This is a genomic window from Tabrizicola sp. YIM 78059 (genome assembly GCF_004959785.1).
Classification (GTDB): Bacteria; Pseudomonadota; Alphaproteobacteria; order Rhodobacterales; family Rhodobacteraceae; genus Tabrizicola; species Tabrizicola caldifontis.
In genome coordinates this window covers 55956-112412 of record NZ_SJZH01000007.1, presented here as the reverse complement: position 1 = coordinate 112412, position 56457 = coordinate 55956, and the positions used below count along the sequence as shown (strand labels likewise).

The following is a 56457-nucleotide window of genomic DNA, read 5'->3' as shown; positions in this document are numbered from 1 at the left end:
AAATCCTCTTCCGCCACCGTTTCGCGCACCATCATCGGCACGGGGGGATAAAGGCGCAGCGCCTCGCGAAATACATCGCGCGTGTAGCGCAGTTGCCCCAACGTGCCGAATTCTGGCCGCAGGGCCGCCGCCTCTGATGCGACCCGCGCCTGAGCCTCGGGATGCGTGGCCAGAAGATACAGCGCCCAAGCCAGAGCAGAGGCGCTGGTCTCGTGTCCGGCAAGAAAGAAGATCGCCACCTGGTCGACCATTTCTGCGGTTGCAAAGGGCGCCCCGGTCACCGGATCGGGCGTGGTCATGATTTTCGTCGCCAGATCCACGGGTGCGGTTCCTGCCGCAATCGCTGCCGCACGTTCGGCCGTCAGCGCGGAAATCAGCTCCCGGATCACCCGGGCCGAGCGCAGAGTCGCCCGCCGGTGCAGCCGCGGCATCCAGCGCGGCAGGGGCAGGAAGGCGCCCAGGTTCAGGATCGGGGCGCTGCGCTGATAGGCGCGGAATTCGTGAAACACGGCCTGTGCCACCCGGTCCTCAATCGGGATCGAGAAAAGCGTGCGGAAGATCACATCCGCTGCCGCATGGCTGGCATGAAGCTCAACCTCGACCTCGCCCTCGGTCATGCGTGCGACGGCGGCCTCGCTGGCCGCCCAGATCGCCGGAAAAGCCTCCTTCAGCCGGCCGCCCTCGAAGGCCGGGTCGATGATCCGGCGCTGGTGAAGCCATTCATCGCCATTGGTGACAAAGACCGACCGGCCGAGCAGCGGGCGCAGCCCTTCGGTCACCCGGTCCGATTTCGGAAAGTCGGCGGGCCGGTCATCCAGCACGCGCCGCACCAGCGCCGGGTCGTTGCACAGATAGCTGCGGAAGAACGGCGTGCGGAATTCGGCCATCCACGCCCGGTATAGCCGCGCCGGCTGAGCCGACAGGATGTCGCGGCGGAAAAGCCGCAGATAGTCCCAGAGCGGGACGCGATCCTTGCGCGGTTCCGGCTTGGGCGGCCTCATGCCATGTCCCTGTATGGGCTGCAGGCCTGCGCGACCCGTCCGGGCGAGGGTCTGCGCCCCGCGTAGCGTTCGGCCAGTGTCAGGGGCCCGGCGGTTATGCGGAAATAGTCGTAGTCGCCGGGCTGGTCAAAGGCACAGAGATACTGGAAATGCAGCCGGAAGAAGCGCCGCTTCAAGTGTTGCCAGCGTTCGGGGCTCAGCGTCTGGCTGAAGGCGGCCGAGATCACCAGCGGCCAGCGCTGACCTTCAGTCGCCATGCCGCTGACCGCGACCGGATCGCACAATGCGAAACAGCAGCCATCCCCGGGCGCAGAGACATCGACCCAGGTCAGTTCCTGGCGCTGCGACAGGAAAAGCAGATCGCCCCGCAACTTCCGCGCTTCGGGCAGGAAGGACGCCATCGGCACCACCTGGCCAAGCGACAGGAACCCCAGCGACGGGCCCGGCGGCACGCCTTCGCGGATCAGGTCGGCCAGCACGCTGACCGCCAGATGCACGCCCGAGGAATGGCCTACGACCAGAACCTCGTCCACCCCGCTTTCCATGGCAGCGCGAACGCGCCCGCGAAACTGCGCCAGCCTGTCAGCCAGTGCCGCCGGATAGGCCCCACGGGCAACCGCCGTATAGGCATAATCGTGCATGAGGTAATAGACGAAAAGCCTGCGGTCGATCCGGCGAAAGCCTTCCAGCACCGCAAATCCCACGGCAAGGGCCAGCCCCAGGCCTGCCCAGCCACCTCCGGCAAGCCGCGCCACGATCCATCCCGCCAGCATCGCAACCAGTGCCTGCCCCGCCAGCAGCACCGCGGGATAGAGCGCAGCGATCATCGGCCCCTTGCGCAGCCTGAGCAGGCGCCACAGCGCCCCCGATGCCCCATAGACCCATGCCGTCCGAAAGAACAGCAGGTAGGTGCCAAGCACCCCCCTCTCCATCGAGGACTTCACCAGATCGGACCAGACCAGAACCTCCATCTCGGCCTCGGCGGCCTGTTCCATGCAGCTGGTCACGCACCAACCGCCGGCAGTGCCCGGTCGCGCCCGGATCGCAAGCTCGTATCCCGAAATCGCGGCCTGTGCCGCGCCCTCCTTGCGGTACAGTTCGCGATATCTGCGCGGAGGAAAGGGATCATAGCCGGGCACATAAAGGACATGGCGCCGGAAGACACCCGTTCCTTCGCCGATCCCGTTGCCCGACTTCACGCCCGACCTGCCCCGTCTGCCACGCCCCAGCTTACCCATCGGCGGGCGCCAAGGAAGCCTCAGCCGGGCAGAGGCAGACCCAGATATTCATAGGTTTCCAGCATCCAGTAGCTGAAATCGGTGAAGGCCCCGGTCACCAGCGCCAGACCGACGCCGATCAGCAGGGCGCCCATAAGCCGCTCGATCAGCTTCATGTGCCGCTTCAGCCTTGCCAGCAGGGACATCGATCGCTCGATGAAGATCGCCGCCAGAAGAAATGGCAGACCCAGGCCCAAGGCATAGACGCCCAGCAACAGGGTTCCGCGTTCCATGCTGCCCTCCTGCGCGGCCAGAGACAGGATCGCCCCCAGTTGCGGGCCGATGCAGGGCGTCCAGCCGAAGGCGAAGGCCAGGCCCAGCACATAGGCACCAAGGGCAGATCCGCCCCGGTCGCCTGCATCCAGCCGCATCTCACGGTCCAGGATCCCGATGCGGAACAGGCCCAGGAAATGCAGACCGAAAACGATGATGACGATACCCGAGATCCGCGCCAGCAGCAGCTGGTTCAGCAGCACGAAACTGCCGAAAGCCGAAGCGGTGAACCCCAGAAGCAGGAAGATCGTGGACAGGCCGAGAACGAAGAACAGCGCCGGCAGGATCACCCGGCGCCGTGCGGCACCCTGCGCGGTCATCTCGCCCATGCTGATCCCGCCCATGTAGGCCAGATAGGGCGGCACGATCGGCAGGACGCAGGGGCTGAGGAACGACAGGACACCGGCCGCAAGCGCAACCAGCATCGCAGGCAGAAGGGCAGCGTCGATGATCTCGATTCCAAACATGTTCTTCGCGAAATAGCGGCTTTGCAGCCCCGCGTCACGCATTCAGGGCGTCACATCCCCGTGGCCCGGCTGAAACCTTGCCGCGAGGCCCTTCCCCGGCTAAACGGCCGCATGGCCGATTGGGACGAACTTCTGGATTGCGAGGGGCTGCTTTGCCCCCTGCCCGTTCTGCGCGCACGCAAGCGGCTTGCGGCCTTGGCGTCCGGCACCGTCTTGTGCGTTCGCACAACCGATGCGATGGCCAGGATCGACATGCCCCATTTCTGCGCCGAGGCCGGCCACTGCTATCTGGAAACCAGGGATGAAGGGGCCGTCACCCTGCATCTGATCCGTCGCGGATGATCCGATCGGACTTCGCCCTCCTGCCGGAAGACCCGGGCAGGAAGACGAAGTCCATGGAAAGAAGGGTCAGGACTCAGCGGCCCAGCGACCACCAGCCCTTGCGCTTGGGTTTTGCGGCTTCCTCTGCCGGCGCGGTTTCTTCCGCCGACGCGGACCGAGCCTCGCCAGGATCGGCCACCATACCCTCTGCCGCAGGTTCCATGCCCGGATCAGGCGCCAGCGCCGGCAGGTCAGGCGTTGCGGCCTCGGGTGCGGGGGCTTCTGCTGCCGGCATCTCGGTCGCCACGACCTCGGGCGTCGGCGCTGCTGCTTCCGTGGCCTCGGCGGCCGGAGCCTCAGCCGCCGCCTTCGACCTGGTTGTGCGGCTGCGGGGTGCCTTCGACTTTGCCGCGGTCGTTTCTGCCGCGCTCTCTGTCTCGGGTTTCGGTTCGGCCCTGGTCCGACTTGCCCGGCGTTTCGGTGCCGGCTTTTCCGCGGTCGCGGGTTCGGACGTCTCGGATTCCTGCGAAACCGTCCCGGTCACCGGCCCCTCGGAAGAATCAGCATCGGCGGAAGCCGATGCCTCGGCCGTTTCCCCACGCGGCTTGCGCGTGCGCCTGGGCTTTTCCGGCGGTGCAGTCGGTTCGACCTCGGGTTCAACGGCCACGGGCGGCGCAGCCTCGATCGTCTCCGCAGGCTCTTCGGCGGATTCTTCGTCGTCGGCCTCTGCGCCAGCGCCTTCCGCAGCGCCGTTCTCGGCAACCGAACCTTCGCGCTGGCCGCCACGCCGCCGGCGCCGCCGGCGCCGCTTCTTCTTGCCGGGCTGACCCTCGCCTTCTGCGGGTTGGGGCTGCGCTTCCGCTGCCTCGGCATCGACCGCCTGTTCCTCTTCGGCGCTTTCCTCGACGATATCGTGGTCCTGCTCATCGACGGGCGCGCCCATCAGGCCCGCATGACCCGAAACGACCGGGGTCTCGGGAACGACCCTTGTCGCAGTCTTGAACTTCTCGATCGTGTAATCGGGGCTGACCAGCATCGGGTCTGCCTCGATGCGAACGCTCATGCCGTAGCGAGCCTCGATCAGTGCGATGTGCTCGCGCTTGTGGTTGATCAGGTAGTTCACGATCCCGATCGGCGCCTTCAGCAGCACTTCGCGCGACCGCTTCCGCGTGCCCTCTTCCTCAAGCGCGCGCAGCACGGTCAGCGCCATGGAATCATCCGACCGGATAAGACCCGTGCCGTGACAATGCGGGCAGGGCTGGGTGGTCGATTCCAGCATGCCCGGGCGCAGCCGCTGGCGGCTCATCTCCAGAAGACCGAATCCGCTGATCCGGCCGACCTGGATTCGCGCACGGTCGGTCTTGAGCTTTTCCTTCAGGCGCTTCTCGACAGCGGCGTTGTTCTTGCGCTCTTCCATGTCGATGAAGTCGATGACGATCAGACCCGCCAGGTCGCGCAAGCGCAGCTGGCGTGCGATTTCTTCGGCCGCCTCGAGGTTGGTCTTCAGCGCGGTTTCCTCGATCGAGCCTTCCTTGGTCGCCCGGCCGGAGTTCACGTCGATCGCCACCAGCGCCTCGGTCACCCCGATCACGATGTAACCGCCGGATTTCAGCTGGACGACCGGGTTGAACATGCCCGCAAGGTAGCCTTCCACCTGATACTTGGCGAACAGCGGAGTCGGCTCGTTGTAGCGGATCACCTGCTTGGCATGGCTGGGCATGATCATCCGCATGAAGTCCTTGGCGGTGCGATAGCCCGCCTCACCCTCGACCAGCACCTCGTCGATCTCGCGGCTGTAAAGATCGCGGATCGACCGCTTGATCAGGTCGCCTTCCTCGTAGATCTTGGCTGGCGCGATCGACTTCAGCGTCAGTTCGCGGATCTGTTCCCAAAGCCGCATCAGATATTCGTAATCGCGCTTGATCTCGGGCTTGGTCCGCTTGGCCCCTGCCGTGCGGATGATCAGCCCCGCACCTTCGGGCACCTCGATTTCCGACGCGATCTCCTTGAGCCGCTTGCGGTCTGCGGCCTGGGTGATCTTGCGGGAAATTCCGCCACCGCGCGCCGTATTCGGCATCAGCACGCAATAGCGGCCGGCCAGCGACAGATAGGTTGTCAGCGCCGCGCCCTTGTTGCCGCGCTCTTCCTTGACGACCTGGACCAGCATAATCTGCCGGACCTTGATCACCTCCTGTATCTTGTAGCGGCGCGCGCGCGGGCGACGCGGCGGGGCGATTTCCTCGGCCAGGTCTTCTTCGGCAATCGATTCGATCTCGTCGTCGGTCTCGCTGGCGTGGTCCACGGCGCGATAGGGCGCCTCGCCCTCGCCGTTCTCGCCACCTTCGGCCTTGGCGGAAGCCTCACCGTCAGGGCTAGGCGTGGCATCGACCAGCTCGGTCTCGCCGGCATCGATCAGGTCGGAATCGTCATCTTCAAGATCGACCACCGCCATGCCTTCCGGGCCTTCGGCAACGGCGTCATCCGCTTTTGCGGCTTCGGTCACGGGCGCAGGGCGGGCGGGGCGGCGGCGCGACCGACGGTTTTCCTCTTCCTCCTCGGCGCGGGCCATCGCCCGCTCTTCCTCGATCAGAGCTTTCCGGTCAGCGACCGGGATCTGATAATAGTCAGGGTGGATTTCGGCAAAGGCCAGGAAACCATGGCGGTTGCCGCCGTACTCGACAAAAGCCGCCTGGAGCGAAGGCTCCACCCGCGTCACCTTGGCGAGATATATGTTTCCGGTAATCTGGCGTTTGTTGACGGTCTCGAAGTCGAACTCTTCAACCTTGTTTCCGTCCACCACCACGACCCGAGTCTCCTCGGGATGGGTGGCATCGATAAGCATCTTCTTGGCCATGATGTTCCAATGCGCCCGGCCTGCCAGAAGCCCGCCCCGGGGAAGCCCCGGGTGGATGGCTGACAGGGAAAAGGCGGCTTGTTCGGGCGATGGCGCGGACAGCAATGCGGCGGACCGTGCCCGGTGGGCACCCCTCGTCCTGACTTGCGACTGTCGCACACATCATCGCGTTTCACTTCGGGAAGCCATGTGGCGACCCACCTGTTCACCCCGCATCGTCAATGACTTGGCGGGAAATTCCGGCCTTGCGGCCTATCCGACTGCCCGACAGGCGGCACGCTTCGGGCGCCAGTCCTGCCGGACAGAGAATTCCTGCGCGAAAGCATCGCCTTCGCGTCAGGCGACCCTAACGGGAATTCTGCCGGAAACACAATGGGCATTCTTCGCCCGGCACGGCGGGATCTGCCCCGCGCCCGCGGGCAAGACCTGATGCGCAGATATGCCACGCACGGACCGGGACGGCGACGCCCTGTCACATGCCAACGCGCCGCAGACAGCCGAAGCCGTTTCGGGGCTGCCCGCAGGAAACCCCGAAACGGGCAGCAAGTTCAGACATAATCCGACCGGCTGAGCCCGTATTTGGCCATCTTCTCGTTCAAAGTCCGGCGCGGCAGGCAGAGTTCTTCCATTACGGCGACGATCGACCCCTTGTGCCGCCGCATCGTGTTGTCGATCAGCATCCGCTCGAAAGCCTCCACATAGTCTTTCAGCGGCTTGCCTTCCGTGGTCAGCACCGGACCGGCGGCTTCGTTGTCGGCCATCAGCAGGCTGGCGATCGACCCTGATCCGCGCCGGTTCTGCAGGACTGCGCGTTCGGCAATGTTCACCAGCTGACGCACGTTCCCCGGCCAGGGCGCCTGCAAAAGCTGCGCGGCCTCCTGCGCGGTGACCTGGGGGGCCTCGCAGCCGTATTCCTCGGCGAACTGTTCGCTGAGTCGGTTGAACAGCGTCAGTATGTCCTCTCCACGGGTGCGCAGGGGCGGCAACACGATGGTCATCGCCCCCAGCCGATAATAAAGGTCGGGCCGCAGAACCTGTTCCAGCGTCGTATCCGGCGCGTGCTGGTTGCAGATCGCGATGATCCGGGTTTCCGGCGGGGTGCCCTGGTCATTGATGAAGGTCAGCAGACGTGCCTGCAACGCATTCGGCAGGGCTTCGATGTCCTCAAGGCAAAGCGTCCCGCCCCGCGCCTCTTCCACCAGCGGAAGGGTGCCATCCTCGGCCGGGCCGAAAAGACGTGCAGCAAGCTGCTCCTCACCCCACGCGGCGCAGGAGATCGCCACGAACTTCTTCGACGCCCGCGGCCCCACGGCATGCAACGCATGGGCAACCAGCGTCTTGCCGGTGCCCGTCTCGCCGTCGATCAGCACATGGCTGTCGGCCTGGCCAAGATCGAGGATGTCCTCGCGCAGCCGCTCCATTGCCGGGCTGGTGCCGATCAGCTTCTTCATGATGGTCGAGCCGTCGGACAACTCCTTGCGCAGCGCGCGGCTGTCCAGCGTCATCCGCCTCGCCTGGGTGGCCTTCTTGGCCAGTTCGGTCATCCGGTCAGGGTTGAACGGCTTTTCCAGGAAATCGAATGCACCGACGCGCATCGCTTCGACCGCCATCGGCACGTCGCCATGGCCGGTGATCATGATGACCGGCAGGCCCGAATCCTGCCCCATCAGCCGCTTGAGGAATGTCATGCCATCCATGCCCGGCATCTTGATGTCGCTGACGACGACGCCCTGGAAATCCGGGCCGATCGCCTTCAGCGCATCCTCGGCACTGGCATAGGTTTCGGTGTCGAATCCCGACAGCGCCAGCCACTGGCTGATCGACTGCCGCATGTCCGCCTCGTCATCGACGATTGCCACCTTCATTACGCGGGCCATGGGGACCTCTTCATTGTCATTCTGCTGCTTCCTGTCTGTTGCCCAGGATCGGCAACTGCATTTCGAAAACCGCCCCGCCACCTTCGGCGTTCCGCGCCGTCAGGCGGCCGCCCAGATCGGTCACGATCCCGGACGAGATGGCAAGGCCCAGTCCGACGCCCTCGCCCGGTTTCTTGGTGGTGTAGAAGGGCTCGAACAGGTTCTCGAGATCGCTGATCCCGTGTCCGTTGTCACGCACGGTCAACGTCGCCGTCTCGCCGGCCGACAAAAGGATGTCGATCTGAGGATCGCGGATGTCCTTCGTCGCGTCCAGAGCATTGCGCAAAAGATTGATGATCACCTGCTCCAGCCGAATACGGTCGGCCATCACCATCACCGGCTGGCGCGGCAAGCCGCGGGTGATCTTGACCACCCGCGCCTTGAGCTGCGGCTCCATCATCGCCAGTGCTGAAGACACACAAGCACGAAGATCAACTTCCTCAAAGGCTTCTCCGCCCTTCCTCGCGTAAGACTTCAATTGGCGGGTGATCGCACCCATCCGTTCGATCAGGTCGTCGATGCGCTGGAACGAGGACAAAGCCTCGTCCGGGCGCTTGCGTTGCAGCAACAGCCGCGCGCCGGCCAGATAGGTCTTCATCGCCGCCAGCGGCTGATTCAGTTCGTGGCTGACAGCAGCCGACATTTCACCCAGTGCGGCCAGTTTCGAGGATTGCGCTAGTGTCAGCTCTGCGACCTCAAGATCCTTCTGCACCTTCTCGCGTTCGGCGATTTCGCGTTGCAGCCGAGCGTTCAGCGCGCGCAGTTCGGCCGACTCCCGCTGGAACGTCAGCGAACGCGACCAAGCCCGACGCGACAGCATGTAGAAGGTGAACGCCATGAGAATGGCAAAGCCCATGATCTGCAGTGCCAGAATGCCGTTCACCTGCTCGCGCACCGAACCGTAGGCGGTGAAGGTCTGCAACTTCCAACCACGGAAGGGGATGCGCGCCTCGGTCTTCATCACCGCTTCGCCCCGGACATAGGCATCCGGTGGGGTCTGCGCCCAGTCGGCCGTGGCACGCAGCGCGCGCGAGATCGCCGAGGGCGGGTCGCGCAGTGCCAGCGCCTCGGCCACCGGCTGGCCGCGCCAGACCGTCTCGGTCGCAAGGATCACGATTCCTTCGCTGTCGGTCACCAGCACCGCATCCTGCAAACCCGCCCAGGCGCGTTCGAATTTCATCAGATCGACCGAGACGACGATGACACCGATGACCTTGGAGTCCGACAGCAGCGCGCGCGAGTAGACGAAATCGAAACCGCCCGCCTCGCGTTTCACTGCGCTGAAGATGGTATCCTTCGTGCGTTGCGCATCTACGAAATACGGGGCGTTCCGGTTGTTCGTGCCAAGGATGTTGCGATTCGTCGCACCCACGACCCGCCCGTCCCGGTCGAGCAGCCTGATCGAGGCCACGCCGATCTGGGATTGCAGCGCGATCAGCTTTGCCGAGGTCGAGGAGTAGTTGCCGTCACGCAGCGCCTGGACGAGTTCTGGGTCGCGCGACAGAAGCAACGGGACGACCGAGGTCCGCTGCAATTCCGCCATCAGGTTGCCGGTGTAAAGCGCAAGTCGGACTTCGGCACGGCTGCGCGTGTCGTTCGTATAGCGTTCGGTCAACAGGCGGTTCGAGACCAGAACGATCGCGACGGCAAGCATGATAAGCAGGCCCACCGCAAGCTTGGCGCGCCAGGACATGCCCTGATCGGACTGTGCAAGCTGAGGGGTTTTTGCTGCCATGCACGAAGATTAGGGCCGGGCCCGGCGGCCCTCAAGCGGAAGGCGGTCAGGCCAGCGCCATCCCGCCCATGATCGACGAAAAAAGTGCCCGCCCGTCTTCCGAACCCAGCGCTGCCTCGGTCGCGCGTTCGGGATGCGGCATCATCCCCAGCACGCGGCGGTTCTCCGACAGGACGCCGGCAATGTCTGCCATGCTGCCGTTGGGGTTGTCGCAGTAGGTAAAGGCTATGCGATCATCGCCCTTCAACCGCGCCAGGCCCTCGGCGTCGATGGTATAGTTGCCGTCGTGGTGGGCGACGGGAATGCGGATCGTCTGGCCAAGGACATAACCTGAGGTATAGGCGCTGTCGGTCGTACCAACCCGAAGCGTGACCATCCGGCAGACGAACTTCAGCCCGGCATTGCGCATCAGCGCACCGGGCAGCAGGCCCATTTCGGTCAGGACCTGAAAGCCGTTGCAGATCCCCAGGACATAGCCGCCCCGTTCGGCATGGGCCCGGATCGCACCGCTGATCGGCGACTGTGCGGCGATCGCGCCGCAGCGCAGGTAGTCGCCGAAGCTGAAGCCGCCAGGCACCCCCACCACATCGACGCCCTTCGGCAGGGAGGTATCCTTATGCCAGACCCGCGCCACCTCGAACCCTGCCCCTTCAAAGGCTACGGCAAGATCGCGGTCGCAGTTCGATCCGGGGAAGGTGACGACGGCGGCTTTCATGGGCGATTCCCCTGCGGCTGAATGCGCGCGGTGATACCGCATGGCGCAGCGAAGGGCCAGAGCTTGCGCCCTGCCTGAAAGGTCGTAGGCTTGTACGATGCTGACGACGCTGGCACTGTCCGACCTTCGCGACCTTTTCGGTGACAGGTTTTCCGTGTCGCCGTCGGTTCTGGCAGAGCATGGGCAAAGCGAAAGCCTGGTGACGGCCGGGCTGCCGGATGCCGTGGTCTTCCCCCGCGCAACGGAAGAGGTTGCCGCCCTGGCCCGCTGGTCCGCCACCCACCGTGTGCCGCTGATTGGCTGGGGTGCGGGAACCTCGCTGGAAGGCCATGCCTTGGCCCTGGCGGGGGGCGTGGCGGTGGATTTCCGCGACATGGCCAGGGTTGTGGAGGTGCGGCCCGAGGACAGGCTGGCGCGGGTACAACCCGGCATCACACGTGAGGCGCTGAACCGCGAATTGCGGACGACGGGTCTGATGTTCCCGGTCGATCCGGGGGCAAATGCCAGCCTGGGCGGCATGGCATCGACGCGCGCCTCGGGCACGACAGCAGTTCGCTACGGAACGATGCGCAGCAATATCATGGGGTTGGAGGTCGTCCTTTCCGATGGACGGGTTATCCGAACCGGCAGCCTGGCCCCGAAGACCGCCGCTGGCTACGACCTGACTGCGCTTTTTGTGGGGGCCGAGGGGACGCTTGGCCTGATCACAGAGCTTGTGCTGCGCCTGCACGGTCAGCCCGAAGCGGTCATGACCACGGTTGCAGCCTTTCCTTCGGTCGCGGCTGCAGTGGACTGCGTGATCGCCACGATGCAGATGGGCCTGACGCCGGCACGTATCGAGTTTCTGGATGCCGAAACGGTTGCGGCCTGCAATGCCTTCTCGGGCCTGTCGCTGCCGGTCCAGCCGCAGCTTCTGGTCGAATTTCATGGCCACGCCGAGGGTCTGAACGAGGATGTGCGCCGGTTCCGGAACCTTGCGGCCGACTTCCGGGCAGAGGGGCTTGCCTGGGCCGAACGGCAGGAGGACCGCAGCCGCCTCTGGGCGGCGCGGCATGCGGCCTACCGGGCAATCCTGGCCTCACGGCCGGGGGCAAAGGCAGTGGTGACAGATCTCTGCGTGCCGATCTCGGCCTTGGCCGAAGCGGTAGAGGAGACCCGGGCCGACATTGCCGCGTCAGGGCTTCCCGGGCCGATCCTGGGCCATGTGGGAGACGGGAATTTCCACGCGATCCTGATGGTTTACCCCGACCGTCCCGAAGAAATGGCCACAGCAAGAACGTTGGCCCGGCGAATGGCGGAACGCGCCTTGCGGCTTGGTGGCACGATCACGGGCGAACATGGGGTGGGCTTTGGCAAGCTGGCCTACATGGCGGCCGAACACGGAGCGGGCTGGCAGGTCATGGGCGCGGTCAAGCGCGCGCTTGACCCCATGAACCTGATGAACCCCGGCAAGGTCGTGCCGGGGTGAGGCGTCACATGTAGGGGTGAGGATGGCGGAAAAGGCCGCGGTCGATCTCGCGCTCGCGCCGTTCCAGGTCATAGAGCGACACGGCGGCATTCAGATAGGCACGCTCGCGGTCGGACAAGGCCGCAGGATCGCGGGAACAGATCAGTGATTTAAGCAGGTTCAGCATCGTTTCGATCCTTTCATCTTGCCGCAAACATAGGACGCCGCAGCGCAGCATTGCAGAGCCGGAACGGAAGGCCCGTCATGCGCCTGCTGCATGGCTCTTCCATTTCCGCCTCGGCTTTGATCATTAACGCCGGTTGCGAAAAGGTTTGCCCAACAGCGGAAGGACTTGATGTGCCACGGAAGGATCTGTCTACAAAATTCTGAAAAACCTATAATATCAGAAATTCACAAAAAAGATCGCGCCTTCCGGCTGCCCATGCCAAGGCATTCCCCCGCCGCCGCGCCCGCGGGATCTGATACGTTCAACCATCCGCATCAAAGCCACCCTGCACGACTTGCTCGCGCACCACTTCGTCGTGGACTGGCGACGCCACATGGCGACCAGAAGTCTAGCCCGCCCGGGAAGCGTTAGCCTCGCACTAGCCGGCCAACAGCGCCCGCGCGGCAGCCCTTGCGGCTTCGGTCACGGTATCGCCAGCCAGCATCCGGGCAATTTCCTCGACCCGTTCCTCTTCTGGCAGAGCGGTTACGCTGGACAGGGTCTGGTCCCCCGCCACACGCTTTTCCACCCGCCAGTGCCGGGTGCCGAAAGCGGCGACCTGGGGGCTGTGGGTCACGACCAGAACCTGGGCACCTGCAGCAAGCGCCTTCAGCCGCCGCCCCACTGCATCGGCGGTTGCCCCCCCCACGCCCCGGTCAATCTCGTCGAAAATCAGGGTCTGGCCGGGGGTGTCGCCGGTTAGGCAGACTTTCAGCGCCAGCAGAAAGCGGCTGAGTTCCCCGCCCGAGGCGATGCGGTTGAGCGGCCCGGTCGGCGCGCCAGGGTTGGTAGCGACGGTGAATGTCACGGCATCCACGCCCTCTGGTCCTGGCTCGCCCGCGGCAATTTCAGTGCGAAAGGTCGCACGTTCCATCTTGAGGGGCGCCAGTTCGGCAGCCATCGCAGCGTCGAGCCGGACGGCCGCCGCGCGCCGGGCGGCCGTCACCCGTGCGGCTTCGGCCGCATAGGCTGCCTCGGCCTCGCGCGCGGTGCGTTCCAGCCGGGCAATGCCTGCCGCTCCGCCGTCGATCGCGGCCAATCGCCTGCGCAGGTCTTCCGCGAAAGTGCCCAGATCGTCAGGCAGCACGCCATGCTTGCGTGCCAGCGCCCGGATGGCAAAAAGACGTTCTTCGACACGCTCCAGCTCTCCGGGATCGAAATCCAGCGCCTCAAGCGCGTTTTCGACCCCGGCCTGAGCCTCGCCCAGTTCGATGAGCGCGCGGTTCAGCGCCTCCATCGCCGCGTCGAGGCGGCCCTCTGCCTTGTCAGCGGCGCCATCCAGCCAGCGCAGCGCATCGCGCATCCGGCCCTCGGCACCCTCTTCGGACAGCGCCACCAGCGCCCTGGCCACATCCTCGCGGATACGGGCAGCGCCCTGCATCAGGCGGCGGCGGGCGTCAAGCCCGGCTTCTTCGCCCGGTTCGGGGTTCAGGCGGTCAAGCTCGGCCACCGCATGGCGCAGGAAATCCTCGTCCGCAGCGGCACGGGCCATGGCGGCTTCGCCCTCGGCCAGGGCGGCACGAGCCTCGCGCTGAGCGGCCCAGGCCGCCCGCAGGGGGGCAAGATCAAGGCCCGCGAAGGCATCAAGCAGCGCGCGATGGCCGCGTGGGTTCAAAAGGCCCCGATCGTCGTGCTGGCCGTGCAGCTCTACCAGATGGTCGGAAAGGTCGCGCAATACCTCGCCAGAAACGCGGCGGTCGTTGATCCAGGCGGTCTTGCGTCCGTCGGCGGTGTTCACGCGGCGCAAAATCAGTTCATCGTCCACGTCGATGCCGGCTTCGTTCAGCACGGCGTGGGCGGCGTGGCCGGGCGCGAGATCGAACACGGCGGTGACCTCGCCCTGCGTGGCCCCGGCACGCACCAGTTCGGCGCGGCCGCGCCAGCCAAGGACGAAGCCCAGCGCGTCCAGCAAAATCGACTTGCCTGCCCCGGTCTCGCCGGTCAGCACGTTCAGGCCCGGGCCAAGATCAAGGCTGAGCCGGTCGATGATCAGCACATCGCGGATCTCAAGAGCGCGCAGCATGGTCGCCCTCGCAGGGTGCGCTACAGCGCACCATGACTACAACCACTCGCCCTTCACCATCTGGCGATATACCGTGCGCAGCCAGCTATCGCCCTTTGCCTCGGGTGCCAGGCCCTTCCCCTTCAGAAGCCGGAAGCTGTCCTCGTAGAAGGGCGAGGACTGGTAGTTGTAGCCAAGGATCGCGGCTGCTGTCTGTGCCTCATCGTTCAGGCCCAGCGCAACATAGCATTCCACCAGACGGTGCAGTGCCTCGGCGGTGTGGGTGGTGGTCTGGAAATCCTGGACCACGACCCGGAAGCGGTTGATCGCAGCGGTGTAGTGGCGGCGCTTCAGATAGTAGCGCCCGACTTCCATTTCCTTGGCGGCGAGCTGATCGAAAGCAAGATCAAACTTCAGAATCGCCGAGCGGGCATATTCGCTGTCGGGATAGGTCTCGATCACGTCGCGCATGCCCTTCAGCGCCTGGAAGGTGACCCCCTGGTCGCGCCCGACATCATCGATCTGATCGTAATAGCTGAGCGCCATGAGATACATGGCGTAGGGGGCATCTTCATCGCCGGGGTAGAAATCGAGGAAGCGTTGCGCCGCATCGCGCGCCTCTGGATATTTCTTCGCCTTGTGCAGGGTATAGGCCTGCATGATCAGCGCGCGCTTGGCGAATTCGGTATAGGGATAAAGCCGCTCGACCTCCTGGAAGTAGATCAGCGCACTGTCGGGCTTGCGGCTGGTTTCCAGCTCAAGCTCACCCTTCTTGAAGATTTCCTCTGCGGTGTAGCTTTCAAGCGGCCGTTCGTTGCTGCCGCCGCCGGAACAGCCGGAGAGCAAGGCCACCACAATCGCTGCCGTAAGAAGCCCCGCGCCGGGCCGTCTGCCTGCCATAGTCCGCCTGTTCAAACCTGCCGCCCCAGCGCCTTTGCCACGACCCGGCATACCCGTTGGATCCTGCCAACCGGGCGATCCGGCCCGGTGTTGCCTTGTCCTAGCACAGAAAAATCGGCGGCGCAAAACGCCTTTCGTGACTTTCGCCTCGCTGATCTTCTGTCAGACCCGCGCAGGCAGGTCACCGACATGGACGCCAACCCCCGGCAGCTTGCCGAAGGTGCGCGGCCCGCACGCAACAAAGGCATGGGCTTCGGGATCGGCAAACAGCGCGCGAAGTAAGCGGTTGGTCAAGGCATGACCCGCGCGGCTGCCGGTGTATCGACCGAGAATCGGCCCGCCCGCCAGGGCCAGATCGCCCATTGCATCCAGCATCTTGTGCCGCACGGGTTCGTCCGCGTAGCGCAGGCCGCCGGGCGACAAAACCCGGTCACCATCAAAGACCACGGCATTTTCCAGCGTTCCGCCCAGCGCCAGGCCCCGTTCTCGCATCACATCGACATCGGCCTGACGACAGAAGGTGCGGCTGTCAGAAAGTTCACGCACGAAGGCGCCGTTTGCAAGGTTCAGACTGCGGGATTGTGTCCCGATGGCCGCATCCTCGAAATCGATGCTGAAGTCGATTTCCAGCATCTCGGCCGGCTCCAGACGCGCGACCGCCTCGCCTTCGCGCACTTCAATCGGCTTCAGGACGCGGATCGCCCTGACCGCGGCGTCCTGCCCCGCGATCCCGGCCTGCAGGAACGCGGCGACGAAGGGCGCAGCCGAGCCGTCAAGGATCGGAACCTCGGGACCGTCGATGTCTATAAGGCCGTTGTGGATGCCGCAACCGGCCAGTGCAGCCATCACATGTTCGATGGTCGAGACCGCAACCCCGTCCGCGTTCTGGATCACGGTGCACAGCCGCGATGGCGCGACCGCATCCCAGCGCGCGGGAATCAGGGCACCGCCCAGATCCGTGCGACGAAACCAGATGCCGTGATCCGCCGGCGCAGGGCGAACGGTCATGCGCACCGCTACGCCCGTGTGCAGGCCAGACCCGATGAAGGTAGCGGGAGATTTCAGCGTGTTCTGCACGTCTTGCCCAACCTCTTGTGGTGCCGGGGTCATAGCCCGCCACCGATTGACCGTTAAGTAATCTTGCATGCCGACAAGCTCAACTCACTCTTTGTGACGGTATGTGTCAGGCCTGAAACATGCGGCAAGCCTATGAAAAACAAAGGAAAGGCCCGGAAGATCCGGGCCTATCCGCAGGGTCACCTTCGGGCCTTTTCAGTTCGCCTGACGGCGCAGGAAGGCCGGAATCTCGATCCGGTCGCGGTCGCTATCGGCCTCCTGGTCATCGTCATAGGCGGTGACCGGAGGCTGCTGCCGGCTGACCGGGGCGGCGGCAGGGCTTGCCTGCTCCAAGTGCCCGGCCATGCGGTTGATCAGGGATCCGATACCGAAACGGGGCTTCGCGGCCGCGGCCGATGCCGCCCCCGGAGCAGGACGCGACCCCACGGCGGATGCGGTCGGTGCCGGGCGGCTGACCGCCGCCTGCAACCTGGCAATCGCCTCGGGCGAGGGCTGGCCGGCTGCGCTGCGCGGGCGCGGCGCGACGAACACAGCGGGATCGTTCTCGATCGCGGAAGGGGTAGAACGGATTAGGGTTGGCTGAGGTGCGGGCTGCGGGCGATAGGCCGGAGGCGGCAGGTCGTCAACCGGGGCATCATCCTCGGCGGCGATTTCGGCCTGCGAGGCGGCGGCATCGAAAAGCTGGCGATCCACCTCATCCTCGAACTCGGGCTTCGGGTCGGCGACGGATGGGCTTACGGAAACCGGCTGCGGTGCGGCGCGCGGAGCTTCGGGGGCCTGGTGCGACATCGTCAGCGGCGCCGCCATGCCCCGGCGCGCCACCGGCACGTCGCTCCGGCTTGCGGCGGATACGTCGATGCCGGTCGCCACGACTGACACACGGATTCGGCCTTCCATTTCGGTATCCAGCGTCGAGCCGACGATGATGTTGGCGTCGGGATCCACCTTCTCGCGGATGATGTTCGCGGCTTCGTCCAGCTCGAACAGGGTCAGGTCATGTCCGCCGGTGATGTTGATAAGCACACCCTTGGCACCATGCAGGCTGATCTCGTCGAGAAGCGGGTTTGCGATCGCCTTTTCCGCCGCCTGGATCGCGCGATCGTCGCCGGTCGCCTCGCCGGTGCCCATCATCGCCTTGCCCATCTCGTCCATCACCGCACGCACGTCGGCAAAGTCAAGGTTGATCAGGCCCGGCCGCACCATCAGGTCGGTCACACCCTTGACGCCCTGATACAGCACGTCATCGGCCATTGCGAAAGCCTCGGTGAAGGTCGTTCGCTCGTTCGCCAACCGGAACAGGTTCTGGTTGGGGATGACGATCAGCGTATCGACGACCTTCTGCAGCGCCTCGATGCCCTCCTCGGCCTGGCGCATGCGCTTGGCCCCTTCGAACTGGAAGGGCTTGGTCACGACACCCACGGTCAGCACACCCAGCTCGCGCGCGGCCTGGGCGATGATGGGGGCAGCACCGGTCCCGGTGCCGCCACCCATCCCGGCGGTGATGAAGCACATGTGCGCCCCAGCCAGGTGATCGACGATCTCCTCGATGGTCTCCTCTGCAGCGGCGGCACCGACGCTGGGCTTGGCCCCCGCACCCAGCCCCTCGGTCGCCTTCACGCCCATCTGGATACGTGCATGCGCCTTGGACTGCTGCAGCGCCTGGGCATCGGTGTTGGCCACGACGAATTCGACGCCTTCCAGCGCCTTGTCGATCATGTTGTTCACCGCGTTGCCGCCCGCCCCGCCGACACCGAAGACGGTGATGCGGGGTTTCAGCTCTTCACGCTCCGGAGTCATCGTCAGATTGAGTGCCATGGGTTTGCCCGTCCGTTTCTTGTCCGCCGCCTGTTCTTTTTCCGGCGCATCGCGCACCTGTCCTGCGCACAAACCGCCGATTTGTTCGCAATTCTATCCACAACCCGGAAAAACGTCACGCAAAAAACACTGCGCCAGCGCAAAATATGGGGGATTTGCCCCTGATTTCAGCGGTATTTCGCCGGAAAGACAGGATGTTGTGGTCACCAGTTGTCCTTGAACCATTTGACGGCCCGCCGCAACGAACGCGCAGGGTAACGTTCGGCCGGGATCTCGAAATCCCACCATTCATCCTGCGGGTGTGCGGCAAACAGGCAAAGGCCAACTGCGCTGGCGAAGGCCGCACCGGTAGCCGCCTGCGGCAGGCCCTGCACACGCAGGGGCCGGCCAAGGCGCACGCGCTGACCCAGGATGCGCGTCGCAAGACCGTCGAGCCCCGGGATCTGGCTGCCGCCGCCGGTCAGCACAATCTGTTGGCTGGGCAGGCTGTCGAAGCCGGCCGCATCCAGCGTGGCGCGGACTTCCTCGAGGATCTCTTCCACCCTCGGGCGCATGATGCCGATGAGTTCGGTCCGGCTGATCTGGCGGCGATCCTTTTCCCAGTCGCCGCTGTCGCCGCCGATGTCGATCAGTTCGCGGTCATCCATTCCGGTGGCATAAAGCCCGCCGTGGCGCGTCTTGATCCGTTCGGCAACCGACAGGGGAATCTGAAGGCCCTTTGAAATATCCGAGGTCACATGGTCGCCGCCCATGCGCACACTGTCGGCATAGATCATGTGCTTCTTGATGAAGATCGAGATGCCGGTCGCACCGCCGCCCATGTCGATGCAGGCGGCACCCAGTTCCTGTTCGTCCTCGACCAGGGCAGCGATGCCCGAGACATAGGCCGACGACGCGATGCCGGCGAGTTCCAGGTCGCACCGCTTTATACAGTAAAGCAGATTCTGGATCACCGAGCCATCAACCGAAAGAAGGTGCATGTCCACCGCCAGCCGGTGCCCGATCTGGCCGCGCGGATCGGCAAGGCCCGAGCGGTGGTCAAGCGCAAAGTTCACCGGCTGTGCGTGCAGCACCTCGCGCCCGGGGCCCAGGTCGGGCACGTCGCAGGCTGCGAGCACACGACTTACGTCCTGTTCGGTGACGACACTGTCGTGCAAGTCGAGCTCGCCCGCCAGGCCATAGCTGCGCGGCTCGGCGCCCGAGAAGCAGGCGATGACGTGATCGACCCGCACATTGGCCATCTTCTGCGCCGCCTGCACCGCGGTGCGGATCGCGCGTTCCGTCTCGTTCATCACGGCGATCTCGCCGAAGCGCACCCCGCGCGACCGGGTGGTTGCCGCGCCGATCACGCGGAACTGGCTTTGACCGGCCATCGGCCCCACCCCATCCTGTTCGCGCAGGCGCTCGGGCCCGTCAAAACGCAGGATCAGGCAGGCGATTTTCGAGGTGCCCACGTCAAGAATGGCAATCACGCCGCGCTGCATGGCGGCCCGACGCATGTTCCGCATGGCGCGTTGCGAAGTATAGAGATCGGTCACAGTTCGTTCTCCATGGTTTCGATGCCTTGCGCGCGGCGCAGCTCGGCAAGGGCGTTTGGGGTCAGGCGCAGGGTCGGGCGATGGTCCGACCGTAGGTCCACGGTCAGGATGTCGCGGTTCATGATGTCCTGGACATGATCCAGAGCCAGCAGGCGTTCCAGCGCCTGAACAGGGTTCCTTTCGGGCAGCAGCACCCGCTGGTTACGGTCGAGCACCACGTCCCAGCGGCGTTCGCCCACACGGACAAGCCCGCGGATGCGGGGCAGCAGCGGCCCCGCGGCGTCGAAAAGGGCCAGCGCCTCGGGCATGGCACGGTCGGCCCCCTCGCCTGCGACCAGGGGCAGGTCGGGCCGGTCGCTGCGCGACAGAAGTCCCGCAACACGGTGGCCGGTCTCGTCAACCAGCGTCAGCCCCGCCTCGGTGCGCCAGACGGCGACGGGCACGCGTTCGGTGATCGTGATCTGAAGCACGCCCCCCGCCCGCACCCGAAGATCGGCGCGCAGCACGGCATCCAAAGCCTCGATCCGGGCACGCGCGGCTTCCAGGTCGATGTGAAAGGACGAAATCGGCAGTTGCAGCCCCAGCCGGTCGCGCACTGCCTCTGCCAGTTCGGGAGAGGCACCTTCGATCCGGGCAAGAGAGACGCGGAATTCCGGACGGGATTCGAATTCCTGACGCAGGTGGGTCAACTGGGTGACCAGCGCCGTGCGGTTCGGCTCGTGGCTTAGCCAGGCCGCCCCGGCGCCAACCGCTACCATAAGCGGAAGACCGGTGCGCAGGAAGCTGCGCACGTAAGGGGTCAACATCCAACGCTGCGCGCGATAGGCCCATTTCGACGGCGCCGGGTCGCGGCGCACCATGGCCTGCGCGCGGCGGGCGATCAGCGATCGCATGAGGCGTCCCTCACCATCCAGGCGCAGAAATCGGGGAAGCTGATCCCCTGCATCGCCGCCTGCTCCGGGGCAAGCGAGGTGGGGGTCATGCCGGGCTGGGTGTTCGTCTCCAGCAGGATCAGGCCCGCAAGGCCGCGCGCCTCATCCCAGCGGAAATCGGTGCGGCTGACCCCGCGGCAGCCCAGCGCGCGGTGCGCGCGCAGGGCATAGTCCAGGCAGGCAGCCTCGATTTCGGCCGGGATCTTCGCGGGGCATTCGTGGCGGCTGCCGCCGGGCTTGTATTTCGCGTCGTAGTCATACCAGCCGTCGGTGATGATGTCAGTAACCCCAAGCGCCCGGTCGCCCATCACCGTGGTCGTCAGCTCGCGACCCGGCGCGTAGGTTTCCACCATCACCGTCTGCGGCATCGAAGCCGACAGCCTGGGGGCGTTCGAGCCTTCGCGGACGATGTAGACGCCGACAGAAGAACCCTCGTTGTTCGGCTTCACTACATAGGGAGGCGGCAGGACATGCCCGGCCTCGACAGCGTCGCGGCTGGCCAGAACGCTTTTCACCACGGGCAGGCCAGCGGCGGCATAGACCTGCTTGGTCCGCGCCTTGTCCATGGCCATCGCCGAGGCCAGCACACCGGAATGGGTATAGGGGATCCGCAGCCATTCCAGCAGGCCCTGGACGCAGCCATCCTCGCCCCAGCGGCCATGCAGTGCGTTGAAGCAGACGTCCGGCCGGATCTCGGCAAGTCGCAGGGGCAGATCGGGGCCGCAATCGACCTCGACCACCTCATATCCGGCCACCCGAAGCGCCGCGGCGCATTCGCGCCCGGAGACAAGGGACACCTCCCGCTCGGCGGAAGGGCCACCCATCAACACTGCCACCCGGGGGGCCACCTTGCTCGATGCGCCCGCCATCTCTGCCTCATCCAGGTCTTTTGTGACCCGTGATCTTGTTAGTCCTGCGGGTGTTCTCCGACCCGCATGATTTCCCACTCTAGCGTGATGCCGCTTGATTGGAAAACCTTTTTTCGCACTTCCTCGCCCAGATTTTCCAGATCGGCCGCTGTGGCGCCACCGGTGTTGATCAGGAAATTCGAATGCATTTCGGACATCTGCGCCCCGCCCAGGCGCGCGCCACGCATGCCCGCCTCGTCGATCACCTTCCAGGCCTTCAGCTCGTGCGTGTCGTCGGCGCGCCCGGTCGAGCTGAAGCCGGCCGGATTGCGGAAGGTCGATCCGGCGCTGCGTTCCTTCGTGGGCTGGCTCGCGTCGCGTTTCGCGATCTGTTCGGCCATGCGGGCCTGCAACGCCTGCGGGTCTTGCCGGCCGGCGCGGAAGGTGGCCGAGACGATGACGGCGCCCTCGGGCAGGTCGCTTTGCCGGTAACGCAGGTTCAACGCGCTGGCAGGAACGGTTTCCGTTCGCCCGTCGCGGGTGATGATGCGGACTTCTTCCAGAACATCTGCCACATAGCTGCCGTAGCACCCGGCATTCATCCGCACTGCGCCGCCGATACTGCCGGGTATGGTGCGCAGGAAGGTCAGGTCCAGCCCCGCCTCGGCCGCGCGGCGGGCCACATGCGAATCCAGCGAGGCGGCGCCTGCGGTCACACGGTCGCCCTCTATGGCGATACCGTTGAAGCCGCGCCCCAGACGGATCACCACTGCGCGAATGCCACCGTCACGTACGATGAGATTCGAGCCTACGCCCATCGGAAAGACCTGGACCGAGGGAGCAAGTGCGGCGAGGAAGGCAGCCAGATCGGCTTCGTCTGCCGGCTGGAACAGCCAGTCGGCCGGTCCCCCGACACGCAGCCAGGTCAGGTCGGAAAGCGGGCGGTTCGCCGTCAGGGTGCCGCGGGGGGTAGGAAGCAAGGTCATGAAGGGGTGGTATCCGGGATCGGGGCCGCCCCGCAAGGTCCGGTTTCGGGCTGATCCGGCAGGCGCGCAGGGCGTTGCCGAGAGCGCCCGCCGGGGCTTCGTCACTCCTCGCCGGGTCCGGCCTGACGAGGCGACAACACCTGACAGGACGGGTCATCTTCGGGCGCCACCTGTCTGATGGCCCTGGCGGGATGGCGTTGGGCAAGGGCAGACAGTCCCAGCCCCAGTAGCGCCCCGGCGACTGCGGGGCCGGCAAAGACCATGGCAAAGGCGATGGTCTGCGTCGCCTGCCCTGCGTCCAGCCCCTGCCCCCGAAGAGCCAGAACCGCCACCGCGACCAAAGCCAGAACCGGCACGACAAGGGCACGCCTGCGTCCATAGCGCCAGGCGGCAACCCAGGTAAGCAACGCGGACAGAAATGTCATGCCCAGCCCGAGCGCGAATACGAGGCGCAGAAGCTCGTCCTCGCGCCCGAACACCGGGCTAGCCCTGCTGGCGGCGCAGCCAGCGCCACAGATGAACGACAGGCCAACGCAGGATCGAGGCGCCCGCGGCAAGCAAAACCATGCCCACGATCGGCCCGTGAACATAGGTCACCCAGCCCAGAAGCGGCACGCCGATGGCGATAAGCACATAGGCCGCACGCCAGTGGTAATCGCGCGAGGGGAACATGGCGATCACGTTTGCCGCGATCAGCCAGACAAGGCAAAGGGCCAGCGGAAGCATCACTTTTCCGGCCCCTTCGGCACAGGCGCAGGGCGGCCCAGCGCGCGGCGCATGAAATACAGCAGCGGATTGCGGAACATCGACAGGAAAGCCAGAAGCCCCAGCGCCAGCCACGGCCAGCCATGGGCGCGGGCAATCCATGCCAGAAGCACCGGTGCCGCCAGAAGAAGCGCCAGACCGGGAACCGTCTGCCGCCGCATCGGCAGCATGGCGGTCAGGGCCGCAGCAATGACCCAGAGGGCGCCGAGGATCAGCGGCGCACTCATGCGCCTTGCCCCCCGGTCATCAAGAGGTATGATTCCTTCAAAGGAACTTGCAAGATCTTCAGAAAAGTCCTGCGCCCCGTCATGCGGCCTGTTCCAGCAGTCTGGCGGGCAGCGCATTGGCCCAGGCACTGATCGTGCCCGCGCCCAGGCAGACCACCATGTCACCCGGCCGCGCCTGTTCCTTGACCAGCCGCGCAAGGTCGGCCTCGTCCAGCAGCGCGCGGGCGTGGCGGTGGCCGTGAGCGATGAGGCCCGCCACCAGATCATCGCGGGAGGCACCCGGGATCGGATCCTCGCCCGCGGCATAGACCTCGGCGATAGCCACCACGTCGGCCTCGTTGAAGCAGGTGCAGAAGTCCTCGAACAGGTTCGACAGGCGGGTATAACGGTGCGGCTGATGGATCGCGATGATCCGCCCCTTGGTCGCCTGCCGCGCGGCCTTCAGCACGGCGGCGATCTCGACCGGATGGTGGCCGTAGTCGTCGATGATAGTGACGCCGTTCACCTCGCCGACCCTGGTGAAGCGGCGGTTGACGCCCGCAAAGCCCGCCAGCGCCTCGCGGATCTCGTCCTTCTTCATCCCCAGATGCCGCGCGACCGCCACCGCCGCCAGGGCGTTCGAAACGTTGTGGTCCCCCGGCATCGGCAGGGTGCAGCCCTCGATCATCCCGCCCTCGGCCTGAAGTGCGATGTCGAAATGCGCCGTGCCGTTTTCATAGCGCAGGTTGACCGCGCGCACATCGGCCTGGGCGTTGAAGCCGAAAGTCACCACCCGGCGGTCGGTGACGCGGCCGACCAGCGCCTGCACCTCGGGGTGATCGGTGCAGCAGACAGCTAGGCCGTAGAACGGGATGTTCGAGACGAAATCGAGGAACCCCTTGCGCAGATTGTCGAAGCTGCCCCAGTGCTCCATGTGCTCGGGGTCGATGTTCGTCACGATGGCGATGGTCGCGGGCAGGCGGTTGAAGCTGCCGTCACTCTCGTCCGCCTCGACGACCATCCACTCCCCCGCCCCGGCGCGGGCGTTCGAGCCATAGGCATGGATCACCCCGCCGTTGATGACCGTCGGATCGAACCCGCCCCGGTCCAGAAGCGTCGCCACCATCGTCGTCGTCGTCGTCTTGCCATGCGTCCCGGCGATGGCGATGTTCGACTTCAACCGCATCAGTTCCGCCAGCATCTCGGCCCGGCGCACCACCGGCAGCTTGCGGCGGCGGGCTTCCTCCAGTTCGGGGTTGCCCTTCTTGATCGCCGACGAGATCACCACCACCGCCACATCGTCGCCGATGTTCTCGGCCCGCTGGCCCTCGAAGAAGGTCGCGCCCAGCGTCACCAGCCGGTCGGTGATCTTCGACGCCTTCGCATCCGACCCCTGCACCCGGTAGCCCAGCGTCATCAGAACCTCGGCGATGCCCGACATGCCGATGCCGCCGATGCCGACGAAATGGATGGGGCCAAGCTCCAGCGGCAGTTTGGTCGCTGCATTCATCGGGTCTCTCCGCCTAAGTCTTCGACCAGCGCCACCAGCCTGGCCGTGGCATCTGGCCGGGCCACGGCCAGCGCAGCCTGCGCCATGCTTTCGGCGCGGGCCGGGTCTTCCAGGATCGCGGCGATGTGGCCCGCAAGCGTGCTGGCGTCAAGTGCCTTTTCCACGATCATCACGGCGGCGCCGGCCTCGACCAGCCCCTTGGCATTGGCTGTCTGGTGGTCGCCGGTGGCAGCTGCAAAGGGGATCAGGATCGCCGGACGCCCGATCACCGAGATGTCGGCCACCGACGATGCACCCGAACGGCTGATGACCAGCTGCGCCTCGGACAGCCGGCGGGCGATGTCTGGAAAGAAGGGCGCGATCTCGGCGCGCACGCCGGCGGCTTCGTAGCCTTGGGCCGCACGGGCGGCATCCTCGTCGCGGGCCTGATGGGCGATACGCAGGTTCGCACGCAGGGGTTCGGGCAGCGCCGCCACGGCGGCGGGCACCACATCGGACAGGATGCGCGCACCCTGGCTGCCGCCGATCACCAAGAGCGACATGGGATAGTCGCCCGGTGGGATATAGGGCGCAGCAGCGCGTTCAAGCACGGCCTGGCGCACCGGGTTGCCGGTGGGCTCGCCCGTCACGCCGGCCGGCAGTGCGGTGGGCCAGGTGCCGCAGGCGACCTTCTGAACGCGGCGGGCAAAGATCTGGTTCACACGCCCCAGCACACCGTTCTGTTCGTGGATCATGCGGGGCCGGCGCAGCAGCCAGGCTGCCGACAACGCGGGGATCGAGGGGTAGCCGCCAAAGCCCACCACGACCGAGGGCCGGTCTCGCAGCTGAGACCATAGCGCACCCAGGATACCGCCGGCGATGCGGAAGGGCACCAGCAGTTTCGCCGCTGCTCCGCCACGGGCGAAGGTTGCAGAGGCCACGCGTTCGATCCTGACATCCTTGGGAAAACCGCCGGCGTAACGCGCGCCGCGGTCGTCGGTGGACAGTTTCACCCGCCAGCCGCGCGCCAGCATCGCCTCTGCCAGGGCCTGGGCAGGGAACATGTGCCCGCCCGTTCCGCCTGCGGCGATCAGAAGAAGCGGGGCGCTCATCTAGGCGCCTCGTGCAGACAAGTGCCGAAGCCCCCACAGCCCATCCCTCCCCCAGGGAGAGGGGAGGGAGGCGCACCGTTCCTTCCCCGTTTGCCCGGTGCCGCAACCAGGGGTGCCGGCGCAGGGAACCGGTTGCTTGATGCCCAGGACCGCATCAGCGCCCCCGCCGGAACACGTCTTCGATCTGGCCGCGCGGGCGCTGGCGGGTCAGCGCCAGAAGCATGCCCATGGTGATGCCGGCCGCGATGACAGAGGATCCGCCGTAGCTGACAAAGGGCAAGGTCATACCCTTTGCAGGCAGCAGACGCACCGCGACGCCCATGTTGATCATGGCCTGGACACCGAAGATGCAGGCCAGCCCCGCCCCTGCCAGCCTGGCGAAGGGGTCGCGCTCATGCCGCATCCGCAGCAGTGAGCGCACAACGATCACCCCGTAGAGCGCCAGAATGAACAGGACGAGGATAAGCCCGTATTCCTCGGCCGCCACCGCGATGATGAAGTCTGTATGGGCATCGGGCAGCGACCACTTCACCTGACCGCCGCCGACACCGACGCCGAAGAAGCCGCCTTCCTGGATTGCGTTCGCGGCATAGCCCAGCTGGGTGCGCGGATCGACCTCTGGCGAAAGGAAGCCGTCGATCCGGCGAGCAAAATGTTCCGAGGATTCATAGAAGATCAGCCCAGCCAGGCCGACGATGCCGCCCACCACGGCAATCAGCGTCATCGGCGCGCCGCCGACGAAATAGACCACGCCCCAGGAAAAGAGGATCAGCGCCGACTGGCCGAAGTCAGGCTGCATGGCGAGGAAGGCCACGACGACCATGGTCAACGCCAATGAGATCGATCTGCCCGGCGGACCGTTCAGATCTTGCGCCGCAGCGATCAGCCAGGCGGTGACGATGACGAAACCGGGCTTCAGGAACTCGGACGGCTGCACGCTGGCGAAGCCGAACGAGAACCAGCGCACGGCGCCCTTGCCGAAATCGGTGCCGAACAGCGGCAGCAGCATCAGCGCGACCAGCGAGACGGTGAACCCCAGCACTCCCAGACGCCGGACCATCGCGGGCGACATCATCGAGATGGCGATCATCACCACCAGCGCGATCCCGCCGAAGAAGGCCTGGCGCTGGACATAGTAGAACGGTTCCAACCCGTTGCGGGTGGCCAGCGGGACCGAGGCGGCAAGGGCCAGAAGCAAGCCGATTCCGAACAGGACGAAGACCGAAGTCAGCGTCCATATGTCGATCGTCCGCCACCAGCGCGGAAGGACCGGTTCGGTCACCCGCACGGGATTGGAGCCATAGACCATCTCAGTCATGGGAACCCGCCTGTCACGTCTGCTCTGCCTGAAGCCCGGATGTAGCCCCCGGGTCTTTCTGTCAGAGTAGCGAAGAACGCCCGCCCTGACCAGCCGGAAAGATCGGCAGCGCGTGACCTGGCGGCGCGCTCGTCGATGGCTTCGTCATTCTTGGCGGCTGTCACCCGAACAAGGGGGCGCAGCCGCCAAGGGGGGCAAGCGAGGCACCGTCCTAGACACCATAGACGCGCCGGGCCGTGCCCTGTGCGATGGCGTATTGCTCGGCCTCGCTGAGACCGGACAGCAGTTCCCGCGTCATGTCGATCCAGCCGGGCAGGCCGGCGCCCAGGTTCACCACCGGCCAGTCCCCGCCCCAGAGCATGCGGTCGGGGCCGAAGGCTTCCAGCAGGTAATCGACATAGGGACGGATCAGCGCGACCGAAGCCGTGCCGGGCGCGCAGTAGGTCGTGATGCCCGACAGCTTGACCACCACGTTCGGAAAGGCAGCGAAGGCGTCGATGCCGGCCTTCCAGACCTCCCAGTCGCCGGCGGCCACGTCCGGCACCCCGCAATGGTCCAGTGTATAGGGCTGGTCGGGGCAAGCCTTCAGCAGCGGCACCCCGATCGGGATCAGTTGCCGCGACAGGAAGTTCAGGTCGAAATTGTAGCCGGCTCGACCGATCTTGCGCAGGTTTCTTCGGAAGGTCTCGGCAAGCGACACATCGTCAGGAACCACATGCAGGATACGCCGGAAACCTACAACGCCCAGGCCCTGCGCCTCTTCCAGCCAGGCGTCGAAACCATCATCCCATTCCGGGCGGATCGAGGCGATCTGGCCCAGCATGGGCACGCCACCGACACTGGTGCCGATCATGTCGGCCACCATGCGCGCCTCGGCCTGGTAGTCGGCGTCATCGACACCCGTTTCCATGAAGATCGTGGCCCCCACGCCCTTGCCGGCGACCAGTCCTGCATAGTCCTCGCGCGTGAAGTCTCCCGCAAGGATCGGGAATTCCCCGGTCCAGGCATAGCCGATGCGGTCGCGCAGGATCAGGTGCTGGTGCGTGTCGATCAGGTCCATCTTGCCCCTCCTTCAGCCGTTCTCGATCCGCCAGTCGGCCGCGAGCGAGCCCTGGCGCACAAGGCGCGCATTCGGCAGGTCATTCTCTTCCAGTTTGGCGCGGATCTCGGGTTCTGACAGCCCCAGCCGCTCCCAACGACCGCGCAGACGGGACCGCAGGACGTGTTCGGGCACATCGACCATCACGGTGATGTCGAAGAGGGGGCGCAGGCGGTCCCAGGGGGACTGGTCCAGCAGCAGCCAGTTCCCTTCCACAACGATCACGGCGACCTCGGCCGGGATCAGCCGGGCGCCTGCACGCGCGATCTCGATGTTGCGATCGAACACCGGGACGGCGACGGTCGCCTCGTCACGGGCGCGCAGCCGGGTCAATGTGTGGTAAAGCCCGCCCACGTCAAAGGTGTGCGGCGCCCCCTTGCGCGGGCGCAGACCGGCGGGCACCAGATAGAGGTCGTCATAGTGATAGCCATCCATCGGCAGCACCATGGCCAGCCCCGGCTGCCGAGCGTTCAGCTTGCCGGCAAGCTTTTCGGCCAGGGTGGATTTGCCCGATCCGGGCGCCCCGGCCATGGCCAGGATGACCCGCCCGCCGCCTTTCGCCCTTGCCTCGGCCTCATCGGCCAGCCGCGTCAGATCGGTCGTGTCAGCCATGTTCCCCCCGTCGCTGTGGATGCGAGAATGACCCGGACTGCCAATCCCTTGCAAGCCCGCAGGCATGACCGCCAGCCTGACGCTGGCACAGGGCGGGTCTCTCTTGCCCGGCGCCGATGCGGGCTTCCCCCCCTGCCCCGGCCCGTCTATCCTTGCCGCGCAGCGGCAAGGAGGCCCTTCATGCAGACCATGCTCGGCGTCATCGGCGGATCAGGGGTCTATCAGATCGACGGGCTGGAGGGGGCAAGCTGGGTCAGGGTTAAATCTCCCTGGGGCAAGCCCTCGGACGAGGTGCTGGTCGGGCGGCTTGGGGGAATGCCGGTAGCCTTCCTGCCCCGTCACGGACGGGGGCATGTGCATGATCCGGCAAGCGTCCCCTATCGCGCGAACATCGACGCTCTGAAGCGGCTGGGCTGCACCGACGTCTTGGCGGTATCGGCCGTCGGCTCGCTGCGCGAAGACTTTGTCCCCGGCGATTTCGTCATCGTGGACCAGTTCATCGACCGCACCCGCAGCCGACCGACGAGCTTTTTCGGCCCCGGTTGCGTGGCCCATGTCAGCCTAGCCGACCCGACCTGCCCGCGGCTGTCGGCGCTGGCGGCCGAGGCTGCGACGGCAGAGGGGCTGACCGTTCATCGCGGCGCAACCTATATCGCGATGGAGGGGCCGCAGTTTTCCACCCGCGCGGAAAGTCGACTTTATCGCAGCTGGGGCGCGGACGTCATCGGGATGACCGGCCTCAGCGAAGCCCGACTCGCGCGCGAGGCAGAACTTTGCTATGCCTCGGTCGCGATGGTGACCGACTATGACTGCTGGCACGAAGGGCACGGCGCGGTGGACGTGGCCCAGGTGGTTGCCGTTGTCCAGGCCAATGCCGCCGCCGCGCGCCGCCTGGTCGCGCGGCTGCCCGGCCTCATGCCGCAGGACCGCGCGCCCTGCCCGCATGGTTGTGACCGGGCACTCGACCATGCGATCATGACCGCACCGGACCGGCGCGACCCCGATCTTCTTGCGAAACTTGACGTCGTTGCGGGCCGGGTGCTCTAGGGTGGCGCCATGCAGAAAGCCCTTGCCGTCCTTCTGTGCCTAGCCGCACCGCCGGTTCTGGCCGACATGCCGGAGTCGGATGGCATCGCGGTGCAGGGCCTGCTGAGCGATGCCGACTTCTATCGTCTGGTGACCTGCGGCGCACCGCCAGGGGGCGCGTGCCGTGCGGCCAGCCTGCGCTGGACCAAGCCCAGCCTGACCCTTGCCATCGCACCTGCCGCCAACGCGGAACCTCCGGGCTTCCGGGCCAGGCTTGTCGCTGCCGCGCAGAACGCAATCGACGAGGTGAATGCCATCGGCGCCGGGATCCGGATCGACCTCATCCCTGCCGGTCCAGCCGACATAACCATTCGTCCGACAGCCCTGACCGAGGGGGCAATCCTCAGCGAGACACCCGGGTTTTCCGGTGCGGGTGTGATGGGGGTTGGGTACATGACCGTATGGTCGAATGCCGAGAACCGCATCACCGAGGCGGTGATCCTGATCTCCACGTCGATCAGCGACGCAGACCTGACCTCGGTGATGCTGGAAGAGGTCACCCAGTCGCTGGGGTTCCTGTTCGACATCGAAGGGCCAGCCTACGAGGGGGTCTCGATCCTGTCGCAGACCTCGAACGCCACGACGCGGCTGACCGGGCAGGACGCCATGCTGCTGCGCCGGCACTATCCGCCGAACCGACCCGACCCTGCACAGGACCAACCATGACCCCCAGAAAGACCGTCAAGGACTATATCCGCACCATCGTGGACTTCCCGCACGAGGGCATCCTGTTTCGCGATGTGACCACGCTGTTCGCCGATCCGCGCGGGTTCCGGATGTGCGTGGACCAGCTGCTTGCACCCTATGCAGGCCAGCGGATCGACAAGGTCGTGGGGCTTGAGGCGCGCGGCTTCATCCTGGGCGGTGCGGTGGCGCATCAGCTGTCTACCGGTTTCGTGCCCATCCGCAAGAAGGGCAAGCTGCCCGGCCGCACAATCGCACAGGACTACAAGCTGGAATACGGCGAGGCCGTGGTCGAGGTGCATGACGATGCGATGCTTCCGGGGGAAAAGGTGCTGCTCGTGGATGACCTTCTGGCAACCGGCGGCACGGCGGAAGCGGGAATCAAGCTGATCGAGCGGCTCGGGGCCGAGGTGGTGGGTTGCGCCTTCGTGGTGGACCTGCCCGACCTGGGCGGCCGGGGCAGGCTGGAGGCGATGGGCATGGATGTCCATACGCTTTGCGCCTTCGAGGGGCTCTGACGGGGCGGTCTTTGTCTTGCCTCTGCTCGGTCGTCCCAAGGGCAGGTGCACACAGCCACCGAAGCGCGGCGATGTGCGTGCGTGCAGATCGGGCGGCGTTAACCTTGTTGAAAGGGAATCACCCTAGAACCAGCCCTGTCGGGCCTACCCAGCCCGCCAGCGCTGCCACCCGCGGCGCGCCCCCACACCCCCGAAGCACCCCGTCGCAGGTTTCCTGCGGCGGGGACGTCTGTTCCGGGCAGGCTGCATCGCAAACATGGCACGGCCAACGGCCGTTCGCGCCGCATGGTTCGACTGTGTCTCCTCGTCATTGCCCCCTGCGCGAAGTGTCCGAAGGGCAATGACAAGCCGCCCCCCTAACCCAGTACGGCACCCGGGTTCATGATGCCACGCGGGTCCAGCGCCGCCTTGATCGCCCGCATCGCCGCCAGTTTCCCGGGGTCGCCGTAACGGGACAGGTCGGCCACCTTCAGCCGCCCCACCCCGTGCTCTGCCGCAATCGAGCCGCCCAGTTCATGCACGAGGTCATGCACCCGGGTCTTCACCGTCTCGCGCACACCCACATGGTCGTTGCGGCTGCGCCCCCGCGCCGGAAAGACGTTCCAGTGCAGGTTTCCGTCCCCCAGATGCCCGAAGCAGTTGATGCGAAAGTCGCCCAGTCCCGCCAGCTCCGCCGGCGCGCGGGCGATGAAGCCGGGGATCGCCGAAAGCGGCAGCGAGATGTCATGGCTGGATACCGCGCCCACCCGCCGGTTCGCCTCTGGAATAGTCTCGCGCAGATGCCAGAGGGCCGCGGCCTGCGCGTCTGAAGTGGCGATCACCCCGTCCGCGACCAGCCCCCGATCGGCGGCGGCGGCGTAAAGGCCTGCCATGACGACCTCGGGCTCGATCCCTGCAACCAGGCCCAGTTCAAGCAGCACCATCCAGTCGGGCAGCGGATCAAGGGGCGCACGCAGCTCAAGCCCGGTCTCCTCCATGAAATCGAAACCGGTGCGGTGGATCAGCTCGAACGCCGAAACCATGCCCGCAAGGCGGTCCTGCGCCAGGCAAAGAAGATCAAGTGCGGTCTGCGGAGAGGGCACCGCCAGCAGCGCCACGACAGTCGCCGCGGGAACCGGGAACAGCCGCAGGCTGGCGGCAGTGATCACGCCCAGTGTTCCCTCGGAACCGATCAGCAGGTGGCGCAGGTCATAGCCGGCATTGTCCTTGCGCAGCCGGGTCAGCCCGTCGCATACCGTGCCATCCGGCAAGACCGCCTCCAGCCCAAGGCAAAGGTCGCGCGTGTTGCCGTAACGCAGGACATGCACGCCGCCGGCATTCGCCGCCAGATTGCCGCCGATCCTGGCTGACCCCTGGCTGGCCAGGGTCAGCGGAAAGAAGCGCCCCACCCGTGCGGCCTCGGCCTGCACATCGGCCAGGATCATTCCTGCCTCGACCACCAGCGCGTTTTCCAGCGGATAGGCGCCACGCAGGCGCGCCATCCGTTCAAGCGACAGAATCAGCGGGGCCGGACCATCGGTCATCAATTGCCCGCCCACCAGCCCCGTGCCCCCGCCCCAGGGCACCACGCCCACCCGCGCATCATGGCAGGCGGCAAGGATCGCCGCGACCTCGGCCGTCGCCTCGGGCCGCGCCACGGCGCCCGCAACGCCGTGCCAGCGTCCCCGCGGCTCCTCAAGATGCCGGGGCTCGGGCGCGGTCAGGCGGCCTTCCGGCAAAAGGCCCCGCAGGCGGGCCAGAAAGGACTCGTCGCAAGGGTTCAGCATCGCGGCACCTCTTGCGCCCTACCTAGCGCCGGTCGGTGACGGGCGCCAGACGCTCAGTCCAGAAAGGCCGGCTCCAGCACCAGGATCGTCGGCTGCGAAGGCAGGTCGCGCAGGGAAAGCGCGATCTGCGCCCCGCCCGTCTCGACCACGGCGAATTCCGAAGACATCTCGGCCAGGAAGGCGTTCAGCGAGCCGCGGCTGAACCAGTGCATCGGGATCACGACCGACGACCGGAACCGTCGCACCACGCCCGCCATGTCCTGAAGCCGCAGCGTGTAGCCGCCATCGACCGGCACCATCACGATGTCCAGCCGCCCGATCGCCGCGTATTGCTCTGGCGTGGGGATCTGGTGCAGGTGGCCCAGGTGGCCGATGCACAGACCCCCGGCCTCGAAGATGAAGATCGAGTTCCCGTCCCGGCGCGCACCTTCGCCAAAGGGCCCGCGCGTATCGGTGGTAACGTTGCGCACCAGCATCGGGCCCAGGTCCAGCCGGTGATCGGCAGCCGCCGCGCCCTCGCCCCAGCCCTTCAGCACATGCGGGATCCGCGGATCGGGGTTGGCGGTCCAGTGCGTGGAATGAGCGTTGTTCATCGTCACCACATCAGGCACCAGGTCCGCAGTCCCAAGATAGCCGGTATAATCGGTGACCGCGACCGTGCCATCGGGCGTGACGATGGCAAAGCTCGCATGGTCGATATAGCGGATGAGAACCTGGTTCGCCTCCAGCCCGTCATGCAGCGCCGCGGGCATCACCTGCGGCTCGGCCCCGGCCAGCGCGATGCAGTGCGATGGGATCCGGTCCTGCGCCGAGGCGGGCACGGCAAGCATGGCAAGGGCAATGATCAGACGCATCGGACCTCCCGATAGTTTGCCAAGGGTAACCCGGATTGGCGGCAGGTCACCCGGCAGCCGCATCACGGATGCGCGAGGTCAGAACCATACCGCCCCAAGACGGCATGGCTCCACGCCCATTGCGGACAAGTCGTTCTTCCTCTCTGCCCAAATATCCCGGCCGGAGGCCCGGCGAGCGTCCTTGCGTCCTTCACGCAAGGACGCAAGGTGAAAGGCATGCGCCCGCAATGGCGCTCGATTCCCCCGGCGACCGAGCCTCAGCCCACGTCGGTTCGCCCGCGCCGATCTCCGCGCAGGTTGGCGTAAAGCACATGGTTGCGCCAGCGCCCGTTGATCTGCAGATAGCTCTGCGCAACGCCTTCATACTTGAAGCCGCACTTTTCAAGCACCCCGCGCGAGGCAACGTTTTCCGGCAGGCAGGCGGCTTCCAGCCGCGACAGGTCCATCCGGGTGAAGGCATGGTGGGTCAGGGCCAGGATCGCCTCGCGCATGTAACCCTGCCGGGCGAAGGGTTCCCCGATCCAGTAGCCGAAGGTTCCGGTCTGGGCCGGGCCGCGGCGGATATTGTCCAGCGTCAGCGCGCCGAGAAGCTGGTTATCATCGCGGCGGATCAGCAGCATCGGCAGCGCCGTGCCCTGGGCTTCAGCCCGCTGCGCCCAATAGACCCGATTGGTGAAAGCCCGGCGCGACAGGTGGTCGGTTGACCAGACGGGTTCCCATCTGGCCAGGAACTCGGCCGAAGCGGCGCGCAGTTCGGCCCATTGGCGCCAGTCGGCATGTTCGGGCAGGCGCAGCGTCATGCGCTCGGTTTCAACCCGGACGCGCCGCTTCAGCCCCAGCAGCATCAGGCGGCAAGCCCCTTCCGAATCGCCTCGATCCCCGGAGCCTGCGCCACAGGGCCGTAGATCGCCAACGCCGATTTCGCAGCCGTCAGCCCCTCGGCATAGCTGCGGACGGCCGCTGTATCGACCGCATCGATCTTGGCGACGGTTTCTGCCAGGGGCGGCACCCGGCCCCAAATCGACAACAGCCGCGCATTGCGCTCGGCCCTGGACGAGGGGCTTTCCAGCCCCATCAGAAGCCCCGCACGCAGCTGGGCGCGGGCACGGGCGACTTCTGCCTCGGTCATGTCCTCGGCAGCGCGCCTCAGCTCGTCAACGGTCAACTGCGTCAGTTCGCCGATCTCCTGTTCCGATGTGCCGGCATAGATCGTGATGTGACCGGTGTCCTCGTAGGCGGAAGCCTGGGCGTGGATCGAATAGCACAGGCCCCGGTCTTCGCGGATCTTCTGGAACAGCCGGCTGGACATGCCCCCACCCATCGCGGTCGCATAGACCTGCGCAGCATAGACCGCATCGTCGCGGTAGCCCGGGCCTTCGAAGGACAGCGCGAAATGGACCTGTTCCAGATCCTTCACCTCGCGTCGCTCGCCGCCCTCGAACCGCGCCGGCTCGACCGCGGGGCGCCCGACGGGCCTGAGGCGGCCGAAGATGTGCTCGGCTGCCGCCACGATGGCCGCATGGTCCACCCCGCCCGCAGCCGAGAGAATCATCTGGTCGGGGCTGTAATGCGCACCGGTGAAGGCCTCGAAATCGGCCTTGCGGAAGGCGGCGACGCGTTCCTCCGGACCCAGGATCGTGCGGCCGAAGGGCTGGTTCGGATAGCTCACCTCATGCAGCCAGTCGAAGATGATGTCGTCGGGCGTGTCCAGCGCCTGGCCGATCTCCTGCAGGATCACATGCCGTTCCGTCTCGATATCCGCCTTGCGGAAAAGCGGGTGAAGCACGATGTCCGCGATCACATCCAGCGCCATCACGACATCTTGCGACAGTACGCGGGCATAATAGGCCGTCATCTCGCGGCTGGTATAGGCGTTGATGTAACCGCCCACGTCCTCGATTTCCTCGGCGATGCGCAGTGCAGAGCGGCGCCGGGTTCCCTTGAAGGCCATGTGCTCCAGGAAATGCGCGATGCCGTTCTGTTCGGGCTGTTCGTGGCGGCCGCCGGCCTCCACCCACAGGCCTATGCTGGCCGATTGCAGGCCCGGCATGTCCTCGGTGACGATGCGGAAGCCGTTGGCAAGCGTATGCAGTTGAAGCGTCAAGGTCCGGTCCCGGCGTTCAGGCGTGTCGCCTGCTCATACAGCCGCGGCGCCGCAAGCGAAAGAGGCGAGGTCGCCCCCCCTCCTCGTGCGACTTTGTCTTCCCGCCGGGCGGCACCGCCGCCGCGAGGAGAGACGATCTCATCGACGCGCGATCCTCTCGTACACCAGCGCCTGCAAGGCGGAGAGGTCGTTCGGCACCCGTGTCACCCGCTCTGGCCGGTCGAAAAGGTCCGCCATATGCGGCGGAAGGCCGGGGCGAACGCCGGTCGCGCGCTCCACGGCATCGGGAAACTTCGCCGGGTGCGCGGTTGCCAGCGTGACCATGGGGGCAAGCCCGACATGTTCCTCGGCTACCTTCACGCCCACTGCCGTATGCGGGCAAAGCAGTTCCCCCGTCGTCTTCCAGTGTCTTGCGATCACCGCCAGCGTCTCGTCCTCGTCGCAGCGGCCCGAGGCGAATGTGGCCCGCAGCATCTCGATGGCACCCTTCGACAGGGTGAAGCCCCCCGTCTTCAGTTCCGCCATCAGCGAAGCCACGGCAGCCCCGTCCCGACCATAGGCATCGAAGAGCACCCGCTCGAAGTTCGAGGACACCTGGATGTCCATCGACGGGCTGATCGAGGGTTTGACACCGTGCATACGATAGTCGCCGGTGCGCAGCACCCGGTCGAGAATGTCGTTCTGGTTCGTGGCGATCACCAGCCGGTCGATCGGCAATCCCATCTGCCTGGCGATGTAGCCGGCGAAGATGTCGCCGAAATTGCCGGTGGGCACAGTGAAGCTGACCGCGCGGTGCGGCGCCCCAAGCGCGGTGGCGGCGTAGAAATAATAGACCACCTGCGCCAGCACCCGCGCCCAATTGATGCTGTTCACGCCCGCCAGCCGGACGCGATCGCGGAAGGCGAAGTCGTTGAACATGTCCTTCACCCGGGCCTGGGCGTCGTCGAATGTGCCGTCGATTGCCAGCGCATGGACGTTCGGCTCGGACGGCGTCGTCATCTGGCGCCGCTGCACCTCCGAAACACGGCCATGCGGGAAGAGGATGAACACGTCCACATTGGGCAGCCCCCGGAACGCCTCCATCGCCGCCGATCCGGTGTCGCCCGAGGTCGCGCCGACGATGGTGATCCGTTCCCCCGTCCGGGCCAGCGCCGCCTGCATCATCTGGCCGATGAGGCTCATGGCAAAGTCCTTGAAGGCCAGCGTCGGGCCGTGGAACAGTTCAAGCAGGAAATGGTTAGACCCAAGCTGCACAAGGGGCGCGCGCGCAGCGTGGTGGAAGCCCTTGTAGGCATTCGCGATCAGACTGCGGAATTCGTCGTCCGTAAAGAACCCGCCCAGAAAGGGCCGCATCACGCGAAAGGCGACGTCCTCGTATGGCAGGCCAGCCAGCGCCGCGATTTCGGCAGTCATCATGGTCGGCACGGTATCGGGCACATACAGACCGCCATCGCGGGCAAGGCCGGTCATCATCGCCTCGCCGAAGCCAAGGACGGGGGCGGCACCACGGGTCGAGATGTACTGCATCGCTCTTGCCTTCACACCTTCCGCATCCTGATACGCCAGAGCAGGAACAGAGTCATCCCCGCCCAGGTCGCGGCCAGCAGAAACCACTGGATCGCATAGCCCCAATGGTCGTTGGGTATACCAGAGGTATCCACGGGCACCGGCTCGATCCCGTCACCGGTTGGCCTGGCCGCGACAATCAGTGTCGGCTCTGTCTCCAGCGCCGCCGCCATGGCGGGCACATCGCGGGCAAACCACAGCCCGGTCTTCCGGTCGGGTGGCGGGGTGAAGGCGTTGGTATCCTGCGGCCAGTGCAGATGACCCTCGACACGCGCCTCGGTCACCGTGCGGGGGGCATTGCGGGCCTCTTCGGGCAGAAAGCCGCGCTGGACCATGATGCGGCGCCCATCCGGCAGGACGAAGGCCTCGATCAGAAGGACACCCGGGCTTGCCCCGCGCTGACCGGCCAGCACCTTGATCGTCTCTCCGGTGAAGCGGCCCTCGGCGTAAACGGGCTTGAACTTGTCGCGCAACTCTTCCGGCTGGTCGGGAAGAGGCACGGGGATATCCCCGATCCGGGCCTCGATCGCGTCAAGATATACCCGCTTTTCCTCCATCCGGCGCAATTGCCAGAAACCCAGGTTCATCAGGATCGCCACTCCCACGAGGCCGAGGATGGCGGGAAACAGATAGCGGCGCATGGCTTACCCCGGAAATGAAAAGCGCAGGCCCGAAGGCCCGCGCTTGAACGGTTGTAGGGCTTGACCGTGGCTCAGCCCTGCCCCCAGACATAGACAGCGGCAAAGAGGAACAGCCAGACCACGTCCACGAAGTGCCAGTACCAGATGGCAGCTTCGAAGCCGACATGCTTTTCGGGCGTGAAATGTCCCTTCAGCACACGGATCAGGCAGACGGTCAGGAAGATCGTGCCGATGATCACATGAAAACCGTGGAAGCCCGTCGCCATGAAGAACGTTGCGCCGTAGATGTTGCCGGCAAAGCCGAAGGCCGCGTGGCTGTATTCATAGGCCTGCATGAAGGTGAAGATCACACCAAGAACGATGGCGATGATCAGACCGTTCACCACGTCCTTGCGATTGTTTTCGTGCACCAGCGCATGGTGAGCCCAGGTCGCAGCGCAACCCGACAAGAGCAGGATCAGCGTGTTGATGAAGGGCAGATGCCAAGGGTCGAAGGTCTCGATCCCCGGCGGCGGCCACACACCATCCACCGCCGGCGACTGCGGCCCCATCGGATACATGCGGTGCTTGAAGAAGGTCCAGAACCAGGCCACGAAGAACATGACCTCGGACATGATGAACAGGATGAAGCCATACTTCAGGCCCAGCCGCACGACCGGCGTATGGTCACCTGCCTGGCTTTCCTGCACGACCTCGGACCACCAGGCGAACATGACGTAGAGCACGCCAGCAAGGCCGATCAGCGCCAGCCAAGGGGCCGAGCCGTGCATCCACAGCACCGCGCCAAACAGCATGACGAATGCCGCGATCGAGCCGAGCAGCGGCCAGATCGACGGAGGCAGGACGTGGTAATCGTGGTTCTTTGCGTGGGCCATGGCCGACGGTTCCCTCGTTTCTTGTCTTCAGTTCACCGCGGCTGCGTCGGCCGCGGCGGGTTCGCTGAGCACTGCCTGATCCTGAGGCAGCGGCGTTTCATGGAAAGTGTAGCTGAGGACGATTTCCTGCACAAACCGGCCCTCGGGATCGTCGACCATCGCGGGATCGACGTAGAAGCTGACCGGCATCTGCACCGTTTCGCCGGGCTGCAACACCTGTTCGGTAAAGCAGAAACAGGCAATCTTGGTGAAATAACCGCCCGCCGCATAGGGATAGACGTTGAAGCTGGCGGTCCCGGCAACGGGGCGCGAGGTCGGGTTGTGCGCCTCGTAGAAGGCAAGGCCGGTCTCGCCGATGCGGATTTCCATCGAAGGGACGACGGGCTTGAAGGTCCAGGGCATGCCCTGTTCCAGCGATGCGTCAAAGCGCACCTTCACCGTGCGATCCAGAACGACATCAGACCCGGCCTCTGCCACGCTGGTCGTGCCACCGAAGCCGGTGACGCGGCAGAACCAGTCGTAGAAGGGCACTGCCGCGAAGGACAGCGAGGCCATGGTGATGACGACGCCGACCAGCTTGACGAGTGTACGGTTCGGTCCCTGAAGGCGCGGGAAGATCATTGGCCAGCCTCCCGAGGTGTGGTCTGGGCGGGCACCATCTCGGGTCGCACGACATGGTCGAAGGCCTGCATCGGCTCGCCGCGGCGGATCTTGACCACGGTCAGCGCGAAGACCAGTGCGACGAAGGCCGCCAGCGTCAGGCCAAGCCCGAGGTTGCGGCTGAAGCGGCGCCTGTGCAGTTCGTGGGTAGCCCGGATGACCATGTTACCAGCCCCCCAGCCCGTAGGGCTTCAATGCGGCTTCCACCAGGAAAGCGGCGAAGTGCAGGAAAAGATACATGAGCGAGAAGCGGAAGAAGGCCTTTTCTACGGCGTAACCGTCAGCTTCGGCCATGGCCTCATCGCGCCGCCGGATGCGCAGGGCGCCGACCACGAACCAAAGGTTCAGCACCACGGCCACCGCCAGCGTCAGCGGACCGCCGATCGAGGTGAGCGCCGCACCGACCGCAACGGGCACCAGAAGCAGGGTATAGGCCAGGATATACGCCCGCGTCGCCTTGCGGCCATGGGTCACGGTCAGCATCGGCACACCGGCCTTGTGGTAGTCTTCCTTCATGAACAGCGCCAGCGCCCAGAAATGCGGCGGCGTCCACATGAAGATCAGCGAAAACATCAGCAGTGCTTCCACGCTGACCGAGCCTGTCGCGGCCGCCCAGCCGATCATGGGCGGAAAGGCCCCGGCCGCACCCCCGATCACGATGTTCTGCGGGGTAGAGCGCTTCAGCCAGATGGAATAGATCACGGCATAGAAGAAGATCGTGAATGCCAGCAGGGCCGCTGCAGCCCAGTTCGTCGCCAGCCAAAGCATGACGACGCTGATGCCGGAAAGCGCAAGGCCCACGGCCAGCGCCTCGCCTGCCGCGACCCGACCTGCGGGCACCGGGCGGCGCGCAGTCCGCCTCATCACCGCATCGATATCGGCATCCCACCACATGTTAAGGGCACCGCTCGCCCCCGCGCCCAGAGCGATGAACAGGATCGCGGCGAAGGCTTCTACCGGGTGCAGCGCGACCGGCGCGACCAGCAGACCCACCAGCGCCGTAAAGACGACCAGCGACATCACGCGCGGTTTCAGAAGCTGCACATAATCGCCAAAGCCTGGCTCATGGCCGGCATCGGTCGTCGTCTGATAGGCGTGAATATCGCTCATCCCGGCTCCGTTCTGGCTGGGGCGCCTGACCTGGCAGGCGCCCGGCACGTCGCATCAGGCGGGCTCAGTTGCCCGACGCCAACTGCACCGGCTGGGCCGTCGCTGCCTGAGACAGCACCACGTTGCCAGCCTTGGCCTGCTCCAGCCACTGGGCGTAGGCGGCTTCCGAAACCACCTTCACGGTGATCGGCATGTAGGCATGCATCTGACCGCACAGCTCCGAGCATTGTCCGAAATAGATGCCTTCCTTCTCGGGCTTGAACCACAGCGCCGCAAGACGGCCGGGCACTGCGTCCTGCATCACGCCGAAGGCAGGCACCTTCCAGGAATGGATCACGTCTGCCGCCGTCACCTGCACCACCACGGTCTTGCCCACCGGCACCACCAGCGCCGTATCGGTTGCCAGCAGGAACTGATCCTTCGTGTAACCCAGCGCGGCAAGCTCGGCCTCGACCTCGGGGGTCAGCATGTTCGCGCCGCCGGCGGCGGGCGAGCCGACCATGTAGCTGTCGAAGCTGATGCCCTCATCGACATACTCGTAGCCCCAGTACCATTGGTAGCCGGTTGCCTTGATCGTCACGTCGCCGACCGGGATTTCCTGCTGCTTGAACAGGATAGGCAGCGAGAAGGCCCCGATGAACACCAGGATCACGATCGGGATCACCGTCCATGCCACCTCAAGCGGCGAGTTGTGGGTGAACCGCGCGGGCGTCGGGTTCGACCTGGAATTGTAACGGATCATCACATAGATCAGCAGCGCCGTGACGAAGATCACGATCGCGGTGATGATGTACAGGATCATGTGGTCCAGCCAGTGGATATCGTCGGCGAGCGACGTGCCCGCAGGCTGGAACCCCATGGCGCCGTTGACCGGCTGTCCAATGATTTCAAGGGCTTGCTGGGCAATGGCGCTGCCCGCCATCATGCTTGCAGAGGCGGCCGCGGCAATGCCGGTCATTGCAGTCGAAAGGCGCATGTCTTTTTCCCGTTCGTGCGGCGGCTTTGCCGCCTTATTGTCAGGTCTGCCGTCGAGGACAGAATCCCGTTGTATCCCGCTTGCTTCAAATCATAATGCCGCGGGCGGGACAAGTGAAACCGTTGCGACATAGCAGCGCCCCGGACGCAGATCCGGGGCCCACAGCCGGGAAAGGGCGCACGCTCCAGACCTTCTGGGCGAGATCCTTGCGGGCTTCGGCCTCGTCCATGCGGCAGCGCTGTCGGGTCTGTTCCTTGCCCAGCGCGACCTGCAATGTTTCCCCACCCGCCGTGATCCCGCGCCAGAGCATCTGGGCCTGACCGGGGTGGAGCGGGTGGTCCTGCCGGGCGCAGACGGCGCCGCGGCGGCCCTGTGGTGGTCGGCACCGGCGCCCGGTCGTCCGGCGATCCTGTTTCTGCACGGTAATGCCGGAAAGATCGCCGACCGGGCAGATCGGCTGGCCTTCTACTAGGGGCGTGGTTACGGGGCAGCCTTCCTGTCATACCGCGGCTATGGCGGCTCGACCGGGCGGCCGAGTGAGGCGGGGGTGATCAGTGATGCAAGAGCCGCCCATGAATTCGTGGCCGCACGGGGCATTCCCCCGCAACGGATTGCGCTGGTGGGCGAATCCCTTGGTGCGGCCGTTGCCGTGCAACTGGCTGCACGGGCTCCGGTCGGCGCCGCGGTGCTGGAGGCACCTTTCACCGCCGCGGTCGATCTTGCAGCCGAGTTCTACCCCTGGGCACCGGTGCAGCTGCTGATGCGCGACCGGTTCCGCAGCCGCGACCTCATGGCCGCCATCGATGCACCGCTGCTTGTCCTGCACGGGGAACGGGATAAAGTCATCTCCTACCTGCACGGCCGCGCGCTGTTCCGGCTTGCACGCGAACCGAAGACCTTCCTTTCGTTGGGCCCTGTCCGAACCTGCCACCTGGACGGCCGGCGCCGATTTTCTGGACGGGCTGTTCCCGCCTTGACCCTGCCTGCTGCCCGGCCCATCTCTGACGCCTGCATCCGACGAGGCCGCCATGAACGACGCTCCCTTCCGACCTTTCGACACCCATCTGGACGAGGCCGCTGCGCTGGCCATCCTGCGCGAGGCGACCGCCGGGGCCGACGATGGCGAGCTGTTTCTGGAACGCCGCCGAGCCGAGGCGATCGTGCTGGACGATGGGCGCATCAGGCAGGCCACCTATGACGCGAGCCAGGGCTTCGGCTTGCGCGCGGTCCGTGGCGAGGTCGCGGGCTACGCCCATTCGACCGAGATCAGCGAAACCGCGCTGCGCCGCGCTGCCGAGACGGCCAGGCTGGCGGTGGGTGCCGGCGATGGCACGCTCGCGGCCCCGCCGCGCGGCACCAACACGCAGCTTTACCGCGCCGACGACCCGATGGCCGATGCGACCTTCCCGGTGAAGATTGACCTTCTGCGCGAAATCGACGCCCACGCCCGCAGCCTTGACCCGCGGGTGGTGCAGGTCTCGGCCACCCTGTCCGCCAGCCTGCAAGAGGTGGAGATCCTGCGCCCCGAGGGCACCCGGCTGGCCGACATCCGCCCGATGGCGCGGCTGAACGTCAGCGTCATCCTGGAAGAAAACGGTCGGCGCGAGACCGGCGGCATGGGCAAGGGCGGGCGGCACGGGCTGGCGCAACTGATGTCGCCCGACACCTGGAAGCCGATGATCGAGGAGGCCCTGCGCATCGCCCGTGTCAACCTTGGCGCCGTCGAGGCACCCGCTGGCGTGATGGACGTGGTGCTCGGCCCCGGCTGGCCGGGGATCCTTCTGCACGAGGCCATCGGCCACGGGCTGGAGGGCGACTTCAACCGCAAGGAAACCTCGGCCTTTGCCGGACTGATGGGGAAACAGATCGCCTCGAAGGGCGTGACTGTCCTGGATGACGGAACAATCCCGGACCGCCGCGGCTCGATCACCATCGACGACGAAGGCACGCCCTCGGGCAGGAACGTGCTGATCGAGGACGGGGTGCTGGTGGGCTACATGCAGGACCGGCAGAATGCGCGGCTGATGGGGGTGGCCCCCACCGGCAACGGCCGGCGCGAAAGCTTCGCGCATATCCCGATGCCGCGGATGACGAACACCTACATGCTGGCCGGCAAGGACGACCCGGCCGGCATCCTCGCAAGCCTGAAGGACGGCATCTACGCCGTGGGCTTTGGCGGCGGGCAGGTGGACATCACCTCCGGCAAGTTCGTGTTCAGCTGCACCGAGGCCTACCGGGTGCGCAACGGCGTGGTGGGCGAGGCGGTGAAGGGCGCGACGCTGATCGGCGACGGGGCCACCGCCCTGAAGGGCATCCGCGCCATCGGCAACGATCTGCAGCTCGATCCCGGCATCGGCAACTGCGGCAAGGCCGGGCAATGGGTGCCGGTGGGCGTGGGCCAGCCGACCCTGTTGATCCAGGGCCTGACGGTCGGCGGCGCGGCGGCCTGACCGCCTGGGGCCGCCCGCTCAGGCCACCTGCCGCGCCTTGCGGAAATGGGTCCTTGCCCAGCGCAGGAACGGGGCGATGCGCGGATGGGTCGCCTCGTCCCGGTCGGCCAGCAGCCAGACCGGCGTCGCCTCGGGCACCGGCAGATCCAGCCGCCGCACCCTCCCGTCCGCCAGCCGTTCCGGCAACAGCGCCACCCCCTGCCCGCGCGCGCAGGCCTCCAGCATCGCCAGCGGGCTTGAGGACATCAGGGCCACCGTCCCGCCCTGCGCGGCAAGCCAGGCATAGACCGGCACCCGCGCCAGCGAGCCCGAGGCAACGATCACTCGATGCCCGGCGAGGCTTCCGGCAACCGGGTGGCGGCGCACATAGTCCGGTGCAGCGAACAGCGCGCAGTCGAGCTGGCCGATCCGCTCTCCCGCCGTGCCCTCGGGCAGGGTCTCGAAGGGCGAGACCAGGACGTCATAGCTTGTGCGCGGCAGGATAAAGAGATCGTCATGCACCGAGTGGTCCGCCGGCTGGCCCCGCGCCGCGGACCATTCCGGCAGGGCATCAGCCAGGAACAGGCGCGCGGTCACCTCGCAGCTGGCGATCCGCAGGGGCGCGGGCAGCGCCTCGGTCCGGGCGAAGGCGCGGGCCATCTGGCGGGCGGCGGCCACCAGCGCCGCGCCGCGCGGGGTCAGACTGCCGTCGGGTGCGAACACCGGCCGCCCCCCGGCCTGCACCGCCGCGATCCGGCGCGACATGGTAGACTGGCTGACCCCCAGCGCCCGCGCCGCCGCCGAGAGGCTGCCGGCCTCGTGCACGGCCAGAACCCAGCGCGCCTGATTCCAGTCGGGGTCGGACATCGCAGCCAAGCCATGCGAAAACGGATGGACCCCTGCACTATCGCGGATGGACCCGTGACCGTCAATCCGGCATCCCGCCACCGTCCGATCCATGGAGCCCGACATGTTCGACCTTGACGCCTATCTCTCCCGCATCGGCCACCGCGCTGAGGCCCCGGACCTTGCCGCCCTGGCCGCCCTGCAACGCGCGCAGATGGCCGCCATTCCCTTCGAGAACACCGACCCCTTCCTCGGCCGCCTGCCCGACCTTGCGCCGGATGCGCTGTGGCGGAAGCTGGTGCTCGACCGTCGCGGCGGCTACTGCCTGGAACTCAACGCGCTGTTCGGCGCGGCGCTGGCGGCGCTTGGCTACACGGCGCAGCCGATCCTCGGCCGGGTGCGCATGGGTGCCCCGGTCGGCGGGCCGCGGGCGCATCTGGCCTGGCTCGTGCGGCTGGACGGGGCGGATTATCTGGCCGACACCGGCTTTGGCGGCCCCGGTCCCGACCAACCCCTGCGGCTGCACCGGGCCGAACGGGTGGAAACCGCGCTTGGCGCCTTCCGGCTGCGGCCCGAGCCCGGCTCGGGCGAATGGGTGCTGGAACGCGAGACCGACTCCGGCTGGTTCGCGCTTTACGGCTTCGACCGCCAGCCCCCGGCCAAGGGCGAGATCGAGGCCGCCAACCGGATCTGCGCCCTGTCGGACCGCTCGCCCTTCCCGGCCAACCTGATGCTGTTCCGCATCGCAGATGGCGCGCGGGCCGGGCTGATGAACCTGCGCCTGACCCAGGGCGACAGCGCGCGCCGGATCGAGGGCTACGAGGATTTCCGCCAGGTCCTGACCCGGACCTTCGCCCTGCCCGAGGCGCCCGACCAGATGCGCGCGCTATGGGACCGGCTGGTCACGCTGCCCGAGCCGGCCGAGGCCTAGCGGCCGAACTTGCCCTTCAGCGCCTCGGCAAAGGCGTTGCCCCCGCCCTGCGGCCCGGCCTGCATCGGCCCCCGCGCGGGTTTGCCTGGGGCCGGGCCGCGCTCGCGCGACTGGTCGCGGGCCGAGGCGCCGCCGTCCGACTTCATCGACAGGCCGATCCGCTTGCGCGGCACATCGACCTCGACCACCCGGACGCGCACCACGTCGCCCGCCTTCACCACGGCATGGGGATCCTTCACGAAGCTGTCGGACAACTGGCTGACATGGACAAGGCCGTCCTGATGCACACCGATGTCCACGAAGGCGCCGAAGGCCGCGACGTTGGTGACTGTGCCTTCCAGCACCATGCCAGGTTTCAGGTCGGTGATTTCGTTCACCCCTTCGCTGAAGGTCGCCGTCCTGAAACTGGGCCGGGGGTCGCGGCCCGGCTTTTCCAGTTCGGCCAGGATGTCCTTCACCGTCGGCAGGCCGAAGCGGTCGTCCACGAAGTCCGCCGGGTTCAGCCGCTTCAGCGCCGCGCCGTCGCCCATAAGGCTGCGGATGTCGCGCCCGCAGGCGGCGACGATCTTCCGGGCCACGTCATAGGCTTCCGGATGGACAGAGGAGGCATCCAGCGGCTCGGCCCCGTCACGGATCCGTAGGAAGCCTGCCGCCTGTTCGAAGGCCTTCGGCCCGAGCCGCGGCACCTTGAGCAGATCCTTCCGCGTCGCGAAGGGTCCGTTCTGGTCGCGGTGCGCGACGATGGCCTCGGCCAGGCCCGGTCCGACGCCAGAAACCCGCGCCAGAAGGGGGGCAGAGGCGGTGTTGAGGTCCACCCCCACCGCGTTCACCGCGTCCTCGACCACCGCATCCAGCGCCTTCGCCAGCCGGTGCTGGTCCACGTCGTGCTGATACTGTCCGACACCGATCGCCTTTGGCTCGATCTTCACCAGTTCTGCCAGGGGATCCTGCAGGCGTCGCGCGATGGAGACCGCGCCGCGCAGGCTGACGTCCAGATCGGGAAACTCCTTCGCCGCCAGTTCCGACGCGGAATAGACAGAGGCCCCGGCTTCCGAGACCACCACCTTGACTGGCTTCTCCGTGCCTGCGGGCAGCAGCGCCAGAAGGTCCGAGACCAGCTTTTCCGTCTCGCGGCTGGCGGTGCCGTTGCCGATGGCGATGAGCTTCACCTCATGCTGCCCGATCAGCCGGGCGAGCGTGATCTGTGCGCCCTTCACGTCCAGTTTCGGCTGGAAGGGATAGACCGTATCCGTCGCCAGCAGCTTTCCGGTCCCATCGACCACCGCGACCTTGACCCCGGTGCGGATGCCGGGGTCGAGCCCCATCGTCGCCTTGCCGCCCGCCGGGGCCGCCAGCAGCAAGTCCTTCAGGTTGCGCGCGAAAACCCGGATCGCCTCGGCCTCGGCCGCCTCGCGCAACTCGGCCATCAGGTCCAGCGTGAGCGAGGTGCGGATCTTCACCCGCCAGGCCCAGGCCGCCGCCTCGCGCAGCCAGCGGTCCCCCGGCCCGTTGCCACCGGCGCCCACCGCCGCCCCGCAGGCCCGTTCCGCCGGGCTTTCGCCGCGCGGGCTGTCGGCATCGACATCCAGATCCAGGGTCAGCACTTCTTCATTACGGCCCCGGAACATGGCCAGCGCGCGGTGGCTGGGCACGCGGGCGAAATCCTCGGAATGGGCGAAGTAATCGGCGAACTTCGCACCCGCGGCCTCTTTCCCCGGCACGACCTTCGCCGAAAGCTTGCCCACCTTGCGCATGTGGTCGCGCAGCCGGCCAAGCAGCCCCGCATCCTCGGCCAGGCCTTCCGCCAGGATGTCGCGCGCACCTTCCAGCGCCGACTTGGCGTCGGGAAAGCCTTCCGACAGGAAGCCAGAGGCCAGCGCCACCGGATCAGCAGCGCGGTCGGCGAGGATCGCGTCCAGCAGACCCTGCAAGCCGGCCTCGCGCGCGATCATCGCCTTGGTGCGGCGCTTGGGCTTGTAAGGCAGGTAGATGTCCTCAAGCTCGGCCTTGGTCGCCGCCCCGGCAATCGCGCGCGCCAGGTCGTCGGTCATCTTGCCTTGCCCGGTAATGGACTCGGCAATCGCCGCCCGCCGCGCCTCGAGCTCGCGCAGATAGCCCAGCCGTTCCTCCAGCCGGCGCAGCTGGCTGTCGTCGAGGCCGCCGGTCACCTCTTTCCGGTAGCGCGCGATGAACGGCACCGTGGCGCCCCCGTCCAGAAGCCCGATCGCGGCGCCGACCTGCTGCGGGCTGGCCCCGATTTCGGCGGCGATCAGGCTGGGGATGCGGGTCAGGCTCATGCGATTCCTCTTCGGTCAGGGGCGCGCACCTTAGACGCGGCCCCTTGCCGGGTGAAGCCCGCCAGGCAAGGAACCGCGCAATCAGCCTGCCGCCCCCTGCCGCAGCCGGAAGCGCTGGATCTTTCCTGTCTGGGTCTTGGGCAGGGCGTCGGCAAAGACCACGCGGCGAGGATACTTGTAGGGCGCGATGACCTTCTTCACATGGTCCTGCAACAGCTTGACCATCAGCGCGTCGCCCGTAGCGCCCGGAGCAAGCACGACATGCGCCTCGACAATCATGCCTCTTTCCTCGTCCGGGGCGCCGATCACCGCGCATTCCGCGACCTGGGGATGCGACAGCAGCGCCGCCTCCACCTCTGGCCCGGCGATGTTGTAGCCGGCGCTGACGATCATGTCGTCCGATCGGGCGGCAAAGTGGAAGCGGCCCTCGTCGTCCTGCCAGAAGCTGTCGCCGGTCAGGTTCCAGCCGTCCTGCACATACTTGGCCTGCCGCGCGTCGGCCATGTAGCGGCATCCGGTGGGGCCGCGCACGGCCAGTCGCCCGACCTCTCCACTTGGCAGTTCTGCCATGTCGGGGCCGACGATTCGTACCTGATAGCCGGTTACCGGGCGGCCGGTGCAGGCAGGGCGGTGATCGTCGAAACGGTTGGTGATGAAGATGTGCAGCATCTCGGTCGCCCCGATCCCGTCCAGCATCGGCTTGCCGGTTCGGGCCATCCATTCCTCATAGACCGGCGCGGGCAGGGTCTCGCCCGCACTGACGGCGGCGCGCAACGACGACAGATCGGCACCGTCCTCCATCGCCTTCAGCATCGCGCGATAGGCGGTTGGGGCGGTGAAACAGACCGTGGCACGATGGGTCTGGATGATCTCGACCATGTTGGCGGGGCTGGCCTGTTCCAGAAGTGCCGCCGCTGCCCCGAAGCGCAGGGGAAAGATCGCAAGACCGCCAAGGCCGAAGGTAAAGGCAAGGGGAGGGCTGCCCACAAACACATCCTCGGGCGTGACACCCAGCACTTCCTTTGCATAACCGTCTGCAATGATCAGAAGATCGCGGTGGAAATGCATCGTCGCCTTGGGCTCGCCCGTTGTGCCGCTGGTGAAACCCAGAAGCGCCACGTCGTCGCGCCCCGTGGGCGGCGGCGTGAAGCGGACAGGTTTCGACAGGGCGGCGCGGTCAAGTTCCGCGTCATGGTTCGCCGTGCCGTCGAAGCCCACCACGGTCTTCAGGAACCACGAGGTCTTGGCGCAAGAGACCAACTCCTCCATCAGCCGCGTGTCGCAAAGCGCAAGCGCGATTTCCGCCTTGTCCACTATGGCCGACAGTTCACCCGCACGCAGCATCGGCATGGTGTTGACGACAACCGCCCCGGCCTTGGTCGCCGCGAGCCAGCAGGCGACCATCGCCGGGTTGTTGGCCGACCTGATCAGCACCCGGTTGCCCGGCTTCACGCCGTAGTCGCTGACCAGCGCATGGGCGATGCGGTTGGTCCAGTCGGTCAGTTCCTTGTAGGTCCGCTGACGGCCGTTGCCGATCAGCGCCACATGGTCGCCGAAGCCGCGCTCCACCATGCGGTCGGTCAGTTCGACCGCCGCATTCAGCCAGTCGGGATAGGAAAACCCGTTCAGAAGCAGATCGGGCCACTGGTCGGCCGGCGGCAGCCGGTCGCGGGTAAAGCCGTCCGTGTGCCCCGAAGGTCCAAGCATGTCGTCCTCCCTTGTCGCCGGGTCGCCCCGGCCCTGTTCACAGCGCCGTGCGGACGCGCCAAAGCTCCGGGAACAGTTCGACCTCCAGCATCCGCCGCAGATAGCTGATGCCCGCCGTCCCACCCGTGCCACGCTTGAAGCCGATCACCCGTTCGACCGTGGTGACGTGATTGAAGCGCCAGCGGCGGAAGTAATCCTCGAAATCCACCAGCTTCTCGGCCATCTCGTAGGCTTCCCAATGGGCGGCGGGGTCGCGATAGACGATCTCCCATAGGGCGGTCACTTGCGGATCAGCCTCCCAGGGCTGGCGGACATCCCGGGTCAGGACATGCGCCGGGACCGGCAGGCCCAAGCGCGCCAGCCGCCGCAGCACCTCGTCGTACAGCGTGGGGCGAGCGAGTTCCGCCTCCAGCTTCTCCAGGATGTCGGGCCGGTGCGCATGGGGCTTCAGCATCGCCGCGTTCCGGTTGCCCACCGCATATTCAATCAGCCGGTATTGCCAGGACTGGAAGCCCGAGCTTTGCCCCAGATCGTCGCGGAAGCGCGTATATTCCGAGGGCGTCATCGTGCGCAGCACGTCCCAGGCGGAATTGAGCTGTTCGAAGATCCGGGCAATGCGGGCCAGCATCTTCGACGCCTCGGCCATGCGGTCGGCGGCAATGGCGCGGCGGGCCGCGTCCATTTCGTAAAGCGCCAGCTTCATCCAGAGTTCCGAGGTCTGGTGCTGGATGATGAACAGCATCTCGTCATGCGCGGGCGACAGCGGATGCTGCGCGGTCAGGATCTGGTCGATCCCTAGATAGTCACCATAGGACATGCGCCGCCGGAAATCGGTTTCCGCGCCGTCGGTGGAAGGGTCGTAGGTCATGGGTTGCCTCGGTCCCTGAAGAAAGTTTCAGACGCGGGCGGCACCCTTCCGGGATAGAACCGACAGCATCCCCATCTTGCGCCAGACCGCGACCCAGCCCGCATGGCGGCAGACCACCGGCAAGGCACGAGCCTCGCGCCGGGTCTGTACGTTCCTCTGTGGCGCGGGCTTCAGCATGGCACCCCGGGGGTTGATGGTCAGCAGGCTAACCGCTGGCCGATGAATTTCAAGTTCGAAATACCGCCGATCAAGGGATCACGGCGGTGGCCTCGATCTCCACCTTCGCCCTGTCCTCGACCAGCGCCACAACCTGCACCAGCGCCATAGCCGGGTAATGCCGCCCGATCACCGACTTGTATATGCGCCCAAGCTCTTTCAGGTTGGCCAGGTATTCCCGCTTGTCGGTGACATACCAGGTCAGCCGGACAAGGTGTTCCGGCCCCGCCCCGGCGCAGGCCAGCACCTCGACGATGCTTTTCAGCGCCTGTTCCACCTGGCCCGCGAAATCGTCGGTCTCGAAGACCTGGTCCGCGTTCCAGCCGATGATGCCGCCGGTAAACACCATCCGACCGGTGGCGGCGACGCCGTTGGAATAGCCGATGGCGGGTTTCCAGTGCGCGGGATGCAGGAACTGGTGGGGGCTCTGGGTCATGCGTCCTCCAGATGGGCGGCAAGGGTGGTGCGGATGGCGTCCGGCCAGCGGCCGGGGCGGTGGTCGGGGCCAAGCCAGACCAGGGTCAGCCGGGCAGTCAGACGATGCTGCCCGGCGCAGCGGGCCTCCAGCCGAAAGGTGGCAGAAGAGGCGCCCAGCCGTTCCGCATCCAGCGTCCAGTCCAGCACCTCGCCCAGCCGCGAGGGCGCCTTGAAATCGGTTTCCACCCGGGCGGTCGGCACGCCGATGCCGTCGGCCATCATCGCGTGGTAGGAATAGCCGACCACCTCGCGGAAGAAGTTCTCCATGACCGAGTTGGTCATCTCGAAATAGCGCGGGTAGAAGACGATCCCGGCCGGGTCGCAATGGTTGAACTCGATGCGGATCTGGCGACGGTAGGTCATGCCAGCACGCTGCGGGCGATGACGACGCGCTGCACGTCCGAGGCGCCCTCGTAGATGCGCAGCGCCCGGATCTCGCGATACAGGCTTTCGACGACCGAGCCATATCGGACCCCATCGCCGCCATGCAGCTGCACGGCCATGTCGATCACTTCCTGCGCGGCCTCGGTGGCGTAAAGCTTCGCCATCGCCGCCTCGCGCGTGACGCGGGCCGCGCCCATGTCCTTCACCCAGGCCGCGCGATAGACCAGAAGCGCGGCCGCGTCGATCTTCAGCGCCATGTCGGCTAGGTGGCCCTGCACCATCTGCAACTCGGCCAGCGCCTGGCCCTGGATGCGCCGCGCCCTGACGCGCGCCAGCGCCTCGTCCAGCGCGCGACGGGCAAAGCCCAGCGCCGCCGCGCCCACGGTCGGGCGGAACACGTCCAGGACCGACATGGCCAGCTTGAACCCCTCGCCCGGCGCGCCGATCAGGGCGTCTTCCGGCAGGACCATGCCCCGCATCCGCAGCGTGGCCAGCGGATGCGGCGCGATCACCTCCAGTCGCTCCACCACCTCAAGGCCGGGCGTATCGGCGGGCATGAGGAAGGCCGACAGGCCGCGCGCGCCCGGTGCCTCGCCGGTGCGGGCGAACAGCACATAGACATCGGCGATCCCGCCGTTCGAGATCCAGGTCTTTTCCCCCTCGATCAGCCAGCCGCCCTGAACCCGCACCGCGCTGGTCGCGGTGGCGGCCACGTCGGATCCCGATCCCGGCTCGGTCAGAGCAAAGCCGGAAATAGCCCGCCCCTCCCGCGTCTGCTCCAGCCACGCGCGCTGCGACGGCGTACCGAACAGGCTGACCGCCCCCATTCCCAGCCCCTGCATCGCAAAGGCGAAATCGGCCAGCCCGTCGTGCCGCGCCAGCGTCTCCCGGATCAGGCACAGCGTGCGCACGTCGAGCCGCTCGCCCTCTCCCGCCCCGGAATGGCGCAGCCACCCCCCCTGCCCGAGGGCCACCACCAGCGCCCGGCAGGCCGCATCCACATCGCCATGATCCACCGGCAGATATCCGGCGCACCAGTCCTCCAGCCGCGCCGCAAGGTCGCGGTGGCGAGACTCGAAGAACGGCCAGTCAAGAAAGCTGCGATCGCTCATTCTTCCGTTCCCAAATATCCCACGGGGGTGCGGGGGTGTGAAACCCCCGCTCCTCGCTCAGTCACCCTGAAACACCGGCTGTTCCCGGGCGACAAAGGCCCGATAGGCCCGTTCGAAGTCTTTCGTCTGCATGCAGATCGCCTGCGCCTGCGCCTCGGCCTCGATCGCCTGGTCCAGCCCCATGTTCCACTCCTGGTTCAGCTGGGTCTTGGTGATCCCATGCGCGAAGGTAGGCCCCGCCGCCAGTTGCCGGGCCAGCGTCATCGCCGCCTCTTCCAGCGCCTCGGGCGCATGGAGCGCGTTCCAGAACCCCCAGCGCTCGCCTTCCTCGGCCCGCATGACGCGCCCGGTATACAGAAGTTCTGCCGCCCGCCCCTGCCCGATGATCCGGGGCAGCATGGCGCAGGCGCCCATGTCGCAGCCGGCAAGGCCGACCCGTGTGAACAGGAAGGCGCATTTCGCACCAGGGGTTGCCAGCCGCAGGTCGGATGCCATGGCCATGATCGCCCCCGCGCCGACGCAGACCCCGTCCACCGCCGCGATCACGGGCTTGCCGCAGCCGATCATCGCCTTGACCAGATCGCCGGTCATCCGGGTGAAGGCGAGAAGGCCCTTCATGTCCATGCCGACCAGCGGGCCGATGATGTCATGCACATCGCCGCCGGAACAGAAGTTGCCCCCGTTCGGGCCCAGCACAACCACATCAACATCGGTCGCATGGACCAGCGCGCGGAAGGTGTCGCGCAGCTCGGCATAGCTTTCGAAAGTCAGCGGGTTCTTCCGCTCGGGCCGGTTCAGACGGATGGTGGCGATCCGGTCGCGGACCTCCCACAGGAAATGGGCGGGCTTCAGCCCGGCAAGTTCGATCATCACGCACCTCGCATGCGTTTGAGAATGTCAGTGAGGCTGTCCAGGTCCGCCTCGGACAGGCCCGCGAACAGGCGCGAGACCTCGGCCTCGTGTTCTGCCGCCAGCCCCTCGAACTGCGCCAGCCCCTCGGGCGTCAGTGCGACATGCACCGTGCGGCGGTCGGTTTCCGACGGCGTGCGGCGAACAAGGCCGTCCTTCTCCAGCCGGTCAACCACCGTGGTCGCATTGCCGTTTGAAACCAGCAACATGCGGCTGAGTTCGCTCATCGTCACGCCTTCGCGGCGACGGTAGAGCGCGGCCATCACGTCGAAACGGGGCAGCGTCGTGTCGTGCCGCACGCGCAGGAATTCGCGCAACTCGCCCTCGGCGGCGCGGGTGACACCCAGCAGGCGAATCCACATCTTCAGGCGGCGCTTGGAGAGAGGGTCGCTCATACCTCGCCCCCTGCAATGGTGATCGACTGCCCGTTGATCCCGTCGCTGCCCGGCCCGCACAGGAACAGCGCGGCGGCGGTCACCTCGTCGGGGCGGTAAAGGCGGTTCTGCGGACTGAGCGCCTCCAGCGCGGCGCGGGCCTCGGCCAGGCTGCGGCCAGTCTTTTCGCTGATGACGCGGATCGAGTTTTCCGTCATCTCGGTGTCCAGAAACCCCGGGCAGATAGCGTTCACCGTGACCGGTCTGCGGGCGACCTCCAGCGCAAGAGACCGGACCAGGCCCATCACCCCGTGCTTGGCTGCCGCATAGGGTGCAACCTTGGCATAGCCCTTCAGGCTCGCGGTCGAGGCTACGGCGACCAGCCGCCCCCAGCCGTCGAACTGCCGCAGACCTTCGCGAAAGGTCAGGAACACGCCGGTCAGGTTCACCGCCAGCATCCGGTTCCACTGGTCCAGCGTGGTGCGGACAAACGGCGCAGAATCGGCCTGCCCGGCGTTGGCGATGACGATGTCCACCCGCCCCGCCTGCGCATACAGCGCCTGAACCGAGGCCTCGTCCGTCACGTCGCAGGGCAGCGCGCGGATTGCGGGATGCTGCGCGGCGGTGGCCTCCAGGGCAGAGACCCGGCGACCGCATATCACGACCTCTGCCGCACCGGCCCGGGCAAAACCAAGCGCAAGGTCGGCCCCTGCCCCGGAGCCCCCGCCTGTCACCAGTACCCGCCGCCCTGCAATGGTCATGCCCGGATCACCTCGGTTGCCTTTTGCGCCAGCCGCCGCATCTGGTCGCGCCCCGCAAGATACGGCAGCGGCCAGTCGGTGGCCTGATCCTGCATGGCAACAGATGCATGCAGCGTCCAGTAGGGATTGGCCAGATGCGGCCGGGCAAGGCAGACCAGATCGGCCCGACCCGCCAGAAGGATCGAGTTCACATGGTCGGTCTCGGTGATGTTGCCCACGGCCATGGTGGCAAGGCCCGCCTCGTTGCGGATGCGGTCGCTGAAGGGCGTCTGGAACATCCGGCCATAGACCGGCCGCGCCTCGGTCGAGGTCTGGCCGGCGGAAACGTCGATGATGTCGGCGCCGGCTGCGGCGAACATCCTTGCGATCTGCACCGCCTCTTCCGGGGTCACGCCATGGTCGCCCACCCAGTCGGTTGCGCTGATACGGACCGAAAGCGGCTTCTCCTCGCCCCACGCCGCGCGCATGGCCCGCAGCACCTCCAGGGGCCAGCGCATCCTGTTCTCCAGCGATCCGCCATAGGCGTCGGTCCGGCGGTTCGACAGCGGGCTGATGAAGGACGACACAAGATAGCCGTGCGCCGCGTGCAGTTCGACCATGTCGAAGCCCACGCGTTTCGCCATTTCGGTGGCTGCGACGAATTCCGCGGTAACTGCCTCCATGTCGGCCCTGGTCATCTCGCGCGGGATGGCGTTCCGTGGTGACCAAGGGATCGGCGAGGGGGCAATGATTTCCCAGTTTCCCGAGGGCAAGGGCGCATCGCCATCCTCCCAGCCGACCTGGGTGCTTGCCTTGCGGCCCGCGTGGCCGATCTGGCAGCAGATCTTTGCCGTGGTTTCGGCATGGACGAAATCGACGATCCGCTTCCAGGCAACCTCGTGTTCGGGGGCGTAAAGGCCGGGGCAGCCGGGGGTGATGCGGCCCTGCGCGCTGGTGCAGGTCATTTCGGTATAGACCAGTCCTGCGCCGCCCTTGGCGCGTTCGCCGTAATGCACCAGATGCCAGTCGGTCGGGCAGCCATCCACCGCCTTGTACTGCGCCATCGGCGAGACAACGACACGGTTCTTCAGTTCCATGTTCCGCAGCCGGAAGGGCGCGAACATCGGCTTGCGTCCCTTCCGTCCGCCCGCCTGTTCCTGGAACCAGTCTTCGACCCGAGCCAGCCATTCGGGGTCGCGCAGGCGCAGGTTCTCGTGGCTGATCCGCTGGCTGCGGGTCAGCAGCGAATAGGCGAACTGTTCCGGCGGCAGGTCGAGGTAGCGTTCCACCTGCTCGAACCATTCCAGGCTGTTGCGCGCGGCCGATTGCAGGCGCAGCACCTCGACCCGGCGTTCGTCCTGATAGCGCTGGAATGCGGCCTCCATCGTGGGCTCGC

55 protein-coding genes (2 of these 55 running past the window's edge) are annotated in these 56457 nt (G+C 66.4%); 9 read left to right on the top strand and 46 right to left on the bottom strand.

The genetic code is table 11. The annotated features are described in order from the left end of the window. The 3 genes in view from EZM81_RS11230 to EZM81_RS11220 are tightly spaced (at most 20 nt apart) and all read right to left on the bottom strand, a layout consistent with a single transcriptional unit that may run on beyond the window. Nucleotides 1-1001: the 5' portion of a cytochrome P450 gene (locus tag EZM81_RS11230; protein WP_136645767.1), read on the bottom strand. It extends 355 nt beyond the left edge of the window; 1001 of the gene's 1356 nt are visible here — the first part of the coding sequence; the start codon lies at nucleotides 999-1001; the stop codon falls past the left edge of the window. Then, nucleotides 998-2239 (bottom strand): hypothetical protein, encoded by a 1242-nt coding sequence (locus tag EZM81_RS11225; RefSeq protein WP_248298200.1) that lies wholly within the window; start codon nucleotides 2237-2239, stop codon nucleotides 998-1000. Before EZM81_RS11225 ends, EZM81_RS11230 begins: the two co-directional genes overlap by 4 nt. 20 nt (nucleotides 2240-2259) lie before the next feature. Continuing rightward, nucleotides 2260-3018, bottom strand: a complete 759-nt coding sequence (locus EZM81_RS11220) for a cytochrome c biogenesis CcdA family protein (protein WP_136645798.1) — start codon at nucleotides 3016-3018, stop codon at nucleotides 2260-2262. 111 nt (nucleotides 3019-3129) lie between these two features. Between EZM81_RS11220 and EZM81_RS11215 the strand changes: the two genes are divergently transcribed. Beyond that, entirely contained in the window at nucleotides 3130-3360 is a 231-nt protein-coding gene (locus EZM81_RS11215) for a sulfurtransferase TusA family protein (protein WP_135450212.1), read from the top strand. Nucleotides 3361-3433: 73 nt separating this feature from the next. Here the strand turns inward: EZM81_RS11215 and EZM81_RS11210 are convergent, their stop codons facing one another. The 4 genes from EZM81_RS11210 to purQ all read right to left on the bottom strand — a co-directional run bounded on the left by EZM81_RS11210 (nucleotide 3434) and on the right by purQ (nucleotide 10559). Next, a complete protein-coding gene (locus EZM81_RS11210) occupies nucleotides 3434-6193 on the bottom strand; it encodes a ribonuclease E/G (RefSeq protein ID WP_136645766.1) in 2760 nt (919 codons plus the stop codon). Nucleotides 6194-6741: 548 nt separating this feature from the next. Continuing rightward, nucleotides 6742-8070, bottom strand: coding sequence for a sigma-54 dependent transcriptional regulator (locus EZM81_RS11205; protein ID WP_135450214.1), 1329 nt, complete (start codon nucleotides 8068-8070; stop codon nucleotides 6742-6744). A 16-nt stretch (nucleotides 8071-8086) separates the two neighbouring features. Beyond that, nucleotides 8087-9802 (bottom strand): ATP-binding protein, encoded by a 1716-nt coding sequence (locus EZM81_RS11200; protein WP_248298199.1) that lies wholly within the window; start codon nucleotides 9800-9802, stop codon nucleotides 8087-8089. A gap of 88 nt (nucleotides 9803-9890) precedes the next feature. Next, nucleotides 9891-10559 (bottom strand): phosphoribosylformylglycinamidine synthase subunit PurQ, encoded by a 669-nt coding sequence (gene purQ, locus EZM81_RS11195; RefSeq protein ID WP_135450216.1) that lies wholly within the window; start codon nucleotides 10557-10559, stop codon nucleotides 9891-9893. Nucleotides 10560-10656: 97 nt separating this feature from the next. Between purQ and EZM81_RS11190 the strand changes: the two genes are divergently transcribed. Then, a complete protein-coding gene (locus EZM81_RS11190) occupies nucleotides 10657-12027 on the top strand; it encodes an FAD-binding oxidoreductase (RefSeq protein WP_136645764.1) in 1371 nt (456 codons plus the stop codon). Nucleotides 12028-12031: 4 nt separating this feature from the next. Here the strand turns inward: EZM81_RS11190 and EZM81_RS11185 are convergent, their stop codons facing one another. The 17 genes from EZM81_RS11185 to EZM81_RS11105 all read right to left on the bottom strand — a co-directional run bounded on the left by EZM81_RS11185 (nucleotide 12032) and on the right by EZM81_RS11105 (nucleotide 28931). After that, nucleotides 12032-12193 (bottom strand): DUF3563 family protein, encoded by a 162-nt coding sequence (locus EZM81_RS11185; protein WP_135450218.1) that lies wholly within the window; start codon nucleotides 12191-12193, stop codon nucleotides 12032-12034. A gap of 418 nt (nucleotides 12194-12611) precedes the next feature. Beyond that, on the bottom strand, nucleotides 12612-14255 hold the full coding sequence (gene recN, locus EZM81_RS11180; RefSeq protein WP_136645763.1) for a DNA repair protein RecN: 1644 nt from the start codon (nucleotides 14253-14255) through the stop codon (nucleotides 12612-12614). 36 nt (nucleotides 14256-14291) lie between these two features. Further along, nucleotides 14292-15134 (bottom strand): outer membrane protein assembly factor BamD, encoded by an 843-nt coding sequence (locus EZM81_RS11175; RefSeq protein WP_135450220.1) that lies wholly within the window; start codon nucleotides 15132-15134, stop codon nucleotides 14292-14294. 162 nt (nucleotides 15135-15296) lie between these two features. Continuing rightward, entirely contained in the window at nucleotides 15297-16211 is a 915-nt protein-coding gene (gene lpxC / locus EZM81_RS11170; RefSeq protein ID WP_136645797.1) for a UDP-3-O-acyl-N-acetylglucosamine deacetylase, read from the bottom strand. Nucleotides 16212-16406: 195 nt separating this feature from the next. After that, nucleotides 16407-18026: a cell division protein FtsZ gene (gene ftsZ / locus EZM81_RS11165; protein ID WP_135450221.1), complete on the bottom strand. Its 1620-nt coding sequence runs from the start codon at nucleotides 18024-18026 to the stop codon at nucleotides 16407-16409. Between the two features lie 203 nt (nucleotides 18027-18229). After that, nucleotides 18230-19564, bottom strand: coding sequence for a cell division protein FtsA (ftsA, locus tag EZM81_RS11160; protein WP_135450222.1), 1335 nt, complete (start codon nucleotides 19562-19564; stop codon nucleotides 18230-18232). Further along, nucleotides 19561-20457 (bottom strand): cell division protein FtsQ/DivIB, encoded by an 897-nt coding sequence (locus EZM81_RS11155; protein WP_136645762.1) that lies wholly within the window; start codon nucleotides 20455-20457, stop codon nucleotides 19561-19563. Before EZM81_RS11155 ends, ftsA begins: the two co-directional genes overlap by 4 nt. Further along, a complete protein-coding gene (locus EZM81_RS11150; protein ID WP_136645761.1) occupies nucleotides 20445-21365 on the bottom strand; it encodes a D-alanine--D-alanine ligase in 921 nt (306 codons plus the stop codon). Before EZM81_RS11150 ends, EZM81_RS11155 begins: the two co-directional genes overlap by 13 nt. A gap of 38 nt (nucleotides 21366-21403) precedes the next feature. Continuing rightward, nucleotides 21404-22324, bottom strand: a complete 921-nt coding sequence (murB, locus tag EZM81_RS11145) for a UDP-N-acetylmuramate dehydrogenase (protein WP_136645796.1) — start codon at nucleotides 22322-22324, stop codon at nucleotides 21404-21406. A gap of 107 nt (nucleotides 22325-22431) precedes the next feature. Continuing rightward, a complete protein-coding gene (locus EZM81_RS11140; protein ID WP_135450225.1) occupies nucleotides 22432-22809 on the bottom strand; it encodes a hypothetical protein in 378 nt (125 codons plus the stop codon). 4 nt (nucleotides 22810-22813) lie between these two features. Then, entirely contained in the window at nucleotides 22814-23056 is a 243-nt protein-coding gene (locus tag EZM81_RS11135; RefSeq protein ID WP_135450226.1) for a DUF2484 family protein, read from the bottom strand. Next, nucleotides 23056-23322, bottom strand: a complete 267-nt coding sequence (locus tag EZM81_RS11130; RefSeq protein WP_136645760.1) for a DUF2484 family protein — start codon at nucleotides 23320-23322, stop codon at nucleotides 23056-23058. The genes EZM81_RS11135 and EZM81_RS11130 overlap by 1 nt, the downstream gene beginning before the upstream one ends. 79 nt (nucleotides 23323-23401) lie before the next feature. Beyond that, complete coding sequence (murC, locus tag EZM81_RS11125) at nucleotides 23402-24811, bottom strand: UDP-N-acetylmuramate--L-alanine ligase (protein ID WP_136645759.1); 1410 nt, start codon at nucleotides 24809-24811, stop codon at nucleotides 23402-23404. Beyond that, nucleotides 24808-25902: a glycosyltransferase gene (locus tag EZM81_RS11120; RefSeq protein WP_136645758.1), complete on the bottom strand. Its 1095-nt coding sequence runs from the start codon at nucleotides 25900-25902 to the stop codon at nucleotides 24808-24810. Before EZM81_RS11120 ends, murC begins: the two co-directional genes overlap by 4 nt. A gap of 154 nt (nucleotides 25903-26056) precedes the next feature. Further along, nucleotides 26057-27220, bottom strand: a complete 1164-nt coding sequence (locus tag EZM81_RS11115) for a putative peptidoglycan glycosyltransferase FtsW (RefSeq protein ID WP_136645757.1) — start codon at nucleotides 27218-27220, stop codon at nucleotides 26057-26059. 211 nt (nucleotides 27221-27431) lie between these two features. Next, nucleotides 27432-28280 carry an amidohydrolase gene (locus EZM81_RS11110; protein ID WP_135450231.1) on the bottom strand — a complete coding sequence of 283 codons (849 nt, stop codon included), beginning with the start codon at nucleotides 28278-28280 and terminating at the stop codon, nucleotides 27432-27434. Between the two features lie 12 nt (nucleotides 28281-28292). Then, nucleotides 28293-28931, bottom strand: a complete 639-nt coding sequence (locus EZM81_RS11105; protein ID WP_135450232.1) for a nucleoside triphosphate hydrolase — start codon at nucleotides 28929-28931, stop codon at nucleotides 28293-28295. Nucleotides 28932-29111: 180 nt separating this feature from the next. On the opposite strand from EZM81_RS11105, the gene EZM81_RS11100 reads away from it, so the two are divergent. Genes EZM81_RS11100 through EZM81_RS11090 form a run of 3 tightly spaced genes read left to right on the top strand, consistent with a single transcriptional unit; the run spans nucleotide 29112 to nucleotide 31219 of the window. Further along, nucleotides 29112-29978 (top strand): S-methyl-5'-thioadenosine phosphorylase, encoded by an 867-nt coding sequence (locus EZM81_RS11100; protein WP_136645756.1) that lies wholly within the window; start codon nucleotides 29112-29114, stop codon nucleotides 29976-29978. A 9-nt stretch (nucleotides 29979-29987) separates the two neighbouring features. Beyond that, nucleotides 29988-30683, top strand: a complete 696-nt coding sequence (locus EZM81_RS11095) for a DUF2927 domain-containing protein (RefSeq protein WP_136645755.1) — start codon at nucleotides 29988-29990, stop codon at nucleotides 30681-30683. Next, a complete protein-coding gene (locus EZM81_RS11090; protein ID WP_135450235.1) occupies nucleotides 30680-31219 on the top strand; it encodes an adenine phosphoribosyltransferase in 540 nt (179 codons plus the stop codon). Before EZM81_RS11095 ends, EZM81_RS11090 begins: the two co-directional genes overlap by 4 nt. 356 nt (nucleotides 31220-31575) lie before the next feature. On the opposite strand, the gene EZM81_RS11085 is transcribed toward EZM81_RS11090, so the two are convergent. From EZM81_RS11085 to coxB, 11 genes are all read right to left on the bottom strand, one after another. Continuing rightward, nucleotides 31576-32985, bottom strand: a complete 1410-nt coding sequence (locus tag EZM81_RS11085) for an FAD-binding oxidoreductase (protein ID WP_136645754.1) — start codon at nucleotides 32983-32985, stop codon at nucleotides 31576-31578. Nucleotides 32986-33038: 53 nt separating this feature from the next. Continuing rightward, entirely contained in the window at nucleotides 33039-33839 is an 801-nt protein-coding gene (locus EZM81_RS11080; RefSeq protein WP_135450237.1) for an MBL fold metallo-hydrolase, read from the bottom strand. A 257-nt stretch (nucleotides 33840-34096) separates the two neighbouring features. Then, nucleotides 34097-34681 carry a GNAT family N-acetyltransferase gene (locus EZM81_RS11075; RefSeq protein WP_135450342.1) on the bottom strand — a complete coding sequence of 195 codons (585 nt, stop codon included), beginning with the start codon at nucleotides 34679-34681 and terminating at the stop codon, nucleotides 34097-34099. A gap of 2 nt (nucleotides 34682-34683) precedes the next feature. After that, nucleotides 34684-35943, bottom strand: coding sequence for a pitrilysin family protein (locus EZM81_RS11070; protein WP_136645753.1), 1260 nt, complete (start codon nucleotides 35941-35943; stop codon nucleotides 34684-34686). A 138-nt stretch (nucleotides 35944-36081) separates the two neighbouring features. Continuing rightward, nucleotides 36082-37470: a threonine synthase gene (gene thrC, locus EZM81_RS11065; protein ID WP_136645752.1), complete on the bottom strand. Its 1389-nt coding sequence runs from the start codon at nucleotides 37468-37470 to the stop codon at nucleotides 36082-36084. 11 nt (nucleotides 37471-37481) lie between these two features. Continuing rightward, complete coding sequence (locus EZM81_RS11060) at nucleotides 37482-38150, bottom strand: SURF1 family protein (RefSeq protein WP_136645751.1); 669 nt, start codon at nucleotides 38148-38150, stop codon at nucleotides 37482-37484. Between the two features lie 71 nt (nucleotides 38151-38221). Then, on the bottom strand, nucleotides 38222-39025 hold the full coding sequence (locus EZM81_RS11055) for a cytochrome c oxidase subunit 3 (RefSeq protein WP_135450241.1): 804 nt from the start codon (nucleotides 39023-39025) through the stop codon (nucleotides 38222-38224). Nucleotides 39026-39052: 27 nt separating this feature from the next. Beyond that, entirely contained in the window at nucleotides 39053-39646 is a 594-nt protein-coding gene (locus EZM81_RS11050) for a cytochrome c oxidase assembly protein (protein WP_136645750.1), read from the bottom strand. Continuing rightward, nucleotides 39643-39849, bottom strand: a complete 207-nt coding sequence (locus tag EZM81_RS11045) for a hypothetical protein (RefSeq protein ID WP_136645749.1) — start codon at nucleotides 39847-39849, stop codon at nucleotides 39643-39645. Before EZM81_RS11045 ends, EZM81_RS11050 begins: the two co-directional genes overlap by 4 nt. Before the next feature lies 1 nt (nucleotide 39850). Further along, nucleotides 39851-40795 carry a heme o synthase gene (cyoE, locus tag EZM81_RS11040; RefSeq protein WP_136645748.1) on the bottom strand — a complete coding sequence of 315 codons (945 nt, stop codon included), beginning with the start codon at nucleotides 40793-40795 and terminating at the stop codon, nucleotides 39851-39853. A 64-nt stretch (nucleotides 40796-40859) separates the two neighbouring features. Continuing rightward, nucleotides 40860-41771, bottom strand: coding sequence for a cytochrome c oxidase subunit II (coxB, locus tag EZM81_RS11035; protein WP_136645747.1), 912 nt, complete (start codon nucleotides 41769-41771; stop codon nucleotides 40860-40862). 325 nt (nucleotides 41772-42096) lie between these two features. Here coxB and EZM81_RS18315 point away from each other — a divergent pair, with 325 nt between their 5' ends. Genes EZM81_RS18315 through tldD form a run of 3 tightly spaced genes read left to right on the top strand, consistent with a single transcriptional unit; the run spans nucleotide 42097 to nucleotide 44221 of the window. Then, the gene (locus EZM81_RS18315; protein ID WP_211195404.1) at nucleotides 42097-42243 is read left to right on the top strand and encodes a hypothetical protein; all 147 of its coding nucleotides are present in this window, start codon (nucleotides 42097-42099) and stop codon (nucleotides 42241-42243) included. A gap of 24 nt (nucleotides 42244-42267) precedes the next feature. Further along, nucleotides 42268-42969 (top strand): alpha/beta hydrolase, encoded by a 702-nt coding sequence (locus EZM81_RS18775; RefSeq protein WP_371685742.1) that lies wholly within the window; start codon nucleotides 42268-42270, stop codon nucleotides 42967-42969. Then, nucleotides 42854-44221: a metalloprotease TldD gene (gene tldD, locus EZM81_RS11030; protein ID WP_371685741.1), complete on the top strand. Its 1368-nt coding sequence runs from the start codon at nucleotides 42854-42856 to the stop codon at nucleotides 44219-44221. Before EZM81_RS18775 ends, tldD begins: the two co-directional genes overlap by 116 nt. 18 nt (nucleotides 44222-44239) lie before the next feature. Here tldD and EZM81_RS11025 read toward each other — a convergent pair whose 3' ends face one another. Further along, nucleotides 44240-45067 carry a LysR family transcriptional regulator gene (locus EZM81_RS11025; protein ID WP_169052352.1) on the bottom strand — a complete coding sequence of 276 codons (828 nt, stop codon included), beginning with the start codon at nucleotides 45065-45067 and terminating at the stop codon, nucleotides 44240-44242. 103 nt (nucleotides 45068-45170) lie between these two features. On the opposite strand from EZM81_RS11025, the gene EZM81_RS11020 reads away from it, so the two are divergent. Then, complete coding sequence (locus EZM81_RS11020; protein WP_169052351.1) at nucleotides 45171-45977, top strand: arylamine N-acetyltransferase; 807 nt, start codon at nucleotides 45171-45173, stop codon at nucleotides 45975-45977. Here the strand turns inward: EZM81_RS11020 and EZM81_RS11015 are convergent. The 10 genes from EZM81_RS11015 to EZM81_RS10970 all read right to left on the bottom strand — a co-directional run. Continuing rightward, on the bottom strand, nucleotides 45974-48274 hold the full coding sequence (locus EZM81_RS11015; RefSeq protein WP_136645743.1) for a Tex family protein: 2301 nt from the start codon (nucleotides 48272-48274) through the stop codon (nucleotides 45974-45976). The genes EZM81_RS11020 and EZM81_RS11015 overlap by 4 nt on opposite strands. An 81-nt stretch (nucleotides 48275-48355) precedes the next feature. Next, nucleotides 48356-49981 (bottom strand): AMP-binding protein, encoded by a 1626-nt coding sequence (locus EZM81_RS11010; RefSeq protein WP_136645742.1) that lies wholly within the window; start codon nucleotides 49979-49981, stop codon nucleotides 48356-48358. A gap of 37 nt (nucleotides 49982-50018) precedes the next feature. Continuing rightward, on the bottom strand, nucleotides 50019-50849 hold the full coding sequence (gene kynA / locus EZM81_RS11005; RefSeq protein ID WP_136645741.1) for a tryptophan 2,3-dioxygenase: 831 nt from the start codon (nucleotides 50847-50849) through the stop codon (nucleotides 50019-50021). A gap of 247 nt (nucleotides 50850-51096) precedes the next feature. Continuing rightward, nucleotides 51097-51501, bottom strand: a complete 405-nt coding sequence (locus EZM81_RS11000) for a RidA family protein (RefSeq protein ID WP_135450253.1) — start codon at nucleotides 51499-51501, stop codon at nucleotides 51097-51099. After that, a complete protein-coding gene (locus EZM81_RS10995; protein WP_135450254.1) occupies nucleotides 51498-51905 on the bottom strand; it encodes a thioesterase family protein in 408 nt (135 codons plus the stop codon). Before EZM81_RS10995 ends, EZM81_RS11000 begins: the two co-directional genes overlap by 4 nt. Next, on the bottom strand, nucleotides 51902-53038 hold the full coding sequence (locus EZM81_RS10990; protein WP_136645740.1) for an acyl-CoA dehydrogenase family protein: 1137 nt from the start codon (nucleotides 53036-53038) through the stop codon (nucleotides 51902-51904). Before EZM81_RS10990 ends, EZM81_RS10995 begins: the two co-directional genes overlap by 4 nt. Before the next feature lie 57 nt (nucleotides 53039-53095). Then, nucleotides 53096-53908: an enoyl-CoA hydratase family protein gene (locus EZM81_RS10985; RefSeq protein ID WP_135450256.1), complete on the bottom strand. Its 813-nt coding sequence runs from the start codon at nucleotides 53906-53908 to the stop codon at nucleotides 53096-53098. Beyond that, nucleotides 53908-54342: a MarR family winged helix-turn-helix transcriptional regulator gene (locus EZM81_RS10980; protein WP_135450257.1), complete on the bottom strand. Its 435-nt coding sequence runs from the start codon at nucleotides 54340-54342 to the stop codon at nucleotides 53908-53910. The genes EZM81_RS10985 and EZM81_RS10980 overlap by 1 nt, the downstream gene beginning before the upstream one ends. Then, nucleotides 54339-55082 carry an SDR family NAD(P)-dependent oxidoreductase gene (locus EZM81_RS10975; RefSeq protein WP_136645739.1) on the bottom strand — a complete coding sequence of 248 codons (744 nt, stop codon included), beginning with the start codon at nucleotides 55080-55082 and terminating at the stop codon, nucleotides 54339-54341. The genes EZM81_RS10980 and EZM81_RS10975 overlap by 4 nt, the downstream gene beginning before the upstream one ends. Then, nucleotides 55079-56457 carry the 3' portion of a bifunctional salicylyl-CoA 5-hydroxylase/oxidoreductase gene (locus tag EZM81_RS10970; RefSeq protein ID WP_136645738.1) on the bottom strand. The gene runs 907 nt beyond the window's last position, so the window shows 1379 of its 2286 coding nt (coding positions 908-2286); its start codon lies off the right edge, out of view; the stop codon is at nucleotides 55079-55081. The genes EZM81_RS10975 and EZM81_RS10970 overlap by 4 nt, the downstream gene beginning before the upstream one ends.

Coding starts and splice junctions, on each gene's coding strand:
- EZM81_RS11225 (WP_248298200.1), bottom strand. CDS start 2,239: ATGGGTAAGCTGGGGCGTGGCAGACGGGGCAGGTCGGGCGTGAAGTCG.
- EZM81_RS11220 (WP_136645798.1), bottom strand. CDS start 3,018: ATGTTTGGAATCGAGATCATCGACGCTGCCCTTCTGCCTGCGATGCTG.
- EZM81_RS11215 (WP_135450212.1), top strand. CDS start 3,130: ATGGCCGATTGGGACGAACTTCTGGATTGCGAGGGGCTGCTTTGCCCC.
- EZM81_RS11210 (WP_136645766.1), bottom strand. CDS start 6,193: ATGGCCAAGAAGATGCTTATCGATGCCACCCATCCCGAGGAGACTCGG.
- EZM81_RS11205 (WP_135450214.1), bottom strand. CDS start 8,070: ATGGCCCGCGTAATGAAGGTGGCAATCGTCGATGACGAGGCGGACATG.
- EZM81_RS11200 (WP_248298199.1), bottom strand. CDS start 9,802: ATGTCCTGGCGCGCCAAGCTTGCGGTGGGCCTGCTTATCATGCTTGCC.
- purQ (WP_135450216.1), bottom strand. CDS start 10,559: ATGAAAGCCGCCGTCGTCACCTTCCCCGGATCGAACTGCGACCGCGAT.
- EZM81_RS11190 (WP_136645764.1), top strand. CDS start 10,657: ATGCTGACGACGCTGGCACTGTCCGACCTTCGCGACCTTTTCGGTGAC.
- EZM81_RS11185 (WP_135450218.1), bottom strand. CDS start 12,193: ATGCTGAACCTGCTTAAATCACTGATCTGTTCCCGCGATCCTGCGGCC.
- recN (WP_136645763.1), bottom strand. CDS start 14,255: ATGCTGCGCGCTCTTGAGATCCGCGATGTGCTGATCATCGACCGGCTC.
- EZM81_RS11175 (WP_135450220.1), bottom strand. CDS start 15,134: ATGGCAGGCAGACGGCCCGGCGCGGGGCTTCTTACGGCAGCGATTGTG.
- ftsZ (WP_135450221.1), bottom strand. CDS start 18,026: ATGGCACTCAATCTGACGATGACTCCGGAGCGTGAAGAGCTGAAACCC.
- EZM81_RS11155 (WP_136645762.1), bottom strand. CDS start 20,457: ATGCGATCGCTGATCGCCCGCCGCGCGCAGGCCATGGTGCGCCGCGAC.
- EZM81_RS11150 (WP_136645761.1), bottom strand. CDS start 21,365: ATGGCGGGCGCATCGAGCAAGGTGGCCCCCCGGGTGGCAGTGTTGATG.
- EZM81_RS11135 (WP_135450226.1), bottom strand. CDS start 23,056: ATGCTTCCGCTGGCCCTTTGCCTTGTCTGGCTGATCGCGGCAAACGTG.
- EZM81_RS11130 (WP_136645760.1), bottom strand. CDS start 23,322: ATGAGTGCGCCGCTGATCCTCGGCGCCCTCTGGGTCATTGCTGCGGCC.
- murC (WP_136645759.1), bottom strand. CDS start 24,811: ATGAATGCAGCGACCAAACTGCCGCTGGAGCTTGGCCCCATCCATTTC.
- EZM81_RS11120 (WP_136645758.1), bottom strand. CDS start 25,902: ATGAGCGCCCCGCTTCTTCTGATCGCCGCAGGCGGAACGGGCGGGCAC.
- EZM81_RS11115 (WP_136645757.1), bottom strand. CDS start 27,220: ATGACTGAGATGGTCTATGGCTCCAATCCCGTGCGGGTGACCGAACCG.
- EZM81_RS11110 (WP_135450231.1), bottom strand. CDS start 28,280: ATGGACCTGATCGACACGCACCAGCACCTGATCCTGCGCGACCGCATC.
- EZM81_RS11105 (WP_135450232.1), bottom strand. CDS start 28,931: ATGGCTGACACGACCGATCTGACGCGGCTGGCCGATGAGGCCGAGGCA.
- EZM81_RS11100 (WP_136645756.1), top strand. CDS start 29,112: ATGCAGACCATGCTCGGCGTCATCGGCGGATCAGGGGTCTATCAGATC.
- EZM81_RS11095 (WP_136645755.1), top strand. CDS start 29,988: ATGCAGAAAGCCCTTGCCGTCCTTCTGTGCCTAGCCGCACCGCCGGTT.
- EZM81_RS11090 (WP_135450235.1), top strand. CDS start 30,680: ATGACCCCCAGAAAGACCGTCAAGGACTATATCCGCACCATCGTGGAC.
- EZM81_RS11085 (WP_136645754.1), bottom strand. CDS start 32,985: ATGCTGAACCCTTGCGACGAGTCCTTTCTGGCCCGCCTGCGGGGCCTT.
- EZM81_RS11080 (WP_135450237.1), bottom strand. CDS start 33,839: ATGCGTCTGATCATTGCCCTTGCCATGCTTGCCGTGCCCGCCTCGGCG.
- thrC (WP_136645752.1), bottom strand. CDS start 37,470: ATGCAGTACATCTCGACCCGTGGTGCCGCCCCCGTCCTTGGCTTCGGC.
- EZM81_RS11060 (WP_136645751.1), bottom strand. CDS start 38,150: ATGCGCCGCTATCTGTTTCCCGCCATCCTCGGCCTCGTGGGAGTGGCG.
- EZM81_RS11055 (WP_135450241.1), bottom strand. CDS start 39,025: ATGGCCCACGCAAAGAACCACGATTACCACGTCCTGCCTCCGTCGATC.
- EZM81_RS11050 (WP_136645750.1), bottom strand. CDS start 39,646: ATGATCTTCCCGCGCCTTCAGGGACCGAACCGTACACTCGTCAAGCTG.
- EZM81_RS11045 (WP_136645749.1), bottom strand. CDS start 39,849: ATGGTCATCCGGGCTACCCACGAACTGCACAGGCGCCGCTTCAGCCGC.
- cyoE (WP_136645748.1), bottom strand. CDS start 40,795: ATGAGCGATATTCACGCCTATCAGACGACGACCGATGCCGGCCATGAG.
- coxB (WP_136645747.1), bottom strand. CDS start 41,771: ATGCGCCTTTCGACTGCAATGACCGGCATTGCCGCGGCCGCCTCTGCA.
- EZM81_RS11025 (WP_169052352.1), bottom strand. CDS start 45,067: ATGTCCGACCCCGACTGGAATCAGGCGCGCTGGGTTCTGGCCGTGCAC.
- EZM81_RS11020 (WP_169052351.1), top strand. CDS start 45,171: ATGTTCGACCTTGACGCCTATCTCTCCCGCATCGGCCACCGCGCTGAG.
- EZM81_RS11015 (WP_136645743.1), bottom strand. CDS start 48,274: ATGAGCCTGACCCGCATCCCCAGCCTGATCGCCGCCGAAATCGGGGCC.
- EZM81_RS11010 (WP_136645742.1), bottom strand. CDS start 49,981: ATGCTTGGACCTTCGGGGCACACGGACGGCTTTACCCGCGACCGGCTG.
- kynA (WP_136645741.1), bottom strand. CDS start 50,849: ATGACCTACGACCCTTCCACCGACGGCGCGGAAACCGATTTCCGGCGG.
- EZM81_RS11000 (WP_135450253.1), bottom strand. CDS start 51,501: ATGACCCAGAGCCCCCACCAGTTCCTGCATCCCGCGCACTGGAAACCC.
- EZM81_RS10995 (WP_135450254.1), bottom strand. CDS start 51,905: ATGACCTACCGTCGCCAGATCCGCATCGAGTTCAACCATTGCGACCCG.
- EZM81_RS10990 (WP_136645740.1), bottom strand. CDS start 53,038: ATGAGCGATCGCAGCTTTCTTGACTGGCCGTTCTTCGAGTCTCGCCAC.
- EZM81_RS10985 (WP_135450256.1), bottom strand. CDS start 53,908: ATGATCGAACTTGCCGGGCTGAAGCCCGCCCATTTCCTGTGGGAGGTC.
- EZM81_RS10980 (WP_135450257.1), bottom strand. CDS start 54,342: ATGAGCGACCCTCTCTCCAAGCGCCGCCTGAAGATGTGGATTCGCCTG.
- EZM81_RS10975 (WP_136645739.1), bottom strand. CDS start 55,082: ATGACCATTGCAGGGCGGCGGGTACTGGTGACAGGCGGGGGCTCCGGG.